Here is a 48,059-nt window from a genome sequence, read left to right on the forward strand (position 1 = left end):
CGACGATCCCCTGGTGAACGGGCCCTTGGTTCCGAGCGGACGTGAAAACTCTTGCCATCAGTTTCAGGGCTCTTGCTGTAAGGCTGTTTGGCTTTCGAGCAACAGACCGTTGTCGTCGTCCGACCTGATGACAGGGTCCACGTGACCCTCCAGGACGCCGTAGATCTTCATCTCCGGCAGCCAGCGGGACTCGTTGATGCCGGTGCCCTCGTAGTCGCCCAGAGCGTCGACGACGTCCGCCAGGACGCCCTCCCTGAGCCACGTGCGCCAGATGGCTCGGAGGCTCATCTCCTTGCCGAATTGTTGCGGAAGCTCCCGCCATCGAATGTCGTTGCGGACCTTATAGAAGCCCGCTTCGAGGGCGGTGCGCAGGGAGATCTTCCGGCCTTTCGGCGAGAGTGCCGGGATCTTGCTGACGAGCATGGTCCATTGCTCGTCGACCAGGGTGTCCGGGACCCGCTTCTTGTTGTCGCGGAAGAAGGCCTGGACATTGCAGGGGCTGCCGACCGCTGAGTTCTTGGGGTCGTTTACGAAGACGATCTTCAGGTCCAGCATCTCGACGACCATGGACCGAACGTCCGGTGGAGCGGCGATCAGCTTCTCCGAGGAAAGGGTTGCGAGGGAGAGGACCTGGCTCTTACGGTCTAGCGTATTTTCGAGTTCGGCCAGCAGCGTCTGAGCGACGGCGCGTTGGGATTCCAGCTCCTTGATGTCCTGCTCGAACCTGTCCTGGGCGGCCTTGACGACGAGGGGGTCGACACTGGCGGTGGTGTATTCGACCAGCTTTGTCGTTCGGAGGTCGTCGAGCTTGCTGATCATCCTGTCGAGTTCGGCGATGCGTGATGTGTAGGTCTCCCCGTTGCCGGGGAGAGTTCCTGTCCAGTTGTCGGCTGCCCTTTCGAGGAGTCGGCAGTCGCCGAGGCCGCTGACTACGGATCTCCACACGGCTTCTTCGATCAGGTCCGCGCGGTAGTACTTGCAGGCTCGTGCGCCTTTGTTCTTGGAGTGCTCGAAGCAGAAGTACATGGGTCGCCCGGTCTGCGTAACGCGGCGGCCGACGGAATAGCCCCCGCATGTTCCGGTGATGCGACCGGAGAGGAAGTAGAGGTGTTCCCGGTTTCCCCGGGGAGTGTGGCGGGCCTCGAAGTAGTTGCGCAGCTTCGTGACCAGGTCGTCGTCGAGGGCCTTCGGGAGGTTGATGCGTTCGGTCGGGCCCCACTTGGGCTGGCCGTCGGGACCGGTGGCGGTCTTGGTGCCCTTGTTCGTGAGGCTCCGGTACTCGGTGTATCCGTCGAGGATGGGCCCCTGAAGGCGCAGTCGGAGGTTGGGGCCGGTCCAGCGGACACCGCTGCGGGTTCGGTGGCTGTCGGCGTTGAGTGCGTCGGCAGTGCGGTCGAGGCTGTATCCCTTGTCGAGGATGCAGTGGGCGGCCTTCTTCAGGATCTCGATCTCCTCGTGGTGGAGGACCACCTTGGAACCACCTCGCTGGCCGCGCCCTTCGAGTTCGTAGCCGTAGGGGGGCACGCCGCAGACCCATCCGCCGCTCCTGGCCTTGGCGTTGAGGCCGCCAATGGTGCGCTCTCGGATGGCATTCCATTCAGCCTGGGCCTGGGCGATGAAGACGGAGAGGGAGGACTTGCCGTTCGAAGTGGTGGTGTCGATGTCCTGGGTGAGGGAGATGGTGGCGACGCCGGCCTCTTCCAGCATCCAGAACCAGGGCATGAGGACGCGCTCAGAGCGTCCGATGCGGTCCATGGCTTTGACGAGGACGGCGTCCACCAAGCCGTTCTTGATGTCCTCGCGGAGGCTGTCGAGGTCGGGGCGGCTGAACTTGGTGCCGGAGACCCCGGGGTCGCGGTAGACCTTGAAGAGGGTGAGGAAGGGGCTCATGTCGATGTGCGCGATGCCGTCTTCTTCCTGGCCGTCCATGCTGTAACCGAGTGCCTGCTCCTTGGTGGAGACGCGGGCGTAGAGGGCTACGCGCTTCACCACGGACTCGATTCCGGGCATGGAGAAACCAGCAGTAAGCTGCTTCATGGCAGTCCTTTCGCGACTGGCCAAACAGACCCCGGTGGCTTCGCTACAAGCTGCCGGGGTCACCTATTTGGTCGATCTTACCGTCAAGTCCTCCTCGTATACGCAGAAATCGGGCACGTTCGCCGTTCCGGGACGCACCGTGGCGGTATTCTTCCGGACTTCCTGAAAAGGGCATTACCTTGGTGGGGCAGACCTCGAACCCCGGTCTGCCCCATCGGTGTGTCCAAGGGCTGGCAGATGGACGTCAACGGCAAGCGGACAGACACGACCGTGCTGGTCGTGGACGACGTGGCGGCCAGCAGGTACGCGATCGGCGCCATGCTGCGCCGCGCCGGTTACCAGGTCGTCGTGGCCGGCACCGGCCACGACGCCCTCGTCGAACTCGACGTACGGCTGCGCAAGGGCACCCTGCCCGACGTGGCGCTCGTCGATGTGCACCTGCCGGACATGAGCGGCTTCGAACTGTGCCGTCGGCTCAAGGCCCGGCCGCACATGGCCGGCCTGCCCGTCGTGCACTTCTCGGCCGCAGCCGTGGCACCAGGTGACCGCAGCGAGGGCCTTGACGCCGGCGGCGAGGCCTATCTGACGGTGCCCGCCGAGCCCGAGGAGATCGACGCGGTGATCCGGGCCGCGGTGCGCGCCGCGCGGCTGCGGGCCGACGACCAGGCGGTGGCACGGCGGCTGAAGCGGCTGGCGGAGACGATCGTCGCGATCCAGACGGCGCGCTCCCCGCAGGAACTCGCCGACGCCGCCGTCGAGGGCACCGCTCAGCTCACCGGCGGTCCCGCCGCCGTCTTCGTCCTCAGCCCGGACGACAGGCTGTACCGCGCCACCTCACGCGACCGCACCTCGCTCGCGATGCCCGACGAGAGCGCCCACCGGACCGTGGCCGGTCTGCTCCGGCGGCTCACCCGCGGGCAGGCCGGGGTGCGGATCACCACGGTGCCCGCGCCGCTGTGGCCCGCCGGGTTCTTCCGGCCGGAAGTGCAGCACGACGCCCGGCTGGCGCTGATCCCCATCCAGGACGGCAGGGCCGCGGTGTGCCTCGCCACACCCACCCGCGGGGTGCGCCGGGTGAACCCCGAGGGCGAGGCCCTGGTGGCCCGGCTCGCCGAGGCCACCGCGCTCGCCGCCGAGCCGCTGCTCATGTACCAGGTCGAACGGCACGTCGCCCTCACCCTCCAGCACAGCTTCCTGCCCCAGCCGCACCGACTGCCCGAACTGCCGGGCCTGGACGTCGTGGTCCGGTACGTGCCGGCGTCGGAGGAGACCGAGATCGGCGGCGACTTCTACGCGGCCCTGCGCACCGACGAGGGCGTGCTCGCCGCGGTCGGCGACGTCGTCGGGCACTCGCTGGAGGCGGCCACCGTCATGGTCGAGATCCGGCACGCGCTGCGCGCCTACTGCGTCGACGAGAGCGACCCGGCCGTCCTCGCCGAGCGCCTCGACCGGATGCTCCGGCGCTACCACCCCGACGTCACCGCCACCGTCTGCCTGACCCTGACCGACCCCGCCACCGGACGCACCCGCATCGCCAACGCCGGCCACATCCCGCCACTGATCATCCGGGACACCGGCAGCGCCGACTACGCCAAGGCCTCAGGCCCGCTGCTCGGCGTGGGCCTGCCCCACCCGCCGCCCACCGAACTGTTCCTCGAACCCACCGACCGGCTCCTCATGGTCACCGACGGCCTGATCGAGACCCGGGGCACGGACCTCTCGGTCTCGATGGAGCAACTCCGCGCGGCCGCCGCCGGCGCCCTGCCCGGCCTGGACGCCCTGTGCGACACCCTCCTCGAGCACTTCGGCCGCGACCGGGAGGACGACATCGCGCTCCTTGCGCTGCGGCTAGGGTGATCGGGATACGCCTAGAACAGGAGTGCCCATGCCGCAGATCACCGTTGAATACTCCGAGTCGCTCGACGTCACCTTCGACCGGCCCGGCTTCGCACTCGCGCTGCACCCGGTGGTCGTCGAGACGGCCGCCGCGCGCCTCGGGGCGTGCAAGACGCGGTTCCGGCCGACCGAGGACAACGTGGTGGGAGCCGAGGCGGACGGGCACGCCATCGTGTACATCACGCTCGCCCTGCTCCCGGGCCGCACCGACGAGACCAAGGCCGCGCTCACGGCGGCTGTCCTGGACCTACTGAGCGCACACATCAAGCCCACCGACGGACTCACCCTGCACGCCTCCGCGGAGGTGCGCGAACTCGACCCGTCGTACGACAGGTTCGAGAAGTAGGACCCGTGGTTTCTACGACGCCGGCGGCGACGCCAACGCGATCAGCCGGACGACGAGGTCGCTGAACGGCCCGTCGCCCGGCTCGTTCCTGAGCGACCGGCGCAGCAGTTCACTCAACTCCTCGTCGTACGCGGCACTCACCGCCGCCAGCGCGGCGAAGTCGTGCACGAGCTGCCGCTCCAGCTCGCCGCGCGGGATGCGCCGTCCGTCGAGCCAGAGCAGCGCCGTCGACTCGACGAGCGAGATCCATGAGCGGATCACCAACTCCAGCCGGGCGGGCGGGTTTTGGACACTCATGTGCGAGAGGATCTGGATGTACGCCGCCTGCCGTACGCCGTCGACCAGTGCGTTGGTGGTGGACGAACCGACCGCCGGGCCGCCCCGCATCAGTGCCGCGAAACCCGGCCCGTGGTCGTCGACGAAGTCGAAGAACCTGCGCATCACCCGCAGCAGCCGCGACCCCAGCGAGCCTTCCGCGGGGACCATGAACCGCCCCGCGAGATCGTCCGAAGCGCGCTGCAACGCGGCCTCGTACAGGCTGAGTTTGCCGGGAAAGTAGTGGTACACCAGCGGTCGCGAGATGCCAGCGGCCACGGCTATCTCGTCGATGGAGACCTCGTCGGGCGAGCGTCTGCTGAAGAGTTCGAGGGCGACGCCGATCAGCTGCTGCCGCCGTTCATCGACACCCATCCTGCGGCGTACCCCGGTTGTCATACGAACACCTTACCGATCGGATCCGGCCTGAACGGCCCGGTCCGGCCACGGCGGTTCACATATCCAGGACGATCCTCTCACCACGCGCCCGCGACACACAGATCAGCATCGAGTCACCACGCTCTGCGTCCGTCAGCAGTTCGTCCCGGTGCTCGATCTCCCCTTCCAGGACCCGCTGTTGGCAGGTTCCGCAGAATCCCTGCGCGCAGGAGTACGGGGTGTTCGGCAGCTCCGCGCGGACCGCGGCGAGCACCGTGGAGTCGGCGGACACCGCCAACGTACGTCCGCTGCGGCGCAGTTCGACCTCGAAGGCGCCGTTCCCCGCACTGGACGTACGCGGCGCGAACCGCTCCAGATGCAGCGTCGCCCCCTCCGCAAGCCGGGCCTCGACCGCGGCCATCAGTCCCTCCGGACCGCAGCAGTAGACCGCGGCGTCCTCGGGAGCATCGGCCAACAGCGCGTCGAGGCAAGGCAGTCCGTCCTCGTCCTCGGCGACAACGGTGACCTGCCCGCCCCGCAGCTTCCCGACCTCCTCCAGGAACGGCATCGAGGCCCGCGTACGCCCGCAGTACAACAGCCGCCATTCGGCGCCCTGTTGGAGCGAACGCAGCATCGGCAGGACCGGCGTGATCCCGATACCGCCGACCACGAAGACGTACGCGGGAGCGGCCACGAGCGGGAAGCGGTTGCGCGGCCCGCGCACCTCGACCTCCATACCTTCCCGGAGCCCCTCGTGCACCTCGCGCGAACCCCCGCGCCCGCCCGCCGTCTCGCCGACGAGCCGGGTCGCGACGGTGTACGACGAGGTGTCCTCCGGGTCCCCGCACAGCGAGTACTGCCGTATGAGCCCCGAAGGCAGCACCAGGTCGAGATGCGCGCCAGGCTCCCAATGCGGCAAGTTCCGCCCTACCAGGCGGAGTTGTACGACACCGTCGGCGACCCGCTCATGCCGGGCGACCGACAGCCGTAGCGCCCGGGAGCGCGGCCGGCCGGAGACCGGGTTCTCCAACGCGGGCAGCGGCCACAGCGGCGAGGCCCCGATCCGGCGGCGCATCGCGCGCCTGACGAGCAGGGCCGTACCGGCGACGGCCACGAAGGTCCGCAGCCGGGACATCAGGCCACACCCTTTTCCGCGAGCTTGTCGGCGGCCCTCTCCGCGACCTTGTCCGTGACTGTCGCGGTGGCCTTCTCCGCGGCCGTCGCCGTGGCTTTCTCTGCGGCCGTCGCCGCGGGCGAGGCGGCGAGATAGGCCACGGCCTGCGCGGTCGACCCCTCCTGGGACGGGTGATAGGCCCGGCTGAGATAGCGCGGAATGGACCTGAGCATGTCCCCGGTCGACGGCAGTACCCCCGCCTTCCCGGCCCGATGGAAGTCCTTGAAGCTCGCCCGGCCCGCAGTGAGCGTCGGATCGTTCTCCATGAAGAACCGCGCCCCGCGCTGCCACAGGAAGACCAGGGCCGTGAAAGCGGTCGCCCAGGTCCGCGCGCGGCGCCGGTAGCCCCCGTCGACGTGCAGGAACAGCTCGAACGCCACGGACCGGTGCTCGACCTCCTCCGCGCCGTGCCAGCGCAGCAGATCCAGCATGGTCGGATCTGCGCCCCGCCGGTCCAACTCCTCGGCGTTCAGCACCCAGTTGCCGAGAAACGCGGTGTAGTGCTCGATCGCCGCGATGATCGCGACCCGCTCCATCAGCCACCACCTACGGGCCTTGCCCGGCGGCAGCGTGCGGTCGCCGAGCAGCTTCTCGAAGAGCCAGTCGACCTGGGCGGTGTACGGCGTCGGGTCGAGCCCGAGTTCCCTGAGGTGGGGGAGTACCTCGTCGTGCGCCTGCGCGTGCATGGCCTCCTGGCCGATGAACCCGATGACGTCCTCGCGCAGCCGTTCGTCCCGGATGTACGGCAGCACCTGCTTGTACACATGCACGAACCAGCGCTCACCGGCGGGCAGCAGCAGATGCAGCACATTGATGGTGTGCGTGGCGAACGGCTCGTCCGGCACCCAGTGCAGGGGCGTGTCCTCCCAGGAGAACGACACCTTCCGCGCCTTGAGGGGTATCCGCTCGGAGTCGACCGGTTCGGGCAGCCCGGCACGAGTGTGAGACATGCCGTCAATGTACTGACGGGTAGGTGCGGGGAGAACCCCCGCGCAGCGACTTGTTGACGCAGATGTCAGCTAGGTCCTGTGGCTCGGCTCAGCGCAGCCCGCTGATCTCCCGCCCGTCCTCGAGGCTCCCCTTCAGCTCGGCCTGTGCTCCCTGCTCGGCCCGTACGGTGAGCAGGGAGCCCTGCGCCGACCCGGTGACCCCGCCGGTCGCGCCGACAGACGCCGTGTCCCTGCTGCCGGCCGCGATGAGATACCAGCTTCCGGTGCCCGACTTCCACAGCACACCCGCCAGCACATGCGGGTCGCGGGATCCGCACGCGGGCGAGTTCTCGGCCTTCGCGGCGACCGCACCGTACGTACCGCCCGGCGTCTGGAACTGCGCGAGCACGCGGGTGCCGCCGCCGCGCCAGGTGTCGGCCCGCGTGCACACCCAGGTCGCGCTACCGCCGGCGTCGGGCAGGTCCTGCCGGGCGTACTGCCAGGCGTTCACGGACCGCACGCCCTGCGAGCGCACGGAAGCCAGCGAGCAGGCGAACGGCGCCCAGTTCCGCAGCGCTTCGGCACTGGACGCCTCGCCGGGGCCCGAGGGCTGTCCCGAGGTGAGGTGCGCCGGGGCCAGCTCACCGAGGTCGGTCAGCAGGCGGGTGCCCGAGTTGTCCGTCAGCTCCAGTACGTTCCACGAGGTGCACGCGCCGGACCGCTGGGCCGGGCTGGCCAGCGGGGAGGTGACACCGTCGGCCGCGAGAGCGAGGTCCATCGCGCCGGAGGACGGCTTCATCAGGTCCCGCTCGGTGGCCTTCGTCACCCAAGGGGCCGTCAGATAGCGGACGTTGCCGTCGGTCCGGCCGAGGACCACCGCCTCCGCCTCCGCCCCCTTCGCGCCGTCGACCCGCGCGAAGTCGAGGGCCGCGCCGTTCGTGCCGTCGGTCGGCTCGGCGTACCGCGCGATGCGCAGACCGTCGTAGAGCAGCACCACACGGGCCTGGTCGACCACGCCCGCGTACAGGAGCTGCGGCGGCCCGGGCGGGGCACCGGACGGGGTGCCGGGGGTCGCCGACACCGCCACGGACTCGCCGGGCCGCGCCCACACGGCGAGCGCCCGCCGCAGCAGAGCACTGTCCCCGGTGAGGGCTCCACGCGCGGGCCACACGGAGAAGTCGGTCCGCGCGGACGCCTGCCAGGCCCCTGCCGCCACCTTCGTCAGCTGCGCCGGGTCCAGCGCGGCCTGGGCCGCCGGGTTCTGCGCGTACGGTGGCGCCGCGGCGCCGTCGGGCCCCCACCCGTCGCCGGGCAGACCGAGCAGCGCACCGCACACCACGACGGCCGCGGTCGCGGCGATCGCGGCCTTGACGTGCTGCCTGCGCCGCATCAGATCGGTGGGCCGGGCATGCAGCGAACAGGGATCGAACTCGGCGGAGCCGAGCAGGGAGTCCTGCGCCTCCATACCGGCGGCCACCGCGAGTGCCGCGCCCGGATCGTCGACACCCGCCGCCGTCAGGACCTTAAGTACGTCCGCCTCGGACAGCTTCTCCAGTCCGCGCAGCACATACGCGGCACGGGCCGGCCCGGAGAGCGCGGACAGCCGCTGGTCCAGGGCGAGTTCGTCGGCGCCGCCGGAACGCGGGAAGAGCCTGAGGCCCCACACCTGGGGCAGCAGCGGCGGAAGCTGGGACCGCTTGGGCCACGCCCGCAGGGTCAGCGGCAGGCCCGCCTCCAGCGCCGTACGCACCACTTGGAGGCGTACGAAGGCGTAGCCGGGGTCGCCGTCGCGGCCGCCGCCCGTCTGCTGGGCCGGGATGACCGTCGCGTCACCGGAGGTGCGGCTCCGGGGCAGTGCGCGCTGGGTGAGGGCGTGCGCGGTCAGCACCCGACGGTTGCGGCCCAGGCTGGGCGGCAGCACCAGATAGGCGAGCCGGACCAGCCGCGGATAGTGCTCGACGAGCGCCGCCTCGGCCTGCTCGACGTCGACGACCGGGCCTGCGGAGGGTGCGGAGCGCGGGGCTACATCCTGTGACTGCACACAGCGAAAAACGAGCGAGTCGTCGGATGGTCACCCGCCGCCCGCCGCCCGCCGCCCGCCGCCCGCCGCCCGCCGCCCGTCACGTGCTACTCGGGTTCGACCAGGAGCCTCGCGTAGTTCGCCATCGACCGCTGATAGCGCGGCAGATGGGGTGCGAGGGCGCCGATCACCAGGGCCAGGCCCTCGCGTTCGCGGCCCAGGTCGGCGAGGCAGAGGGCGAGACAGGCGCGTACCGCGTCGTCCAACTCGTCGGACGGGGCCTCGAGTTCCGGACCGAGAAGGTCCACGCCCTCCTCCGGCTTCCCGAGGTTCCGCAGGGAACTGGCGAGCTGGATCTTGGTGCGGCGCCCCCGGTAGCCGCGCAGGCCGCGGGCCAGCGCCTCCCGGTACAGCGGTACGGCCTTGTCCGAGTGGCCCGTCGAGTCCCAGGCGCACGCCTGCTCGAAGGGGCCGAGCGGGCTGGCGGCGGGCAGCTCGGCGGCCAGCTTGTCGATCACCGCCCGGAAATCCGCAGCGTCGGCTTCGTCATAGTCGTCGAACGTGGCCCAGGCCGCCGCCGTACGCTCTTCCCAGTCTTCGTTCACAGGCTCACCCTCGCACAGGTGTGCCCATTGAGGCCGACCGGGGCCGCTGATTGAGCGCTGGGCCCCTGGGAGCCGTATCCAGGGCAAGGGCCCTCGCTCGACAGGGCTCCCGGCGGTATGGGCGCCGACACAGACCGGAGGTACGTAGGTATGAGGTTGACGCGACCGAAGCTCACGGTGGCCGGAGCCGTGGCGGTGCTGGCGCTCACGGGCTGCGCGGCCGAGGACACCTCGGCCACGTCCGACGCGGTGCCCGTCACCGCGACCGGCAGCCTGGAACACATCGCGAGTGAGGCGGGCTGCGCCCCCGAGCTCCAGACGGACGCGGACGAGATCCGCCAGGCCACCTGCAAGAACACCGACGGCCAGTTCATCCTCGCGACCTTCGCCACCGACCGCGGCCAGCGCGAGTGGATCAACGGAGCCAAGGACTACGGCGGGTTCTACCTCGTCGGCCGCAAGTGGGTGGCCGTCGGCGAGCAGAAGGTGGTCACCGCGCTGCGCGGCCAGCTCGGCGGGACCATGGAGGTGGGGACCTCGCACGCCACTCACACGGGCTGACCACACGACGAATACCGAGGGCGCAAGCGAAAGCCGGTGGCGGGAATTCCCGCCACCGGCTTTCTCAGTGGGTCAGCTTCTCAGCGAGCCACTGCCACTCACGTGCACTTCTGGCCGGTGTTGATGCAGTCGACCACCTTGTTCATCGTGTTCGTGTCGAAGAAGTTGATGAAGTCGTTGTGGTCGGTGATCGGCTTGTGCAGGTTCTCCGGGAAGGAGTCGACCGCGAACGGGTTCACGACCTGGCCGTTCTCGATGGTCGGAGCCGGCACGTCGTAGACCAGACGGACCCGGAGCTGGGGGATCGCCTTGAAACCGTTGGCGCAGGTGCCGTCGGCCTGGACGAACGCCACGTGTGTGCGGTGGTTGGCGCTGTCGATGTTCTGGCCGTCCCAGCAGCTCTGGAAGTTGGTGGTCCGCACCACGTTGCTGCCCTCGGGGCAGATCGGGTACTTGTCCTCCAGCTGCACCTTGTTCTCGAAGCCGGTGCAGCTCCAGTTGGCGTTGGCGTTGGCGTTGCCGTTGATGAAGGCCTTGGCGTCACCGGTGATGATGCGCAGGGCCGTCGGCATCGCGACGACGTCGCCCGTCTTGTTCCCGAAGAACTTGATCTGCGCCTCGACGGGCTCGAGGATCTTGCCCACGTTGCCCTCGGTGCCGCCACCGGCGTTGTTCTGGTCGAAGTCCTGCGTGCCGTCCTGCACACGCAGCACCGGCCAGAAGTACGACGACTTGTCACCCTGGTTCTGGCAGGTGGTGTCGGCCGCCGCCAGGTCCGCGTCGCTCGCGAAAGCGTCGTTGTTCTGGTTGCCGACATAGTCGTGCAGGTGGTGTGCGCCGTTGGTGACACCGGGGGCGACGATCACGTTGTCCGTGTTGTGGTTGTCGTTCCCGTTGGTGCCGCACTTCGTGGTGAAGGTGCCCGTCGAACCGGTCTTCCCGCTCGCGGTGAGCCCGTTCGCGCCCACGCCCTTTTGGTTGTTGGCCTGGGCGGTGGTGATGTCCTGGAAGTCGGCCGCCACCGGACCGTTGCCACCCTGACCACCACCGACCGGGGGAGCAGCCTCGCCGGCGTCCCCACCGGGGGCGGGACTCTCGGTGTTCTGGTCCTGGCCGTCCCCCGCCTGACCGTCGTTGGTCTGTGGCTGTTCCACGGCCTCCCCGGTGCAGGAGGCGAGACCGTCCAGCGCGTCCGGGGCGTTGCCGCCGACGCGGGATATCTCCAGCTGGATCCGGTCGATGATCACCGCTCGGTTGTCCTTGAGCGGCTGGAGAACGGAGTTCTGGACGAAGCTCGCGTCCTGGGCCTGCGCGTCGCGGGTGGTCGCCAGCCGCTGGTAGGCGTCGGTGATCTGCTGGTCCAGCGTGGCCAGCTCGCCGTCGACCTCCCCGCGCGCCGGGTCGGGCACATCGGTGAGCTGCTGACCGACATCCGGGCAGTAAATGGTGGCCACCTGAGCGGTGGCGGCCTTGGTGCTGTTCTGCCCTGAGTTCTCCTCGTGAGCCGAGGCGTAAAAGTTCGCCCAGACAAGACCGCCTCCACCGATCGCGAGGGCCGCGGATGCGGCCACGGCGCGAACGGCCAGTGGCGAACGGCGTTTTCGTACGTTGCGTCCCATGGAACTCCTCTGACTTCCTTGCGGGGCAGGAGGCGCCCGACAGGAGTGAAGCGGCTCCATTTCATACGCGTGGGGCGTGTGTGGTGTTCAGAAACCTCGGAAAATCTTAGAACCTCGTGAGGTCGATTCCGGCATAATGGGCACAGAACCCCGCGATTCTCCGGCAGTTGATCTCGAAAATCAGGTTTGGTGGCGGGTCTGAATGATGTTCAGCGCCGCTGAACATGTGTCAGTACGGGTCAACGCTGCCCTTGGTCCAGATAGGCGAGCACCGCGAGTACGCGCCGGTTGTCGTCGTCCGAGACCTCCAGTCCCAGCTTGGCGAAGATATTGGAGGTGTGTTTGGCGATCGCCCGTTCCGTGACCACGAGTTGACCCGCGATCGCTGCGTTCGTACGCCCCTGTGCCATCAGTTCGAGCACCTCCCGCTCACGCGGGGTGAGTCGCCCGAGCGGCTGGTCGGTGGTCGAGCGCCGGGACAGCAGCTGCTGGATCACCTGCGGATCCATGGCCGTACCCCCTCCCGCGACCCTGCGCACGGCATCGATGAACTGGTCCGCGTCGAACACCCGGTCCTTCAGCAGATAGCCGACCCCGCCGGTGCCGTCGGCGAGCAACTCCCGCGCGTACAACTGCTCCACGTGCTGCGAGAGGACGAGCACCGGCAACCCGGGCCGGTTCCGGCGGGCCTCCAGCGCACACTGCAGCCCCTCGTCGGTGTGCGAGGGCGGCAGCCGTACGTCGACCACCGCGACATCCGGCTCCAACTCGGCCAGCGCCCGGCTCAGTTCGGGCCCGGTCTCGACCGCCGCGGCGATCTCGAAGTCGTACGCCAGGAGCATCCGGACCAGTCCGTCGCGCAGCAGGAACAGGTCTTCGGCTAGGACAACTCGCAAGGGATCTCCATGGTGACCATGGTGGGACCGCCCGCGGGGCTGCTGACGGCCAGGACGCCGTCGAATGTACCCAGTCGCCGGTCGACCCCGGTGAGCCCGGAGCCCGCGTCGAGCCGGGCGCCGCCCATGCCGTTGTCGGTGACCGTGATGCGCAGCATGCCGTCCGCGTGATGGACGTCCACCCAGACGCGCTCGGCGCCCGAGTGCTTGACCGCGTTGGTCAGCACCTCACTGACGGCGAAGTACGCGGCCGCCTCCACCGGCTCGCCCGGCCGGCCGTCGAGCTCGACCTCCACCTCGCTCACGAGTGGCAGCCGCAGCGCCAACGCCCGTACGGCGTCGCCGAGTCCGCGCTCGGCGAGCACGGGCGGATGGATGCCCCGGACGAGGTCCCGCAGCTCGGTGAGCGCGTCGGCGGAGGACCTGCGGGCCTGCGCCAGCAACTCCTTCGCCTTCGCCGGGTCCTTCTCGACCAGCGCCTCGATGGTCCCCAGGTCCATCCCCATGGCAACCAGCCTCGCCTGTGCCCCGTCGTGCAAGTCCCGCTCAATACGCCGGAGTTCGGCTGCCGAGGTGTCGATCGCATCGCGCCGTGTCTCGGTCAGTACGCGTACCCGCTCGGTGAGTTCGCCCTCGCCCGGGCTGAGCACGGCCCAGGTGAGCAGGAAGTGGACGCGCAGTAGGGGCGGGGTGAGGTGGTAGGCGGCGCCGAGGAAGGCGACGCCCAGCGCGCCCGCGAGGAGCGCCGTGCCCTGCCCGGAGACCGGCACGAACCCGTACCACCAGCCGGTGCCCGTGCCGTCCGTCAGGACGCGCCACAGGCCGAGCGCGAGCGCGAACCCCTCCAGGGGGTAGAGCAGCAGGGCGGCAGGCAGCAGCGCGGTGACGAATCCGGCGGTCATGTCGACCGGCAGCCACGCCAGGTCCCGCCAGGTCGCCGGGTCCCGGAGCATCCGGAAACACCGCTCCCACGGGTTGGCACCCTCGGGCACCGGCCGGTACCTGGCCGGAATTCGCACCCCGCACCACTGGGCCGCGACGATCCGCCGCCAGTTCGCGAAGGCGCGTACGCCGCTGAGTACCCACGGCGTCGTGACGATCCCGATGCCGACCGGCATCAGCACGATCGACACGACCGCCAGCACGAACAGCACCACCGACCCGACGACCCCGACCACACCGACCAGAAGCCCCCGCGCCCCCGCCACGACAACGTCCTGCGCCCGCGCCCGCACCGGGCTGCTGTTCTCTGTCTCCATGAGCTCAGTCTCATGGACCCGCCGGTGGCGGTCACTGGGCCGGGCCCCCGGGCGGGGGGTGGTGGTGGGTGCACCCCATGTGTTTTCGCCCCCTCCGCCCCAGACCCCGCTCCTCAAACGCCGGAGGGGTCAACTCCAGCCCGTCCGGCGTTTGAGGACGAGCGCGTTCAGTGCGACAGCGGGGGTCTGGGGGCGGCAGCCCCCAGGAAACAAGGGGCGGGTAGGGGCGGAGGGGGCGAGAACACTCCTCACAACCCGAGCACCTTCGCCTCCACCCCAGGATCAAGCCCCACCGCAGGCCGGTCGGCCCGCACGGGCGCAACCCCGCCGAGCCCCTGGAGCCAGCTCCAGGTATCGGCGACGGTCTCCAGAACGGGTCGGCACCGCAGCCCGGCACCGACCGCCCGACCCACACCGACCCCATGAAGAGCCCCATGGAGCTCGCTCCCACCCGGCACCCACACCGGCAACTGCGTCCACGGCTCGATCCCGGCCCCGAGAATCACCTCGGCATCGGTCCACCGCAGATCCCCCTCACCCCCGGTGACCTGGACGCACGCGTCGAGGAGTTCCCCCATCGTCGTATGCCCCCGCGGACTGACCAGGTTGTACGCCCCGCCCAGCCTCTGCTCCACGCCCCCGAGGATCCATTCGGCGAGATCGCGGACATCGACGTACTGGAGAGGGAGCTCACGAGGCCCGGGGGCGAGGACCGGCCCGCCCCGGGCGACCCGGTTCAGCCACCACGGCAGCCGCCCGATGTTTTCGTACGGCCCGAGGATCAGCCCGGCCCGCACCAGCAGAGCCTCCTCCACCCCGAAGGCGTCAAGCACGGCCAGCTCACCGCCCCGCTTGTCCCGCGCGTAGTCGATCTGCTCGGCGTCCCCGGACGCCCCGTCGACGAGGGCCGCGTCCTCGTCGTATCCGGCGGGCGGCGGCCACGCGTACACGGAGCAGCTCGACACGTACACATACCGCCCGACCCGGCCGGCCAGCAGCCGCGCCGCGTCCCGCACGGTCCGCGGCGCGGCCGACCAGGTGTCGACGACGGCATCCCACTCACCCTCGGCAAGCGCCGCCAGCCCGTCGGGAGCGGTGCGGTCGCCGTGCAACGACCGCACCCCGGCGGGAGGTGCGTGCCGCCCGCGGTGGAAGACGGTCACCTCCCAGCCGCGACCGAGCGCCGCCTCCACGACGGCGCGCCCCGCGAACTCCGTACCACCCAGCATCAGAAGCCTCATAAGGACGACTCTGCCCGGACTGCGGGCGATACGGAACGGGAATCTGCCGACAGAAGATCCGCCGTCAGGCGGGCGGGGCCGACCGTAGGGTCAACGACCGGTCGGCGGCGCGTACTTGTACCCCACTCGCCGCACCGTCTGAATCGTCTGCCGGTGCTGAACGCCGAGCTTGCGCCGCAGTCGTGCGACGTGCACGTCGACGGTCCGCCCGTCGCCCACGTGCCCGTAGCCCCACACGGTGGTGACCAGCTGGTCGCGGGTGTGCACCCGGTGCGGGTGCGCGACGAGGTGGGCGAGCAGCTCGAACTCCAGGTAGGTGAGGTCGAGTTGCTGCCCGTCGACCTCGGCGGTGCGCTGCACGGTGTCGATGCGGACGAGCGGGTTGTCACCGCCGACGGTGCCCTCGGTGGCGAACGGCGCGGGCCGGTCCGGCACGGCGACCGGCAGCAGGGGCTGCTGGTCGGCCGGTACGAGGACCAGGTAGCCGATCATCGGCGGCTGCCCCGGCAGCACGGGCAGGGTGTGCTGGGGAGCGGGCAGCCAGGTGGCGCCCGGCGGCAGGAAGTCGGTGACGTCCACCACCTCGTCCCGGTCGACGGCACGCAGTCGGTGGCGTCCGGACGTGGTGGATGGCGCAGCCGGGGAGGTCGCGACGGAGGAGAAGGAACGGGTGTTCGCCATGAGAGGTCAGCTCTTTCGCGCGAGAAGTTCGTCGGGAAGATCGACGGCCACGAGTTCGTGGTCGGGCTCGTCAAGGACGTACGTCGTGCGCGCTGGCCGGAGGCCGGGTGTCGGCTTTAGAGGGCCCGCGCGTTCATCGCGCGACAACACACCCGGTCGAAGTCATGATGCTGACGGGAAGGCCAGAACGGCTCCAGGTCCTGGCGACCCGTCGCGGTGTACCTCTGGAAGCTGGCCATGCCCCCATTGAAGCAGAAGCCGGCGCCCGGCAGGAGACTCCTCTCACCGGTCGGACGCTTCCTTGGCGCGAACTTGACGTCACACCCCTGTAAAACCTGGCGTGGCGCCACTGTGAAACCTGACACGGCATCCCTGTGGGGATAAGGGGAAGGGCGCCCACCCCGACGGTGGACGCCCTTCGTACAAGCTGTGAGCTGGTGGCGGATCAGACCTGTCCGGCCTTCTCCAGGGCGGTGCAGCACGTGTCGACGATCAGCCGTGTCACGACGTACGGGTCGACGTTGGCGTTCGGACGGCGATCCTCGATGTAGCCCTTGCCGTCCTTCTCGACCTGCCAGGGGATACGGACCGAGGCGCCGCGGTTGGAGACGCCGTAGCTGTACTCGTTCCACGGGGCGGTCTCGTGCAGGCCCGTGAGGCGGTCGTCGATGCCGGCGCCGTAGTTCTTGACGTGGTCCAGGGGCTTGGAGCCCTCGCCCAGCGACTCGCACGCGGTGATGATCGCGTCGTAGCCCTCGCGCATCGCCTTCGTGGAGAAGTTGGTGTGTGCGCCCGCGCCGTTCCAGTCGCCCTTCACCGGCTTGGGGTCCAGTGTCGCGGAGACGTCGAAGTCCTCGGCGGTGCGGTAGAGCAGCCAGCGGGCCACCCACAGCTGGTCGGAGACATCCAGCGGGGAGACCGGGCCGACCTGGAACTCCCACTGGCCGGGCATGACCTCGGCGTTGATGCCGGAGATGGCGAGACCCGCCTTGAGACAGTTCTCCAGGTGCGCCTCGACGATGTCACGGCCGAAGATCTCGTCCGAGCCGACGCCGCAGTAGTAGCCGCCCTGCGCGGCCGGGAAGCCGCCCTCGGGGAAGCCGAGCGGGCGGGCGCCCTTGAAGAAGGTGTACTCCTGCTCGATGCCGAAGATCGACTCCTGCGCGGCGAACTTGTCCGACACCTCGGTCAGCGCGGCACGGGTGTTGGACTCGTGCGGCGTCATGTCGATGTTCAGCACCTCGCACAGGACGAGGATGTCGTCACCGCCGCGGATCGGGTCCGGGTACGTGGCGACCGGCTTGAGTACGCGGTCGGAGGCGTGGCCCTCGGCCTGGTTCGTCGAGGAACCGTCGAAGCCCCAGATCGCCAGCTCGGCACCCTTGGCGTCGTCGGCCAGTATCTTCGTCTTCGAACGGAGCTTGGCCGTCGGCTCGGTGCCGTCGATCCAGATGTACTCAGCCTTGAAGGTCACGGGCCACATCCTTCGGGGTGGGTCTTCAGTCGCACTGCGGGTGCTGCCTGCGGCGCTGCGGCACTGAGGCGCTGCGGATACGCAGGTCAGCCTGTCAACAGGCGATTTCCCGATCATTGCTCGAATGTGAACCCCGTGTTACCTGAGCTGTGTGTGCCCGCCAATACCGGGCGCTGCTCGACGGGGGTGTTCGCGACCGCGATCGGCGGTCCCGCCGGGCGGTCGCGCACGGACTTTCGCCCTGCCCGGGGTGCCACGGCTCGTATGCGATGGGTTTGCGGGCGCGCACGGGGTGTCGGGGACCGCGTACGGGGTGTGGGGTGCGCACGAGTGGGGGTCCTGCGCACGAGTGAGGGCCCTGCCGCCTCTTCCCGGAAAGCGGCAGGACCCGGTTCATGCGGGCTTCCGTCAGCCCACCCGCTCGACAACCACGTTGCGGATCACGAACTTGCCGGGCTCCCGGACCAGTTCGAAGGCCGCGGTGTTCAGCAGGACGCAGCTTCCGGAGACCGAAGTGACCTCCACGGTCGTGGACTTGTTGTTGTCCAGGTTGGTGACCCTGAGTTCCGTCCCGACCGGGAACTGGTTGCTGGACGCGGCCGGGGTCCCCGCCTCCGAGAAGAGGGTGACGGTCGAGCCGTTGCAGACCTGCTCGCCGGTGGCGCCGCCGGCATCGCCACCGGTGTCCTGCGCGGGGGCGCTCGCGGCGGGGGCCGAGGCCGGGGGAGCGGCGGGGGCGGGCGGCGTGGCGGTCTGGGAGTCCTGAGCCGACTCCCCGACCGCACAGCCGGACGCTTCCTGCTGCACCTTGATCTGTGCGAGGACCGCCTCGCGGTTGGCGATCCGGGCCTCCGACTGCGAGTCGGGGTTGGCCCGTTGGTCGGCGATGAACGTCTCGTTGTTGCCGAACGCGGTGGCCAGTCCCTGGCAGACCGTCGAGCTCGCCGCGTTCTGCACCGACGCGGCGTTCGAGGTGGCAGCCAGGGCGAAGGCCCCGCCTCCGGCCACGGCCGCGGCGCTGACCAACAGCGCGAGCTTCTTCTTGGTGCTGAGGGTTCTCCTGCGCGACATGGGCGGCCTCCTGTGTGCGGGGGTACGTACGCCGCTATGTACGAGATGCCGAACGGAGTTACTCAACAGTTACAGGAGTCACCGAAGTAACGTAGGTCACAAGGGAGTTGGCCCCCGGCGAGGATCTGTCCGCCGCACGCGCTACGTGAAACCCTTTCTTCTGCTGGCGTCCCAGCAGCCCCAAGTGCCTTGTGGCCAGCGGCTTTTGTCAGTGCTCGGCGGTAGAATAGAAGCAGTGTTCGAGGGTGTCGCCGGGGGGTCCGGCGGTGCCCTGACCGCGACAGGAGGATGCCTGTGCCCGCTGCCGCACTGAAGCCGCTGCCCACCCAGTCCACGTCCAGGAGGCCGGTCCAGCTGGACCTGCCGTACGAGCCCGTGGAGAAGCGCCCGCTGCCGCCGGGGCGTCCCCGCGAGTGGTACGTCGTCCACAACCGCCGGCTCAAGGCGATGCGCCTCGCGATCGCTCTGCTCGACTCCGGCATCTACATGCCGAACCAGGCCCGCAACGACACGATCCGCATCACCGCCCAACTCATCGGCGTCCACCCACCGTCGGACACCACATGCCACATGGTGCGGGCCCTGATGAGGTACGCACGCTGATCCACTTCTCGATCGCCGGAGGGGCTGAATCTCTCCCTGGCCGGGGGAGATCTTTCAGCCCGTCCGGCGTTTGAGGACGAGCGCGTCCAGCGCGATACGGGGGTCTGGGCGCGGAGCCCCCAGAAACAAGGGACGGGCAGGGGCGGCGGGGGCGAAAAAACTCCCCGCCCCGCCCGGCAACCCACCCCCACCGCCCCCACCTCACCCGATCGCCGTCCCCGGCATGCGCCCACCCCGCTCCCCGCCTTGACTGAGGCAACCGCGAGGCACGGAACGGGAACGGAAACGGGACGAGAACCACCGAGACGTCGGGAGACGCCATGACGAGGCACGGCATACGGGGGCTGATCCTGGGCACAGCCGCCACGGCGGCCCTGACCGCCCCCCTCACCGGCTGCTCGGACGACACCACCCCCTCCGGCGCCGTCTCCAAGGCCGCCTCCGCGGCGTCCTCCCTCGCCTCCGAGGCCGGCGACACCCTCGCCTCCGCCACCGCCGAGGCCGGCCAGAAGTTCGACGAGTTCAAGAACGGCGTGAACGCCAAGGGCGATGCCAAGGTGAGCGACGTGAGCACCGCCACCGACGGACGCTCCACCGTCAAGGTGACCGTCACCAACTCCACCTCCTCGTCGAAGTCGTACGCCGTCCAGATCGACTTCCGCGACCGGAGCGGCAACCTCCTCGACACGGTCGTCGTCACGGTCGACGACGTCGCCGCGGACGCCGCCAAGGACGCCACCGCCCGCAGCAACCGCACCCTCTCCGGCGAGGTCACCGCCGAGGTGGCCAGAGCCGTGCGGAACTGACAGCCATGCCCCCGACCGCCGCCACGGCCACCGCGGCGGACCGCGCCGCGCAGGGCAGAGCGGCCCGCAAACGGGTCTCCCGCTCCGCGCACGGCGACTGGATCCCCGGCGTCGGCCGGCCCGACCCCGTCGCCGTACTGGAACGGCAGGGCAGGAGTCGTCTTCAGGAGCTGCTGCCGATCCGGTACGGGCGGATGACCGCGTCGCCGTTCGCGTTCCTCCGCGGCGCCGCCGTTGTCATGGCCGCCGACCTGGCGGCCCAGCCGCACACCGGGCTCACCGTCCAGCTCTGCGGCGACGCACACCTTCTCAACTTCGGCTTGTACGCCTCCCCGGAACGCACCCTGCTCTTCGACCTGAACGACTTCGACGAGACGCATCCGGGCCCCTTCGAGTGGGACGTCAAACGGCTCGCGGCGAGCGTCGCGGTGGCGGCCCGCGAGAACGGGCACACGGAGATGCAGGCCCACGGCGCGGCCCAGGCGGCGGTGGGGGAGTACCGCGAGAGCATCCGGCGGCTCGCCGGGCAGGGCGAGCTGACCGTCTGGTACGAGCGCATCGACGCCGAACGGCTGCTCCCGCTGGTCCGCTCCGCCCACCACCGCAAGCGGGTCGAGTCGAGCCTCACCCGCGCCCGCCGGCGCACCAGCCTGCACGCGCTGGGCAAGCTCACCGAGACCGTCGGCGGACGCCGCCGCATCGTCCAGGACCCGCCCCTGCTGGAATCCGCCGGAGTCGCCGACATGGCCTCCCTTCGCAAGATCTTCAGCGACTACCGCTCCACCCTCTCCGAGGAACGCCGCCTCCTCCTGGACCGCTACCGCTTCGTCGACGCAGCCCGCAAGGTCGTCGGCGTCGGCAGTGTCGGCACCCGCTGTTTCATCGTGCTGCTCGCCGGGCGGGACGCGGACGACCCGCTGTTCCTCCAGATCAAGGAGGCCGGCAGATCCGTACTCGAAGAGCATCTGCCCAACAGCCCGTACGTCCATCCAGGGCACCGGGTCGTCGCGGGGCAGCGCCTGCTGCAGGCGGCGAGCGACATCTTCCTGGGCTGGATGACCGGGCCGCAGGGACGCGCCTTCTACTGGCGGCAACTGCGCGACATGAAGGGCTCGGCGGACGTCGCAGGGATGGCCCCCGACGAACTGGTCGCCTACGCCCGCCTCTGCGGCACCGCCCTGGCCCGCGCCCATGCCCGCTCCGGCGACCGCATCGCGATCGCCGCCTACCTGGGCGGCGCCGACACCTTCGACCGCGCCGTCGCGGACTTCGCGCTGCGCTACGCGGACCAGAACACCGCCGACCACGCGGCATTGGGCGCCGCCGTGACGGCGGGAGTGGTCACGGCGGCGCAGGGCATGTGAGCCCGCCGGCCGCGATCGGGCGCTCCAAGGCCCAAGTTGTCACCCCTGGTCGCCCAGCCCGGTCAGGACGGCGTCCACGAACCGCCGCCGGTCCTCGGCATGGTCGCGGAACCACAGGCCCAACATGTGCTCGGCGCCGGGCAGTTCGAGACGGCTGAAGTGGGCGCGGGTGGCCAGCGCGTCGGTCACGGCCTCGGTCACGGCGGGTGGGATCACGGTGTCGGTGCCCGGTACGGCGAGCACCGCCCGCCCCGCGTACGCCCGCAGGACGCCGAGCGCCGGGGCCTGGCGCCAGCTGTCCGGCGTACGGATGATCTCGCTGAAGCGGCTGTCGCCGTCGCCGAACGGAACCGGCCACGCCTCGGCGCCGTACACGGCAGGCGCGCACAGCCCAAGCGCCACCGCTCGCGCCCCGTAGTGCCCCGCGAGATCGGCCACCGTCTGGCCGCTCATGCTGAACCCGACGAGGATCAGCGGAGCGTCCGCAGGCAGGGTCGAGTCGATGACGGCGACGGCCTGCTCGAAGCGCTTCTTGAGGCTCAACTCGCCCAGCGCGCCCGAGCTTTCACCATGCCCGGCGAAGTCGAGGGCGAGGCCCCGGCAGCCGCGTGCGACGAACTCCTCCAGCAGCGGGAGCAGTCGCTCCTTGCTGCCGAGGCCCGCGCCGTGCAGCAGGACGGCGGTGGCTGTCGAACCACCGCCGTCGCCACCGCCGTCGCCACTGCCATGGACTGATTCGCTGCCACCGGCCGACCCGCTGACGCAGCTCAGTCGTTCACCGTCGTGGTCGTATGTGAAAGGGAAAAGCACCCCTCATTTACTCATACCGCAGGTGAGGAGGTGCAGGTGAGGGATATGTCCGCGGAAATGCAGATGCGCGCCGACAGGCCGCTTCCCTACGCTGGAGAGGCGTTCCGGAGGAGCCGAGCACCGCTTTCCTCCGGACAGGTATCAGTGGGCGGACTCAGGGCTACTCTCTACGCACCGACGGACGGCAGCCTCCCCCAGCGCCCCGTCGATTCGTCGGACAACACCGTCACGACATCAAGATCCAGTCACCCACGCACGCAAGGAGTCCCGTCATGGGAACCTTGATCATTTCAGCGACCGCGATCCTGGTCGTCATGGGTTTCTCCCACCACGTCCTCTGGCTCGCGGCGATCGCCCTGCTCTTCCTGTACGTCCGCTACGGCCGTACCGGGGACGGCTCATCGGCGGCGTCCGCACCGGGGTCGGCACCGGGTGCCTCCTCGTCGGGCGCATCCGGAGCCGGGGGCCGCGCGGACTCCACCTACCGCGCCTACCGCGCCCGCCGTGACCGTCAGGCGAAGTGGGAGCGCCGCTACCGCCGCGAACGTCCGATGGAGGCACGGCGCCAGGACCGCCGGAAGTAGACAGGACAGGCGCCCCGGGTCACAGGCCCGGGGCGCCCCAGATCGGGAACCAGCGGCTCAGGTCCTGCTCGATCCGCAGATCGTCGGTGAGCGCGGCCTTGATCTGCAGTTCCAGTGAGTTGTCGCGCTGCTGCCCCGTACCGGCCAGCGGCGCGAAGGGATAGAACGTGCCGCGTTTGTAGAGGTAGACGAGCCCGAGCCGACGCTGCTCGTCGTCCCGGAAGCTCGCCACCGAGCAGAGGAGTTGCGGCCCGAAGCCGCTGCCCTCCAGCGCGGTGTTGACCGCGTGCAGATCACTCACCAGCGCCGGCAGATCGTCGGGCTCCCGCCGCGAGACCAGCCACGAGTACCCGTACTCGTCCCGGGTGATCTCCACCGGGGAACTGTCCCTCTCGGCGTCCGCGTCCAGCAGCGCCTGGACCTCCTGACGGGCCTCGGCGAACGCCCCGCCCTCGACGGTCGCGAAGCACACCGCGCCCGTCCCCGTCGGGGTGAAGCCGGCGGCCGCCTGCAAGGTGATGGCGGCCGACGGCAGGGCGAAGAGCTGGTCGAGGTCGGGGGCGACGGGTCTGCTGCGCCCGAGCAGGATGTCCAGGAGCCCCATGCTCAGCCGGCCTTCCCGGGGGTCGCCGGCTCGCCCAACTCGGCCGAGATGCGGGCCAGTTGTTCGAGCCGCTGCTCCAGGCTCGGGTGGGTGGAGAAGTACTTCGCCACGCCCGGTTCGGCGCCGAGGGCGGGGGTGAAGTAGAAGGCGTTGAACGCCTGGGCCGTGCGCAGGTCCTTGGTCGGGATCTTCGCGATGTCCCCGGTGACCTTGGTCAGCGCGGAGGCCAGCGCCGAGGGCCGTCCGGTGAGCTGGGCCGCGGCCCGGTCGGCTGCCAGCTCGCGATACCGGGACAGCGCCCGGATGAGCAGGAAGCTGATCGCGTACACGGCCGCGGAGACCGTCATGACGGCCATGAACACCATCGCCGTGTTCTGGTCCCTGCGCCCGCCGCCCAGGAGCTGCGAGTAGAAGGCGAACCGGACGATCAGCCCGGCGATCACGCCGAGGAAGGAGGCGATGGTGATCACCGCGACGTCCTTGTGCGCCACGTGCGACAGCTCGTGCGCCAGCACACCTTCGAGCTCGTCGGGTTCGAGCCGCCGCAGCAGCCCGGTGGTCACGCAGAGCACCGCGTGATCGGGGTTCCGCCCGGTAGCGAAGGCGTTGGGCATGTCCATATCGGAGATGGCGACGAGCGGCTTCGGCATGTCTGCGACGGCACACAGCCGGTCGACCACCCCATGCAGCTGCGGGTACTCCTCCCGCTCCACGACCCGCCCGCGCATCGCGAACAGCGCGATCCGGTCCGAGAACCAGTACTGCGCCCCGAGGAACGCCGCCGCGATCACCACGACCAGCACCCAGGACTTCATCAGCACGATCAATCCGGCGATGAAGGCCACGTACAGCAATCCGAGTAGAAACAGCGTGGCCGTCATCCTGACGGTCAACCGCCGATCGCTCTGGAACCGGCTCTGCATCATGCACCACCCCACACTCGGGCACTCGTCCCGACTTCCATTGTGCGCCCGCCCACCCCCATGAGCAGGCCCCGATCCACCCCACAGCGGGCAAAGACCTGCCCTGTCAAGAGCTACTTATTTATGGGGACCACACAGAACTTCCAGCTGCCGCTTCAGTACGGGGTCGTTGTCACCTCGAAGTCCTCACCGCCGTACAGGGACTCGTAGTGGATCTCGATCACCAGCCGCTGGGCTATGAGATCCGAGAACCAGCCGTGCTCGTCCTCGCTGAACTGTTCGAGGTGAATCAAGAAGACGGACTGCCCCGCGAGGAGCGCGGCACCTGGGCGTAGCGAGTAGGTAAGGGGCCACGCCGGCAGGGCTGCCTTGATGCGGTGCTGGGTGGAACGGTTCCAAGGGCCGATGTCTTCGCCGTCCAGCCGCACCACGGTGTCTGTCACAACGGCCGGGCCGAGACCGGCGTTGATGACCTGGAGGCCTGCGTTGTGGTCCTCGTATCCCCCGATGCGTCGCATCTCCAGCAAGGGCCTGACGGATTGCCTGTTGTGCAGCCGGGTGGCCCGGGTCTGCGAGAAGCTGACCCAGAGCGAGCCGAGAGCTATCGCTGTCGCCGATATGGCTGTGACCGTGTCCGAGTCCACTTGGCTGCCCCCTACGACGCCGAGACCGTAGTCCTTCCCAGCCGCCCCGGTCATGACGCGCCACCGAACAGCACATCGGCCGTGTCCCTCCCGAAAGGAAGGACACGGCCGACGTCGTACGGCTGGTGGGGCGTTCCTACACGTCGTAGTACAGCTCGAACTCGTGCGGGTGCGGGCGCAGCTGGAGCGGGGCGATCTCGTTGGTGCGCTTGTAGTCGATCCACGTCTCGATCAGGTCGGGCGTGAAGACGTTGCCCGCGAGCAGGAACTCGTGGTCGGCCTCAAGGCGGTCGAGGACGGCCGGGAGAGAGGTCGGGACCTGGGCGACGCCCGCGTGCTCCTCGGGAGCCAGCTCGTAGAGGTCCTTGTCGATCGGCTCGGCCGGCTCGATCTTGTTCTTGATGCCGTCGAGGCCTGCGAGCAGCAGCGCCGAGAAGGCGAGGTAGGGGTTGCCGGAGGAGTCGGGCGCGCGGAACTCGACGCGCTTGGCCTTCGGGTTCGAGCCGGTGATCGGGATACGCATCGCGGCGGAGCGGTTGCGCTGCGAGTACACCAGGTTGACCGGGGCCTCGAAGCCGGGGACCAGGCGGTGGTAGGAGTTCACCGTCGGGTTCGTGAAGGCGAGCAGCGACGGGGCGTGCTTGAGGATGCCGCCGATGTAGAAGCGGGCGGTGTCCGACAGGCCCGCGTAACCGGCCTCGTCGTAGAACAGCGGGTCGCCGTTCGCCCACAGCGACGAGTGGATGTGCATGCCCGAGCCGTTGTCACCGAAGATCGGCTTCGGCATGAAGGTCGCGGTCTTGCCGTTGCGCCAGGCGACGTTCTTCACGATGTACTTGAAGAGCTGGAGGTCGTCGGCCGCGGCGAGCAGCGTGTTGAACTTGTAGTTGATCTCGGCCTGGCCGGCGGTGCCCACCTCGTGGTGCTGACGCTCGACCTGGAGGCCGGACGCGGCCAGCTCCAGGGAGATCTCGGCACGCAGGTCGGCGAAGTGGTCGACCGGCGGGGTCGGGAAGTAACCGCCCTTGTAGCGGACCTTGTAACCGCGGTTGTCCTCGAGGGCGCCGGTGTTCCAGGCACCCGCCTCGGAGTCGATGTGGTAGAAGGCCTCGTTCGACTTGGTGTCGAAGCGCACGCTGTCGAAGACGTAGAACTCGGCCTCGGGGCCGAAGTACGCGGTGTCGGCGACACCGGTCGACGCGAGGTACGCCTCGGCCTTCTTCGCCACGTTGCGCGGGTCACGGGAGTACTGCTCGCCCGTGATCGGGTCGTGGATGAAGAAGTTGATGTTGACCGTCTTGTCGCGGCGGAAGGGGTCGACGCGCGCGGTGGACAGGTCGGCGCGGAGCGCCATGTCGGACTCGTGGATGGCCTGGAAGCCGCGGATGGAGGAGCCGTCGAAGGCCAGTTCCTCCGTCGGGTCGAAGGCCTCTGCCGGAATGGTGAAGTGCTGCATCACACCCGGCAGGTCGCAGAAGCGGACGTCGACGAACTTGACGTCTTCGTCCTTGATGAACTTCTTGGCCTCGTCGGCGTTCTGGAACATCCAGCTCCTCCTACTCCCGGCCCACTCTGGATCGGGGTGGTAGTTCGTTCGTGCGGCCAGTGCGGTGGCCCACGCTGGACCCGACCATAGGGACGGGGGATTTCTCAAGCGTGACCCATTTGTTTCGCCCAAGTTAACCGGACCAGGCCCGTCATACCCCACCTGTCCACATGCCAAAACGGGCACAGTACCGTGGACGCGTGGACAAGAGGCAAGCAATCGGATCATGGCTCTCCGGACCGCGCGAGGCCCTGGGGGAAGCCGGTGTCGACCTCGGCTACCCCGGTGAGCAGCTCGGACTGCCGCAGAGGGGGCCCGGCTCGATCGCCCGCCCCGGCCGCCGCCTCGGCGCCCTGGCCGTGGACTGGGCCCTGTGCCTCTTGATCGCATACGGCCTGCTCACTGACGGCTACAACCAGACGACCGGCAACTGGACCCTGCTCATCTTCTTCGCCCTCGGCGTCCTCACCGTCGGTACGGTCGGCTGCACCCCCGGTAAGCGCCTGTTCGGCCTGCGCATCGTCCCCCAGGACGGCGGTCGCCTCAAACCACTCCGCGCCCTCCTGCGCACCGTGCTCCTGTGCCTCGCCCTCCCCGCCCTGATCTGGGACCGCGACGGCCGGGGCCTGCACGACCGACTGGCCCGCACGATCGAGGTCCGCGGCTAGGGGGTGTCGTGTGGATCACCTCGGGTCCGCGACGCCTGGCACGGCACCTCGCCGCGTTGTCGCATCACCCGAGTACGCCCAGTACGCGGGTCATGCTCCGCCTTGCGATGCACCGCACCATGCGTCGCGGCCTGATCCGAGGTGATCCAGACGACACCCCCTGGGACCTGTCCGGCCCGACAGGTCCTGGCGATCGCCCGCGCGCGGCAGTCGGCTTACTGCGACCCGAAGCTCGCGGTCGGCCTACTGCGACCCGAAGCTCGACTTCTGACGCCGGTCGGGTGACGGATCGCCCGGCCCGGCTCGGGGTCCGGTCGCTGGTGAGCCACGGCGGAGACACTGCGTCCACTCCCGGTGAAGGTGGTGGACAGCATGTCGTACGACAGCAGCTCGACGCTCGACAGCAGCTCGACGATCGTGGCCCGAGCGCCGCAGGTCGCCGAAATCGCGGCCCGGTACAGCGACGAGGCGGAAACCGCCCGTCAGCTCTCACCGCAGGTGGTCCGCGCGGTGCTGGACGCCGGCTTCGCGCGCCACTTCGTACCGGCGGCCCACGGCGGCGAGACCGGTGGTTTCAGCGAGCTGACCTCGGCGGTGGCACTGGTCGGCGAAGGGTGCACGTCAGCGGCCTGGGCGGCCTCACTGGCCGCCTACGCCGGGCGGTACGCGGCGTTCCTGCCCGAGGCGGGGCAGGCGGAGATCTGGGCGCAGGGGCCGGACGTCGTCCTTGCCGGTGCGCTCATGCCCTCCGGCAAGGCGGAGCCCGTCGCCGGCGGCTGGCGGCTGAGCGGCGAGTGGAAGTACATCAGCGGGGTCCACTTCGCCGACTGGGCACTCGCCTGCGCGGCGGTACCGGCCAAGGACGCCGGGACTGCGGGGACCGCCAAGCACGCCGAGATTGCGGGGACCGCCAAGCACGCCGACACCACCAAGCACTCCGGCACCGCCATGGACTCCGCGAACGCCAAGGACGCCGAGACCGCCAAGAACCTCGCCGACCGCCCCGAAGTGCGGTTCTTCGCGGTGCCGCGGGCCGACTTCTCCATCGAGGACAGCTGGTTCACCGTGGGGATGCGCGGCACGGGCAGTCATACGCTGCTCCTCTCCGACGTCTTCGTCCCCGAGCACCTGACGCTGCCGCGGTCGGCCGTCCACGCCGGCCGCGCGACCGCGTCGGAGGCCCGCTGCCACATCGTCCCCATGTACGCCGTGAACAGCCTGCCGTTCGCCGCTCCGCTGATCGGAGCCGCCCGGGGCGCGCTCCGCGCCTGGATCGCGCGGACCGGGCAGCGCGTCGACCGGCGGGGACGGGCCGTCAGCGAGATGCCGTCGGTGCAGGTCTCCCTGGCCCGCTCGGCCGCAGAGGTGGACGCCGCCGAACTCCTCATCCTGCGGACGGCTGCGGTGGCCGACGGCACGGAGTGTCCGCCGGAGGGCGAGGCCGCGGTCCGGGGCGCCAGGGACCTCGCGCTGGCCGTGGAACTGCTCGTCTCGGCCGTCGACCGGGTCTTCCGCGCGAGCGGGACCTCGGGACAGTCCTCGTCCGACCCGGTGCAACGCTTCTGGAGGGACGTGAACAGCGCTGCCTCCCACGTGGCGCTGTCCTTCGAGACCACCGGTGCGGCCTACGGAGCCTGGGCGCTGTCCGGCCACGAGCGGACGGAACCGGTGCGCTGACCACGGTCCCCGCAGGACCCGTTCGGCACCCGTTCGGCGGTACCTCTCGAGCGCCTCGCGCCCCGGGCGCGGGGGCGGGGGCGGGCGGAGCCGCGTCGCGTCGCCGCAGGTGGCGGGTGCCGCGAAGGGCCGCTCGTCCGGTTGCTGGTCCGGGACGGCGACGGCATAGTCGTCCTGGATGCGCGTGAGATCCCGAACACGGTCGGTGGCCACCGCATTGCCGCAGCCGACATCCACGATCGCCATGTATCACGATCGCCCTGAATGCGGCCAAGGCAGATCGCTCACCTGTCAGTCCTCCGGGAGTTGACGATGGTTCAGCAGATCAATGGCGGCGCGGCCGCGATGACGGATCGCCAGAACGTGGTGGACGCCGAGGTGGCCCCCGAGCAGTTCCGCGCCGCGATGGCGCGCTTCCCCTCGGGAGTGGTCGTGGTGACCACCCGGTGCGCGGACGGCACCCCCCGGGGATTCACGGCCAGTTCCTTCTGCTCGGTGTCGCTGGAGCCGCCGATGATCCTGGTCTGTCTGGCGAACTCGGCGGACTCGGCGGCGTCGTTCGAGTGCTGCGACCGTTTCGCGGTGAGCGTGCTGGCCCCGGTCCACCGCCCGCTCGCCATGCGCTTCGCCACCAAGGGCACCGACAAGTTCGCGTCGGGCGGCCTGTGCCTCAGCCCCGACGGGCTGCCGACGGTCGATCAGGCGCTGTCCGAACTGGACTGCGCGGCGCACGCCCGTCACCCCGCCGGGGACCACACGGTCCTGATAGGCCTGGTGAGAGGCGTCCGCCTGGGCGAGGGATCCCCGATGGTGTACTACGACCGGGCGTTCAGGACCTTGGCCTGAAACAGAGATGCTCCCCGCGACAGAGATGCTCCCCGCGCAACAGAGATGCTCCCCGCCACGAAAGTGACGGGGAGCATCGCAACAAGTAGGAGGGGTTCAGCGCATCTTGCCTCGCGGCATCCGCATCCCCTTCGGCATCGGACCCTTCGGCAGCGGAAGGTTCGACATGATGTCGCCCATCGCACGCAGCCGGTCGTTGGTCGCGGTGACCTGCGGGCCCGCCAGCACTCGCGGCAGCTTCAGCATCGTCGTACGGAGCTTCTTGAGCTCCACCTGACCCTCGCCGGTGCCCACGAGAATGTCGTGCACCGGGACGTCCGAGACGATCCGCGCCATCTTCTTCTTCTCGGCGGCCAGCAGGCTCTTCACCCGGTTCGGGTTGCCCTCGGCGACCAGCACGATGCCGGCCTTGCCGACCGCGCGGTGCACCACGTCCTGGCTGCGGTTCATCGCCACCGCCGGAGTCGTGGTCCAGCCTCGGCCGATGTTGTCCAGCACGGCCGCGGCTGCGCCCGGCTGACCCTCCATCTGCCCGAAGGCGGCCCGCTCGGCCCTGCGTCCGAAGACGATCGCCGACGCGAGGAAGGCGAGCAGGAGGCCGAAGATGCCGAGATAGATCGGGTGGCCGATCAAGAAGCCGATCGCGAGGAAGACACCGAGGGTGACGATTCCGACAGCCGCGAGTACAAGACCGATCTTGGAGTCGGCCTTGCGGGTCATCTTGTAAGTCAGAGCGATCTGCTTGAGTCGCCCGGGTTCGGCAGCGGTGTCCGCTGCGGTTTCCTTCCTCGCCATGCCCGGAAGTCTACGTGGCCCGGGAAGCGCCGACGACGGCAGTACCGGGGGACGGTCGGCGAGGTGCCGGGGGAGCGTGGCGCGGAGGCTACGAACGCGTCGCGACGGCTTCCAGGACGCGCTGTGCCTCGACCCTGTCCTTGGCGCGGCGGCGGTCCTCCAGGACGGAGGTCCAGGCATTGCGGCGGGCGGTGCGCTGGCCGCCGCTCATGAGGATCGACTCGACGGCACGGAGTGCATCGGTGAACGACGGAATGGCGGTGGCGCGAACGGGCGCGGCCTGCATGATGGAGTTCCCCCTCGGGATGGCGGCTCTGGCGGGTGCGGTACGGGGTCTGCAACCAGGGTCACTGATTGGTGTTACCAGGGCGTGACCGAGCGGTCAAACACCAATGAAACCTTGATGCACCGGCCACGATCGCTGACGCGTCCCTGACAGCGTCCCCATCTGCGGGGAAGGCCTCGACCGCAGCGAACGCGCCATTGCGGAGCGGGAGTTGCTTGTGTGCCGATTCACATGAGAGCGGTGGCACTCAGTGCCACCACTCTCGTCGGATCGTCATCTACGACGTGTCCGGCCGCCTAGGCCGTACGGGGGCCCGAGGCCGCACGAGGGTCCGGAGGCCGCCGTCGTCTTTCCTCGTACGTCGGGTACGTCGGGTACGTCGCTACGTCGGCTCAGACCGCCTGCGAGGCGACGTACGCCCCTCGCTTCTCGACGGCCATCTGGTACAGCCGGCCGGCCCGGTAGGAGGAGCGGACCAGCGGACCCGACATGACACCGGAGAAGCCGATCTGCTCGGCCTCCTCCTTCAGCTCCACGAACTCGTGCGGCTTGACCCAGCGCTCGACGGGGTGGTGGCGCACGGAGGGACGCAGATACTGCGTGATCGTGACCAGCTCGCAGCCCGCCTCGTGCAGCTGCCGAAGCGCCTCGCTGACCTCTTCGCGGGTCTCGCCCATCCCGAGGATCAGGTTCGACTTGGTGACCAGACCGTAGTCGCGGGCCTCGCTGATGACCTTCAGCGAGCGCTCGTAGCGGAAGCCGGGGCGGATGCGCTTGAAGATCCGCGGGACGGTCTCGACGTTGTGCGCGAAGACCTCGGGGCGCGAGGAGAAGACCTCGGCGAGCTGGGCGGGCTCGGCGTTGAAGTCGGGGGCGAGCAGTTCGACCTTGGTACGGCCGGTCTCGCGGCCCGACGTCTGGGCGTGGATCTGGCGGACCGTCTCGGCGTACAGCCAGGCCCCGCCGTCCTCCAGGTCGTCGCGGGCGACGCCGGTGATCGTGGCGTAGTTCAGGTCCATCGTGACGACCGACTCGCCCACGCGGCGGGGCTCGTCGCGGTCCAGCGCCTCGGGCTTGCCGGTGTCGATCTGGCAGAAGTCGCAGCGGCGGGTGCACTGGTCCCCGCCGATGAGGAAGGTGGCCTCGCGGTCTTCCCAGCACTCGTAGATGTTGGGGCAGCCCGCCTCCTGGCAGACCGTGTGCAGACCCTCGCTCTTCACCAGGGCCTGCATCTTCGTGTACTCGGGACCCATTTTCGCCCGGGTCTTGATCCACTCGGGCTTGCGCTCGATGGGGGTCTGGGCGTTCCGGACCTCCAGGCGCAGCATCTTGCGTCCGTCGGGTGCGACTGCGGACACATCGGCTCCCTGTAGCTTCGATTCTTCGGCGTCCACCAGGGTACGCCCGTTCGTTTTCGCTCTACGAGACGGGCAACCCTGCGGAACAGGGACCCATTCCCGCCGGTCTATGCCGACGCCCGCTCGATCTCCCGGGGCAGCAGCTCAGCGTTCTCCAGTACGTCCTTCAGATGCCGCTCGGCCACCGGGAGAACCTCGCCGATGGTGACGTCGCGGCCCAGCTCGGCCGCGAGCGAGGCCACACCCGCGTCGCGGATCCCGCACGGGATGATCCGGTCGAACCAGACGTTGTCCGGGTTCACGTTCAAGGCGAAGCCGTGCATCGTGACGCCCTTGGCGACGCGGATGCCGATCGCCGCGATCTTGCGGTCCTCGCGGCGCTGGCCGGCGTTGGAGGGGGCGTACTCCGGACCGTCGAGCCGGGGGTCGAACTCCTCGTCCGTCAGCCGCGGGTCGAAGTCGAGGGAGAGCCCGCCGAGCGCCGGGCGTTGTTCGGCAAGGTCCTTGGCGTCGCCGAGCACCCAGACGCCACTGCGGCCCTCGATGCGGCTGGTCTCCAGGCCGAATTCCGCACACGTACGGATAAGAGCCTCTTCCAGACGTCGTACATGTGCTACGACGTCCACCGGGCGGGGGAGTTTCTGGATGGGGTAGCCCACCAGCTGGCCAGGACCGTGCCAGGTGATCTTGCCGCCGCGGTCCACGTCGATGACCGGGGTGCCGTCGAGCGGCCGCTCGTTGTCCGCCGTGCGCCGGCCGGCCGTGTAGACGGGCGGGTGCTCCAGGAGCAGGCAGGTGTCGGGGACCTCGTCCAGGAAACGGGCGGCATGCACGCGGCGCTGCTCGTCCCAGGCCTCCTGGTACTCGACCGCCTCCGCACCGAATCCCATACGGACGAACCGCAACTCACTCACGGCAAGCGCCTCCCTCAAGGCTTCGTCAGGCACACGAAGTACGCGAGGTACGCACGCGGAGCACGCGAGGTACCTGTGTCAGGCACGTAACGCGCCCACGCCACTGTACGTCCGGCCGATGCCCGTCAGCCCAGCGGTCAATCCTCACACGATCGGATGAATGCAGGTCGAATTGTGCGACGAGGTGCTTACGCTCCGCTACATTCGCGCCGTTCAAGAGGCCAAAAGGGCTGCTCACAGGCAATCCGGGCCACCCCGGCGACCTCAAGGCCGCTCAGGGGCCCGAAAGGCAGGAGACCGCACCGCAGATGACGGAACGACCCGCGCAGCGCACCCCCAACCGACAGCTCGCCGCGCTCATCGCAGAAGCGGGGTTCTCCAACGCCGGTCTCGCCCGTCGCGTGGACCAGCTCGGCCTGGAACACGGCCTGGACCTGAGATACGACAAGACATCGGTCACCCGATGGCTGCGCGGACAGCAGCCGAGAGGGACCACGCCCGCGCTCATCGCCGAGGTGTTCACCCGCCGCCTCGGCCGCCGGCTCGGCGCACCGGATCTGGGGCTCGACGCCTGCGCCCCCGTCTACGCGGGGCTGGAGTTCGCCGGGTCCCCCGAAGAGGCCGTCGACATCGTCAGCGGCCTGTGGCGCAAGGACTCCGGCAGCCACGCGGAGCTGCGCAAGATCGCCTTCACCCCGGCGGGACTCGTCGTCCCCAGCCGGGACTGGCTCATCGGGAAGGCCGACGACCGGGTGAGCCGCGGCGATCCCGGCCCCGGCCTCGGCCCCGGACGCGTGCCCGCGCAGGGCCGCCCGGCCGTGCCCCGGCAGCGTGGCCAGACCGAGCGCGGCCCGGGCCAGAAGGTCACCGGCGGCGACATCGCCGCACTGCGCTCCGTGGGCGAACTCTTCCGCACCCTCGACCACGCCTACGGCGGCGGCCACGCACGCCAGGCCCTGGTCCGCTACCTGGAACACGAGGCCGAGCCGATGCTGCGCGGCACCTACGGCGAGCAGACCGGGCGCCGCCTGTTCGCCGCCACCGCCGACCTCACCCGGCTCGCCGGCTGGACCTCGTACGACATCGCCGCGCACGGACTCGCCCAGCGCTACTTCGTCCAGGCGCTGCGCCTCTCGCAGGCGGCCGGTGACCGGGCGTACGGCTCGTACGTGCTGGTGACCATGAGCAGGCAGGCGGTCTATCTGGGGCACGGACGGGAGGCCGTACAGCTGGCGCGGGTGGCCCAGCAGGGCGTCGGGTCGGCGGCGCCGCCCGTGGTGCAGGCGATGCTGCACTCCGTCGAGGCGCGCGGGCACGGCGTGCTGGGGGAGGTGCGGCCCTGCACGGCAGCCCTGGTACGCGCCGAGCGGGCCCTTGAGACGGCTCGCGCCGGCGATGAAGTCCCCTACTGGGCACGGTTCTTCGACGAGTCCCAGCTCGCCGACGAGTTCGGGCACTGCCACCGGGATCTGCAGCAGTACCGGGCGGCCGCGCAGCACGCCGAGCGTTCGCTCCAGTTGCGGGCGCCCGGCTTCGCGCGCAGCAGGCTGTTCTGCCGGGTGGTGCTCGCCTCGGCACGGCTCGGGCTCGGAGAGCTCGACCAGGCCTGCCAGTTGGGGGCCGAGGCCGCCGGGCAGGCACTGGAGATGCGGTCGGTCCGGGCCATCGAGTACGTACGGGACTTCGAGCGGCGGCTCGAACCGTACCGGGACGCGGCTCCCGTACGCGGGTACCGGGACCGGGTGGCGGCGCTGGGCTGAGGCTCAGGCCGCCTCCGCCTCCACGGGCTCCTCCTGTAAGGCCGGCCGGGCGCCCAGGTCCATGAGCACGGCGTGGGCCGCCCGACGGGCCGAGTGGAGGGCGCCCTGCACCGTGCTGGTGTCGCGGTGGTCCCCGCAGACGTACAGCCCCGCGAGGAGCCGTACCGGGCGGTGCAGGTCGTGCGGCGGGGGCATCGCGGGGACCGCCTCGGGGTCGTGGTGGACCGCGAGGAGCTCCCAGCGCGCGGTCGATGTCCCGTAGAGGCGGGCCAGTTGGGCGCGGACCGCCGCGTCCAGGTGGGCGGCGGCCGGTGGGGTGCCGAGGACGGTCGAGGAGATGAGGGCCCGTCCGGCCGGGGCGCGGGTCGCGTCCACCTCGCTGATGACCGCCGTGTGCGCCACCGGGCCGCTCCGGTCCGCGTCCAGCAGCAGGGCCGGGTCCGTGAGCGGGGGCTCGTCCGTGGTGTGGTGCACCACCGTCACCGGGTGGAAGTCAGGCACGTGCAGCCCGGGCAGCAGCTCGGCGGCGGCGCGCGCTCCGGTCGCCAACAGGACGGCCCGGCAGGTGAGTTCACCGTGGTCCCGGGTCGTCACGCTGGTGGTGGAGACCGTGCCCACCTGAACCCCCGTGTGGACCGTGTCCGGCGGGAGGGAGGCCGCGAGGAGTTCCGGGAGCGTGTCCGCGCCGCCCTCCGGCAGACACAGGCGGCCGGTCGCGAAGGAGTGCAGCGCCAGGTCGGCGCAGCGGCTGGAGGCCCGCAGGTCCGGGTCGCAGAGCAGCGCGGCGAGCAGCGGACGCAGGAAGCCGTCGACCGTGCGGGACGGGAGGCCCCGGGCGGCCAGCGCCTGTAGGGCGGGGAGATCGGGGCGGCCGAGGAGGCGGGCCGGCGGGGTGGCGGCGAGGCGGGTGAGCGCGGTGGCGAGGCGGGTCTGGTCGAGGGGGCCGCCGAGTGGCCCGGGCCGGTGGGCGCAGCCCTGGGGGCGCGGTCGGGGGAGGCGGGGGGCGCTCGCGAGGGCGCGTGCGGCGGTGAGTGCGCCCCTCGCGCTCCGAGGCGTGACGGGAGGGCTCGCGCGATGGTGGCGGCCGTCGCTGTGGAGCAGGACGCCCGGGGAGAACGGGCGCAGGGTCAGGGTGTTCAGGCCCGGGGTGCGGTGTAGTTCCGGGTACGCCGTGGAGAGGAGCCGGCCCGCACGGTCGAGCCGGAAGCCGTCGACTTTCTCCGTGGACATGCGGCCCCCCACGTTCTGGGCGGCCTCCAGGACGATGGCCCTCAGGCCTGCCCTGGTCAGATGCTGGGCGGCTGCGAGGCCGGCGACCCCGGCCCCCACGATGACGACGTCCACGTCTTGCGCCGGGCGAGCGGGCTCTGGCACGTGCTCCTCCTCGAGGTTGCGCGGCGGCCTTGCCGGGTGAGGACGTCATGCCCCCAACGGGCTTATGGAATACCCGAGTTCGGATCGAGGCTAGGGCCGCGACCGACGAAGGGAAGTCGTACGGGGGCCGTGCACGGTGGCAAGGGGGTGGCATCCTCAGCCCGTCCGGCGTTTGTGGACGAGCGCTTTCAGCGCGATACGGGGGTCTGGGGGCGGAGCCCCGGGAACAGAGGACGGGCCGGGGCGGAGGGGGCGAAAAACCGCCCCACAGCCCCCGGGTCACCGCCCCTGAAGGCGAGCCGCCCGCTCCCGTATCCCCGGAAGCCGGGCAGTCAGCGCGGCCCCCGGGCAACTGGTCATGAAACCGTCGTTGTGCCCGGCAAGCGTGGGCAGCACGGCCGAAGTCCCGGCCGCGTACCGCGCGAGGTCATTGCTGGACACGAGCCGCACCGTGGCCCGCGGATCGACATCGGACAGCCCCAGCTTCCACGCGGCAAGTGCGGCGATCGCATCCGTCATCGCCCGCGGCACCGGCGTCCCCGCCGTGAACGTACCGATGGCCGCGACCCCGGTGGTGCGATGGTTGAAGCCCTGCGCATGCGCCCCGGTGACAGGCCGGTCGACACCCCCCGCACGGCCCTCGTAGATCGTCCCGCAGCGATCGACGAGGAAGTTGTAGCCGATGTCGTCCCACTGCCGGGCGCCGGTCTGGCCGGCGTACAGATAGCGGATGATGCGGGGCGCGTCCGCGCAGGCGTACCCGTTCGGCGAGTCGGTGTGGTGGACGAAGACGGCGACGACCCGGTCGTCATAGCGGGCCGGCGGCTGCTCGTGCGTGCTCTCGGCGTCCAGCCACCGTGACCGCGGCACGATGGGCGGCCTGGCCGCGGGATGAGACACGGCGGGCCGGGCGGCCACCGGCGACCGCGCGGCACGGTCTCCCGTACGGCTCACCCAGACGGCGCACATCACCAGCAACAGGACGGCGATCAGCCCGGGCACGCAGACGAGCAGGACAACAGTCGTCCGCGGCAGCCGTACCCCCCGTGCGGGAAGCAGGCGGCGCACCGCACGCCACGCCCGCCCCCCGCCCCGTATTCGTGCCCCCCGCGTCTTCCGGAAGACACGCATGCACTCACCCTGACCCGGATCCACGCACCCCGCGATGTGTGTTGTGCCACCCGATGGATCCCAAGTGGAACCATTGGCCCGGGCCGGGACGTTTTTAGGGGTCCAGGCACGCGCGCGTGCTTGATCACTGGGCCCGCGTCCCGCGTATGAGGGGGCCCGAGAGAAAGGCGGCGCCGTGGACGTGCTCGACCTCCTGCTGTTGCTGGTGATCCTGGCCTACGCGGCGTCCGGCTACCGTCGTGGCCTGCTCGCCGGCTGTGTCTCGCTGGCCGGTTTCGTGGGCGGCGCCGTCATCGGCGTATGGGTGCTGCCCTGGATGATGGACCTGGTGACACCGGGGACTCCCGGTGCGACGGTGACGGCCGTACTGACGGTCCTCGTACCCGCCGTGGTGGGCCACGAGCTGATGGGGCGGCTGGCGCTGAAGCTGCGCCGCGAACTGGACAGCGGGCCGCTGCGGGTGGCCGACGGAATCGGCGGGGCCGCGGCGAACACGGTGGCCGTGCTGCTGGTGGCGTGGGTGGCGGCAAGCGTCCTGGGCGCCTCCTCGTCCGCCGTCGTCACGCAGTCGATCCGCAACTCCGCGCTGCTGGGCGCCGTACAGAACGCGATGCCGGAGACCACCCCGACCTGGTTCTCGCGCGCGACCTCGGCGCTCACCGAGGCGGGCTTCCCGCAGGTCTTCAACCCCTTCGAGAACGAGCCGGCGGCGGGCGTCGCGAAGCCCTCCGGGGACAGCGTCACGGCGACCGCGACGAACGCAGCCAAGCGGAGCACGGTGAAGATCGAGGGCGTCTCCGGCAACCAGGGCCGTGAGGGCAGCGGCTTCGTATACACGTCCGAGCACGTGATGACCAACGCCCATGTGGTGGCGGGCATCGACGAGCCGACCGTACGGGTGGGCGGTGTGAGCCGCGTCTACGAGGCGACGGTGGTGCTCTTCGACCCGCAGAAGGACGTCGCGGTCCTGTACGTCCCGGGCCTCAAGGCGCCCGTACTGCCCTTCGACGACACCGCCGAGCGCGGCGACTCGGCGGTCGTGGCCGGCTACCCGCAGGACGGCGGCCTCGACCTCCAGGCGGCCACGGTCGCGAGCCGGATCGACGCGACCGGCCAGAACATCTACAACACGGACACCGTCACCCGCGAGATCTACTCGATCCGTTCCACCGTCCGCCCCGGCAACTCAGGCGGCCCCCTCCTCACCACCGACGGCAAGGTGTACGGCGTCGTCTTCGCCCGCTCCACGTCCGACGCGGAGACGGGTTACGTCCTGACGGCGGACGAGGTCGCCACCGACGCTCGACAGGCGGCGAACGCCACGGCGCCGGTGGACACGGGAGACCTGATCTCCTCCTGACGCCCCCTGAGGGCATCCGAGGCCACTGCGCCCGCCCGGCCGTGGGTCAGAGAGAGCGACCCATGAGTACGTCGTCGACGTACCCTCCGTCCAGCAGGAACTCCTCCGGAAGGATCCCCTCCACCACGAACCCCTCGGACTCGTAGAGCTTCCGCGCCGGCGCGTTGTGCCCGAGGACGCGCAGTGTGAGGCGACGGGCCCCCTGCCGCCGGGCCTCCTCCCGCACCGCGGCAAGCAGCGCCCGCCCGACCCCGGTACCGCGCGCCTCGTCCGCGACCACGAGTCCCTGGATCTGGCGGACATGGGAGTTGCACGGGAGGGGAGTGGGGAACCCCAGCTTGATGTAGCCGACGACGGCGCCGTCGAGCTCGGCGACGAGATGATCCCGCGGGCCGAACCGCTCGCTGTAGAAGGGTTCGTACGGCGGACGCGGGCGCGGCGTCACGGCGTGCAGCACGGACCAGGCGGCGCGGTCGAGTCGGCCGAGCGTGTCCTCGTCGTCGTATCTGGCGAAACGTATGTGCGGAACCGGCATGAGGATCACTGTACGGCGGCCGTACGGGCCCCTTACGGTGATTTTCCGGCCGGCGAGGCAGGATGGCTGCATGAGCGAATCGCCCGTTGCCCCTGGTTCCCGTGTCGCGATCGCCGGTGCGTCCGGTCTGATCGGTTCGGCGCTGACCCGCTCCCTCACCTCGGACGGACACCAGGTGATCCGCCTTGTCCGCCGCCCGCCCGGCGGGAAGGACGAGGTCCAGTGGGATCCCGAGAACCACCGGATCGACACCGCGCGGCTGGAAGGGTGCGCGGCGGTGGTCAATCTGGCGGGGGCCGGGGTCGCTTCGCGGTACTGGACGGCGGCGTACAAGGAGAAGATCCGGCGCAGCCGGGTGCTCGGCACGACGACGCTGGCCGACGCCGTCGCCTCGCTCGACTCGCCGCCGCGGGTCTTCGTCAACGGCAGTGCGATCGGGTTCTACGGGGACACCGGTGATCGGGCGGTGGACGAGTCGGCGCCGTCCGGGGACGGGTTCCTCTCCTCCGTCTGCGTGGAGTGGGAGGGGGCGGCGGCTGCCGCGCAGGATGCGGGCGTTCGTACGGTCTTCGCCCGTACGGGGCTGGTGGTGGCCAGTAAGGGCGGCGCCTGGGGGAAGCTTCTGCCGCTCTTCAAGGCGGGGCTCGGTGGGCGGTTGGGGGCCGGTGGGCAGTACTGGAGCTTTGTCTCGCTGCACGACGAGGTGGCCGCGATCCGGCACCTGATCGACACCGAGTCGCTGTCGGGTCCGTTCAACCTGACGGCGCCGGAACCTCTCACCAACCGTCAGATCACCGAGGCGATGGGGCGCGTGCTGCACCGGCCCACCTTTTTCGCGGTCCCGGGGCCTGTCCTCCGCCTCGCCCTGGGCGAGATGTCCAACGAGATCCTCGGGAGCCAGCGCGTGCTCCCCACCCGCCTGCTCGAATCGGGCTTCAGCTTCGCGTTTCCGACGATCGACGGGGCGCTGGGGGAGGCGCTGCGCTGAGGAGTTTGTTCGCCCCCTCCGCCCCTGCCCGTCCCTTGTTTCTGGGGGCTGCCGCCCCCAGGCCCCCGCTGTCGCCTGAACGGCCTCGTCCTCAGGCGCCGGACGGGCTGAAAGCGTGGCCTCCGTGGGTGGGGGATGGGGATGGCAGCGCCCCGTCCTCACACGCCGGACGGGCTGACAGCGAACAGCCGCGGTCGGAGGCGGAGTTCAGAGCCACAGTCGTAACGCAGGTGGTTCACAGACTTCCCAGAGCCGGTCCTCCTACCGTTGCCGTAGGCACTGACTGGAGGTGGGGATCATGAGCAGTGGCAGTCGTAGGGAACGGGAGACGCCGGGGAAGGGGGTCGACTGGGCCCGCGCCGTGCGCGGCCCGTGGACGGTGCTCTGCGCGGTGGTGACGGTTGTTCTGGGGCCGGCCGCGATCACGGCGTCCGCTCTCGACCAGGCCAACGCTGCACCGATGTACCACGCGGTGAAGGTCGAGCAGACGCAGGCGTACATCCCGTCCGACCCGGGCCGCCGAAAGACTCTGGCGACCTGAGGCTCAGCCCTTGAACCGCTCCCACAGCTTGGGATAGCGCTCCGAGAGGGCCGACTCGTTCTCGAAGTCGACCGGTGTGCCCTCCGGCTCGGGCGGCGCGGGCGGAATACCGAGGTCCGGCGCGACGACGCCGGTGAGCTGTTCGTATGCCTCGTCCGCCGCGTAGCCCAGTTCCTCGCCGTCGCCGTCGATCTCGTCGTCGAAGTCGTCCACGAGGTCGGCGAGGGAGTCCGGGTCGTGCACCGCGCCCTCGAAGACGTCCCGGCCCTGGCCGATCAGCCAGCACCGGAAGAAGTCGAAGGCGTCGTCGCTGGCGCCGTCGAGCAGCACCCAGGCGGCGCCCCACAGTTCCCAGCGGTAGGCGCGGTTGTAGCGGTACTCGAAGTGTCGGGCGAAGTCGAGGACCGAGTCCGGGTCCAACTGGATGAGCCGTTCGACGAGCAGGTCGGCCTGCTCGTCGGGGTCGCCCTCGGCGCCCGCACGGGTCGCGTCCACCAGCTCCCAGAACTCCGTCTCGTCCATCACGGGTCAAGCATCGGCCCTGGAAGGAAGGGACGCACGCGGAGTGCCGCAGATTGTTATGCGTGCACATGCCGAAGGTAAAACCACCGGGTTCGTACGGATTCCGGGGCACGCTCGATTTTCGAGGGCACGACCGATGTCCATTCGGGGCACGACCGATATTCAGGGGTGTGGCCGGTCGTACAGCGCCGCAAGCCGGGCGGTGTCCCCCGCGAAGCGGGCACGCAGGGGAGCCGGGGAGAGTATCTCCACCTCCGGCCCGAGCCCCAGGAACTGGGTGTGGGCGACCTCCTCGGACTCGACGGCGAGAGTGAGAGTCACCCAGCCGGTGTCATCGGGCGTGCTGCCGACGGACAGTGCCTCCCGCACGGACGCGGGATCGACGACGTACGGAAGTCTCCGCACACCCGTCGGCGACACCCGTACGACCACCTCCGCCCGCAGGATGGACCGGGCGAACTCCTCGGCCCGCCCCTCCCAGAATCCCGGCAGGTCGAACTCCTCGTCCCGGCCGAAGCGGTCCCCGCAGCCGTCCACCGCCATGAACCGGTCGATCCGGTACACCCGGAAGGTCCCCGCCTCCGGCACCCGCGCACACAGATACCAGACGCCCGCCTTCAACACGAGCCCGTACGGCTCAAGCGCCCGCTCCACCTCTGCCGCCCCGCGCCGGTAGCGCGCGGTGATCCGCCGGTCGTCCCACACCGCTTCCGCGACCGCGGGCAGCAGCTCGGGCGCCCTGGGCTCGCTGAACCAGGCGGGCGCGTCCAGATGGAACCGCTGCGCGGCCGTCCGTGAGGCATCCCGCAGCGAGGGAAGCAGCGCCGCGGACACCTTCAGCCGGGCCGCCGAGGCCGCGTCCTCCAGGCCCATCTCGCGCAGCGCCCCCGGCACCCCGCTCAGGAACAGCGCCTCCGCCTCGCCGCGCGCCAGCCCCGTCAGCCGGGTCCGGTAGCCCCCGACCAGCCGGTATCCGCCGGTCCTGCCCCGGTCCGCGTACACCGGGACCCCCGCCTCGATCAGCGCCTGCGCGTCCCGCGTGACCGTCCGCTCGGACACCTCCAGCTCCCGCGCCAGCTCGGCGCCGGTCATCGACGGCCGCGACTGGAGCAGCAGCACCATCTTGATCAGGCGGGCAGCGCGCATACGTCCATGATGCCGGGCCGCACTGACAGCGAAGGGGCACGGCAGTCGCCGTACCCCTTCGCTTCAGAACGCCGGAACCTACAGTCCGTACCGCTCCCGCGCTTCCTTCACCGCGGTCGCCTTGACCTCGCCGCGCCGCGCGAGCTGCGCCAGCGCCGCGACGACGATCGACTCCGCGTCGACGCCGAAGTGGCGGCGGGCGGCGTCACGAGTGTCGGACAGACCGAAGCCGTCGGCACCGAGCGAGGAGTAGTCCTGCTCGACCCACTGCGCGATCTGGTCCGGGACCTGGCGCATGTAGTCGGAGACCGCGAGGACCGGGCCCTCGGCGCCGTTCAGCGCCTGGCGGACGAACGGCACCCGCTCCTCGCCGCGCAGCAGCGCCGCGTCGGCGTCCAGGGCGTCACGCCGCAGCTCGGTCCAGGAGGTCGCGGACCACACCTCGGCGGCCACGCCCCACTCCTCGGCGAGCAGCTTCTGCGCCGCGAGGGTCCAGTGGATCGCCGTACCGGAGCCGATGAGCTGGATACGCACAGCGTTGGCGGCGGCGACGTCGAGCCCCGCCGACTCGGCCGTGTTGAAGCGGTACAGGCCCTTGACGATGCCCTCGTCGATACCGAGTCCGGCCGGTTTGGCGGGCTGCGGGATCGGCTCGTTGTAGACCGTCAGGTAGTAGAAGACGTTCGGGTCCTCGCCGGGCGCCGCCTCGCCGTACATCCGGCGCAGACCGTCCTTGACGATCGCCGCGACCTCGTACGCGAACGCCGGGTCGTACGACATCGCCGCCGGGTTGGTCGCCGCGATGACGGGGGAGTGGCCGTCGGCGTGCTGCAGGCCCTCGCCCGTCAGCGTCGTACGGCCGGCCGTCGCGCCGACCAGGAAGCCGCGGCCGAGCTGGTCGCCGAGCTGCCACATCTGGTCGGCCGTGCGCTGCCAGCCGAACATCGAGTAGAAGATGTAGAAGGGGATCATCGCTTCGCCGTGCGTCGAGTACGACGTCGACGCGGCGATGAAGTCCGCCATGGAACCGGCCTCGGTGATCCCCTCGTTGAGGATCTGGCCGTCCTTGGCCTCCTTGTAGTACATCAGCTGGTCGCGGTCGACCGGCTCGTACGTCTGGCCCTTGGGCGAGTAGATCCCGAGGGACGGGAAGAGCGACTCCATGCCGAAGGTGCGGGCCTCGTCGGGGACGATCGGCACCCAGCGCTTGCCCGTCTCCTTGTCGCGGACCAGGTCCTTGACCAGCCGGACGAACGCCATCGTCGTGGCCACGTTCTGCGAGCCGGAGCCCTTGTCGAAGGACGTGAACGTCTTGTCCGCGGGGGCGGGCAGCGGTGCGAGCGCGAGCGTACGGCGGGTCGGGGCGGGGCCGCCGAGGGCCGCGCGGCGCTCCTGGAGGTAACGGACCTCGGGGGAGTCGGCGCCCGGGTGGCCGTAAGGAACGACCCCGTCGATGAAGTCACTGTCCTTGATGGGAAGTTCGAGCAGGTCACGCATCTGCTTGAACTCGTCCGTCGTCAGCTTCTTCATCTGGTGGTTGGCGTTCTTGGACGCGAAGCCCTCGCCGAGCGTGTGGCCCTTGACCGTCTGGGCGAGAATCACGGTCGGCGCGCCCTTGTGCTCGACGGCCGCCTTGTAGGCCGCGTACACCTTGCGGGCCTCGTGACCACCGCGCGAGAGGTGGAAACACTCCAGGATCTTGTCGTCGGACAGCAGCTTCGCCATCTCGACGAGCGCCGGGTCCTTGCCGAAGAAGTCCTGGCGGATGTAGGCGGCGTCGCGGGTCTGGTACGTCTGCACCTGGGCGTCCGGTACCTCGCGCAGCCGGCGTACGAGCGCGCCGGTGGTGTCGAGCTGGATCAGCTCGTCCCAGGCGGTGCCCCACAGCGTCTTGATGACGTTCCAGCCGGCACCGCGGAACTGGGCCTCCAGCTCCTGCACGATCTTGAAGTTGGCGCGCACCGGGCCGTCGAGGCGCTGCAGGTTGCAGTTGATGACGAAGGTCAGGTTGTCCAGACCCTCGCGCGAGGCCAGTGCGAGTGCGGCCGTCGACTCGGGCTCGTCCATCTCGCCGTCACCGAGGAACGCCCACACGTGGGACGCGGACACGTCCTTGATGTTGCGGTTGGTGAGGTAGCGGTTGAAGCGCGCCTGGTAGATCGCGGAGAGCGGACCGAGGCCCATCGACACCGTCGGGAACTCCCACAGCCACGGAAGGCGGCGCGGGTGCGGGTACGAGGGCAGGCCCTCACCACCGGACTCCCGGCGGAAGTGGTCGAGATGGTGCTCGGTCAGCCGGCCGTCGAGGAAGGCGCGGGCGTAGATGCCGGGGGAGGCGTGGCCCTGGATGTAGAGCTGGTCGCCGGAACCGGGAGACTCCTGGGATTCCTTGCCCTTGAAGAAGTGGTTGAAGCCCGTCTCGTAGAGCCAGGCCGCGGAGGCGAAGGTGGCGATGTGGCCACCTACGCCGTATTTGCTGCCTCGTGTCACCATCGCGGCCGCGTTCCAGCGGTTCCACGCGGTGATCCGGTCCTCCATCGCCTCGTCGCCGTCCACGACGGGCTCGACGGCGGTGGGGATGGTGTTGACGTAGTCGGTCTCAAGCAGCTTGGGCAGCGCGAGACCGTTGCCCTCGGCGCGCTCCAGTGTGCGGCGCATCAGATACGCGGCACGGTGCGGCCCGGCCGCCTTGGTGACGGCGTCCAGGGAGGCCTGCCATTCGGCGGTCTCCTCGGGGTCGCGGTCCGGGAGCTGGTCGAGCTCGCTCGGCTGGATTGCGGTGGGGTCGGTCATTGCGCCGCCTTCCGGATGCGGAGGGGGGTTCCCTCGTCGGTAAGGGGTTTCGGATGCCCTTGATGTCTTTGGCAGGACAGGGCGGCGGGCTCTGGTGGGAGCCCGGGGTGACTGTAACTCCCTGATCGATGATCGATCAAAGGGTTCCAGGCAAAACCTCTCTCCAGCGAGAAAAGTCGGCACGGGGTGCCTTTGAGGCAGGCACGGGGTGCCTTGGATGTGCAGGGTTTTCCCAGGTGAGCGCGGGTGCGCTCCGCTGTGAGCACCTGCTTCAGGTGCGCAGGTGCGCAGGTGCGCAGGTGCGCAGGTGCTTCAGGCGCGCGGCGCGCAGCCCAGCACATGCGCCTTCACGAGGTCGGCGATCAGCGGGTCCCGGCGGCGGAAGGCGTCCACGAGGGCCTCGTGCTCCTCCGCGTACGACTGCTGTACGGTCCCCAGCCAGCGGATGGACAGGGCCGTGAACACCTCGATGCCCAGGCCCTCCCAGGTGTGCAGGAGGACCGAGTTCCCGGCGGCCCGGACCAGCTCCCGGTGGAAGGCGACGGTGTGCCGGACCTGGCCGGTGCCGTCGGCCAGCCGGTCGGCCTCGTAGAGCGCGGTGACGTGCGGTTCCAGGGCCGAGCAGTCCTGGGCGAGCCGCTCGGCCGCCAGCTCCGCCGCGATGGCCTCAAGACCGGCCCGTACCGGATAGCTCTCCTCCAGGTCGGCGGCGGTCAGATTCCTCACTCGTACGCCCTTGTTGGGCGCCGACTCGATCAGCCGCAGCGACTCCAGCTCGCGCAGTGCCTCCCGGACCGGCGTCTGGCTGACCTCCAGCTCGGTCGCGATCCGCCGCTCCACGATCCGCTCGCCCGGCTTCCAGCGCCCGCTGACGATCCCCTCCACGATGTGCTCGCGGATCTGTTCGCGCAGCGAGTGGATGACGGGCGCGGTCATGAGGGCTCCTTTGCAGGGGGCGTGCCGGCCCCTGTGGGCGTTTGACGTTTAGACAATAAGGCCGCGCCGCTGCCGAGGAGAGGCGCACGGGGGCGCTTTCACGCAGGTGAGACGAGACTTACACGCTCGCAGAGCGGGCGCCTTTGTAAAGACCCGTACCGGGTGGGGTGCGGAGGCGTCACGTCCTTGTCACCCCGTGAACCCGCGGGGCCCGCACGGCGTGGGGGTCGGCACGGGGGTCGCTGCCAAGGGCACCCCTGGGCACGGCAGGGGGATGACGATGAACGAGCGCGGGCTTCGCTGGGCGATGACGGCAGTGGCGGCAGGGCTGGTGGTGAGCATGTCGGGATGCGGGCGGACGGCCACGGGGGCCGTGGCGGAGCCGAGCGGCGGTACGGGGTCCGTCGTCGCGATGGCGGGGCAGCAGCAGCGCACGAGTTCCGGCGGCGCGTGCGTCTTCGTCAAGCCCGACGGCGCGCAGAAGCTCGGGCACGTCGGCTGGGGCTTCCGGATCACCGGCACGAACCGCTGGGTCTACGGCGCGGTGGAGAACCCGTCCGGCAAGCTCTACACGCCGCCCGGCGGCGACATCGGCGCCTGGCACGCGGAGGGCACGTACGCCCGCATGCTCAGCGACATGTCCCGGGACGCGTACTACCCCGGCAGGTCGGAGCACCCGTACAGCCGCTACCGCTGCACCGGTTCCGGGAGCAGCGATGTGCCGGCCGCCCGGGCAATGATCCGCAAGGTGGAGGAGCGCGGCTTCCTCGTCGGCCAGGACCCCAGGACCGGCAAGCTCAGCTCGTGGGACTGCCTCGATGCCACCTACGACGTCCTCCACGCGTACCGGACGCAGCGGCTGACGCGGGCGGCGAAGCTGTCCATCCCGAATGTGTGGGTGGAGACGCTGTGGGGCTGGTCGGACAAGACACTCAAGCCGCGCTAGGGATTGCCGGACAGGCCCTGGCGACGCGATGCCCCCGCCCGGAGTTCCGGACGGGGGCATCGCACCAGCGGTGGGGTTACAGGCCGAGCTCGACCTCGAACTCGCCCGCTTCCAGGATCGCCTTGACCGCGGTCAGGTAACGGGCCGCGTCGGCGCCGTCCACCAGACGGTGGTCGTAGGAGAGCGTCAGGTACGTCATGTCGCGGACGCCGATGACGGTGCCCTCTTCCGTCTCGATGACGGCCGGACGCTTGACCGTGGCACCGATGCCCAGGATCGCGACCTGGTTCGGCGGCACGATGATCGTGTCGAAGAGCGCGCCGCGCGAGCCGGTGTTGGAGACGGTGAAGGTCGCGCCGGACAGCTCGTCCGGGGTGATCTTGTTCGCCCGGACCTTGCCCGCGAGCTCGGCGGTGGCCTTGGCGATACCGGCGATGTTCAGGTCGCCCGCGTGCTTGATGACCGGGGTCATCAGGCCCTTCTCGGAGTCCACCGCGATACCGACGTTCTCGGTGTCGAAGTAGGTGATCGTGCCCTCTTCGACGTTGATCCGGGCGTTGACGGCCGGGTGGGCCTTCAGTGCCTGGGCCGCCGCCTTGACGTAGAACGGCATCGGGGAGAGCTTGACGCCCTCGCGGGCCGCGAAGGAGTCCTTCGCCTTCCCGCGGAGCCTCATCAGGCGGGTGACGTCGACCTCGACGACCGAGGACAGCTGGGCCTGCTCGTGCAGGGCCTTCACCATGTTGTCGCCGATGACCTTGCGGATGCGGGGCATCTTGACGGTCTGCCCGCGGAGGGGGGAGACCTCCAGGGTCGGCGTCTTCTTGGCGGAAGCGGTGGCAGCAGCCGGGGCGGCAGCAGCCGGAGCCGGAGCGGCGGCGGCCTTCTTCGCGGCCTCGGCGGCGGCGATGACGTCCTGCTTGCGGATACGGCCGCCGACGCCGGTGCCCTTGACGGTGGCCAGGTCGACGCCGTTCTCGGCGGCGAGCTTGCGCACCAGCGGGGTCACGTACGCGCCGTCGTCACCGGAGGTCGCGGCGGGTGCCGGGGCCGGGGTGACAGGGGCGGGCGCGGGCGTGGCCTTCGCGGGAGCCGGT

At 70.1% G+C, this 48,059-nt stretch carries 45 protein-coding genes; 15 read left to right on the forward strand and 30 right to left on the reverse strand.

The window, feature by feature from the left end; genetic code table 11:
• Positions 1-63: 63 nt before the first annotated feature.
• The gene (locus tag ACFWP7_RS24980) at positions 64-2,037 is read right to left on the reverse strand and encodes a recombinase family protein (protein WP_384384900.1); all 1,974 of its coding nucleotides are present in this window, start codon (positions 2,035-2,037) and stop codon (positions 64-66) included.
• A gap of 237 nt (positions 2,038-2,274) precedes the next feature.
• Here ACFWP7_RS24980 and ACFWP7_RS24985 point away from each other — a divergent pair, with 237 nt between their 5' ends.
• Both ACFWP7_RS24985 and ACFWP7_RS24990 read left to right on the forward strand, forming a co-directional pair.
• Entirely contained in the window at positions 2,275-3,894 is a 1,620-nt protein-coding gene (locus tag ACFWP7_RS24985) for a SpoIIE family protein phosphatase (RefSeq protein WP_384384903.1), read from the forward strand.
• A 28-nt stretch (positions 3,895-3,922) separates the two neighbouring features.
• Positions 3,923-4,279 carry a 5-carboxymethyl-2-hydroxymuconate Delta-isomerase gene (locus ACFWP7_RS24990; protein ID WP_384384906.1) on the forward strand — a complete coding sequence of 119 codons (357 nt, stop codon included), beginning with the start codon at positions 3,923-3,925 and terminating at the stop codon, positions 4,277-4,279.
• Positions 4,280-4,291: 12 nt separating this feature from the next.
• On the opposite strand, the gene ACFWP7_RS24995 is transcribed toward ACFWP7_RS24990, so the two are convergent.
• The 5 genes from ACFWP7_RS24995 to ACFWP7_RS25015 all read right to left on the reverse strand — a co-directional run bounded on the left by ACFWP7_RS24995 (position 4,292) and on the right by ACFWP7_RS25015 (position 9,718).
• The gene (locus ACFWP7_RS24995; protein WP_384384909.1) at positions 4,292-4,993 is read right to left on the reverse strand and encodes a TetR/AcrR family transcriptional regulator; all 702 of its coding nucleotides are present in this window, start codon (positions 4,991-4,993) and stop codon (positions 4,292-4,294) included.
• Positions 4,994-5,048: 55 nt separating this feature from the next.
• A complete protein-coding gene (locus ACFWP7_RS25000) occupies positions 5,049-6,107 on the reverse strand; it encodes a PDR/VanB family oxidoreductase (RefSeq protein ID WP_384384912.1) in 1,059 nt (352 codons plus the stop codon).
• A complete protein-coding gene (locus tag ACFWP7_RS25005; protein ID WP_384384915.1) occupies positions 6,107-7,096 on the reverse strand; it encodes a metal-dependent hydrolase in 990 nt (329 codons plus the stop codon). The genes ACFWP7_RS25000 and ACFWP7_RS25005 overlap by 1 nt, the downstream gene beginning before the upstream one ends.
• 88 nt (positions 7,097-7,184) lie before the next feature.
• Positions 7,185-9,116: a hypothetical protein gene (locus tag ACFWP7_RS25010; protein WP_384384918.1), complete on the reverse strand. Its 1,932-nt coding sequence runs from the start codon at positions 9,114-9,116 to the stop codon at positions 7,185-7,187.
• Between the two features lie 86 nt (positions 9,117-9,202).
• Positions 9,203-9,718: a tetratricopeptide repeat protein gene (locus ACFWP7_RS25015; protein ID WP_384385013.1), complete on the reverse strand. Its 516-nt coding sequence runs from the start codon at positions 9,716-9,718 to the stop codon at positions 9,203-9,205.
• A gap of 132 nt (positions 9,719-9,850) precedes the next feature.
• On the opposite strand from ACFWP7_RS25015, the gene ACFWP7_RS25020 reads away from it, so the two are divergent.
• The gene (locus ACFWP7_RS25020; RefSeq protein ID WP_384384921.1) at positions 9,851-10,261 is read left to right on the forward strand and encodes a hypothetical protein; all 411 of its coding nucleotides are present in this window, start codon (positions 9,851-9,853) and stop codon (positions 10,259-10,261) included.
• A 98-nt stretch (positions 10,262-10,359) separates the two neighbouring features.
• On the opposite strand, the gene ACFWP7_RS25025 is transcribed toward ACFWP7_RS25020, so the two are convergent.
• From ACFWP7_RS25025 to ACFWP7_RS25055, 7 genes are all read right to left on the reverse strand, one after another.
• Positions 10,360-11,880: a DUF1996 domain-containing protein gene (locus ACFWP7_RS25025; protein WP_384384923.1), complete on the reverse strand. Its 1,521-nt coding sequence runs from the start codon at positions 11,878-11,880 to the stop codon at positions 10,360-10,362.
• Positions 11,881-12,119: 239 nt separating this feature from the next.
• A complete protein-coding gene (locus tag ACFWP7_RS25030) occupies positions 12,120-12,776 on the reverse strand; it encodes a LuxR C-terminal-related transcriptional regulator (protein ID WP_384384926.1) in 657 nt (218 codons plus the stop codon).
• On the reverse strand, positions 12,761-14,035 hold the full coding sequence (locus ACFWP7_RS25035) for a sensor histidine kinase (RefSeq protein ID WP_384384928.1): 1,275 nt from the start codon (positions 14,033-14,035) through the stop codon (positions 12,761-12,763). Before ACFWP7_RS25035 ends, ACFWP7_RS25030 begins: the two co-directional genes overlap by 16 nt.
• A 248-nt stretch (positions 14,036-14,283) precedes the next feature.
• Positions 14,284-15,276 carry an SDR family oxidoreductase gene (locus ACFWP7_RS25040; RefSeq protein WP_384384930.1) on the reverse strand — a complete coding sequence of 331 codons (993 nt, stop codon included), beginning with the start codon at positions 15,274-15,276 and terminating at the stop codon, positions 14,284-14,286.
• Between the two features lie 90 nt (positions 15,277-15,366).
• Complete coding sequence (locus tag ACFWP7_RS25045) at positions 15,367-15,957, reverse strand: winged helix-turn-helix domain-containing protein (protein ID WP_384384933.1); 591 nt, start codon at positions 15,955-15,957, stop codon at positions 15,367-15,369.
• 445 nt (positions 15,958-16,402) lie between these two features.
• Complete coding sequence (gene glnII, locus ACFWP7_RS25050) at positions 16,403-17,431, reverse strand: glutamine synthetase (RefSeq protein WP_384384936.1); 1,029 nt, start codon at positions 17,429-17,431, stop codon at positions 16,403-16,405.
• A 408-nt stretch (positions 17,432-17,839) separates the two neighbouring features.
• Positions 17,840-18,502 (reverse strand): hypothetical protein, encoded by a 663-nt coding sequence (locus ACFWP7_RS25055; protein WP_384384938.1) that lies wholly within the window; start codon positions 18,500-18,502, stop codon positions 17,840-17,842.
• Between the two features lie 294 nt (positions 18,503-18,796).
• On the opposite strand from ACFWP7_RS25055, the gene ACFWP7_RS25060 reads away from it, so the two are divergent.
• From ACFWP7_RS25060 to ACFWP7_RS25070, 3 genes are all read left to right on the forward strand, one after another.
• Positions 18,797-19,105 carry a hypothetical protein gene (locus ACFWP7_RS25060; RefSeq protein WP_384384941.1) on the forward strand — a complete coding sequence of 103 codons (309 nt, stop codon included), beginning with the start codon at positions 18,797-18,799 and terminating at the stop codon, positions 19,103-19,105.
• A 320-nt stretch (positions 19,106-19,425) separates the two neighbouring features.
• Positions 19,426-19,911: a hypothetical protein gene (locus tag ACFWP7_RS25065; RefSeq protein WP_384384944.1), complete on the forward strand. Its 486-nt coding sequence runs from the start codon at positions 19,426-19,428 to the stop codon at positions 19,909-19,911.
• 5 nt (positions 19,912-19,916) lie between these two features.
• On the forward strand, positions 19,917-21,275 hold the full coding sequence (locus ACFWP7_RS25070) for a DUF2252 domain-containing protein (RefSeq protein WP_384384947.1): 1,359 nt from the start codon (positions 19,917-19,919) through the stop codon (positions 21,273-21,275).
• A gap of 39 nt (positions 21,276-21,314) precedes the next feature.
• On the opposite strand, the gene ACFWP7_RS25075 is transcribed toward ACFWP7_RS25070, so the two are convergent.
• Positions 21,315-22,085: an alpha/beta hydrolase gene (locus ACFWP7_RS25075; RefSeq protein WP_384384950.1), complete on the reverse strand. Its 771-nt coding sequence runs from the start codon at positions 22,083-22,085 to the stop codon at positions 21,315-21,317.
• Between the two features lie 272 nt (positions 22,086-22,357).
• Between ACFWP7_RS25075 and ACFWP7_RS25080 the strand changes: the two genes are divergently transcribed.
• Positions 22,358-22,669 carry a hypothetical protein gene (locus tag ACFWP7_RS25080; RefSeq protein WP_384384952.1) on the forward strand — a complete coding sequence of 104 codons (312 nt, stop codon included), beginning with the start codon at positions 22,358-22,360 and terminating at the stop codon, positions 22,667-22,669.
• Between the two features lie 19 nt (positions 22,670-22,688).
• Here the strand turns inward: ACFWP7_RS25080 and ACFWP7_RS25085 are convergent, their stop codons facing one another.
• From ACFWP7_RS25085 to glnA, 4 genes are all read right to left on the reverse strand, one after another.
• A complete protein-coding gene (locus ACFWP7_RS25085; RefSeq protein WP_384384955.1) occupies positions 22,689-23,273 on the reverse strand; it encodes a hypothetical protein in 585 nt (194 codons plus the stop codon).
• Between the two features lie 2 nt (positions 23,274-23,275).
• Positions 23,276-24,196 carry a zinc metalloprotease HtpX gene (htpX, locus tag ACFWP7_RS25090; RefSeq protein ID WP_384385016.1) on the reverse strand — a complete coding sequence of 307 codons (921 nt, stop codon included), beginning with the start codon at positions 24,194-24,196 and terminating at the stop codon, positions 23,276-23,278.
• A gap of 155 nt (positions 24,197-24,351) precedes the next feature.
• Positions 24,352-24,894, reverse strand: coding sequence for a hypothetical protein (locus tag ACFWP7_RS25095; RefSeq protein WP_384384957.1), 543 nt, complete (start codon positions 24,892-24,894; stop codon positions 24,352-24,354).
• 82 nt (positions 24,895-24,976) lie between these two features.
• Positions 24,977-26,386, reverse strand: coding sequence for a type I glutamate--ammonia ligase (gene glnA, locus ACFWP7_RS25100; protein ID WP_384384960.1), 1,410 nt, complete (start codon positions 26,384-26,386; stop codon positions 24,977-24,979).
• 200 nt (positions 26,387-26,586) lie between these two features.
• Here glnA and ACFWP7_RS25105 point away from each other — a divergent pair, with 200 nt between their 5' ends.
• The 3 genes from ACFWP7_RS25105 (at position 26,587) to ACFWP7_RS25115 (ending at position 29,577) form a co-directional block, all read left to right on the forward strand.
• On the forward strand, positions 26,587-27,054 hold the full coding sequence (locus tag ACFWP7_RS25105) for an RDD family protein (RefSeq protein ID WP_384384963.1): 468 nt from the start codon (positions 26,587-26,589) through the stop codon (positions 27,052-27,054).
• A gap of 372 nt (positions 27,055-27,426) precedes the next feature.
• Entirely contained in the window at positions 27,427-28,731 is a 1,305-nt protein-coding gene (locus ACFWP7_RS25110) for an acyl-CoA dehydrogenase family protein (RefSeq protein WP_384384966.1), read from the forward strand.
• Between the two features lie 345 nt (positions 28,732-29,076).
• Positions 29,077-29,577 (forward strand): flavin reductase family protein, encoded by a 501-nt coding sequence (locus ACFWP7_RS25115; RefSeq protein WP_384385019.1) that lies wholly within the window; start codon positions 29,077-29,079, stop codon positions 29,575-29,577.
• 96 nt (positions 29,578-29,673) lie between these two features.
• Here the strand turns inward: ACFWP7_RS25115 and ACFWP7_RS25120 are convergent, their stop codons facing one another.
• The 4 genes from ACFWP7_RS25120 to lipB form a co-directional block, all read right to left on the reverse strand.
• The gene (locus tag ACFWP7_RS25120; RefSeq protein WP_384384968.1) at positions 29,674-30,372 is read right to left on the reverse strand and encodes a DUF4191 domain-containing protein; all 699 of its coding nucleotides are present in this window, start codon (positions 30,370-30,372) and stop codon (positions 29,674-29,676) included.
• Between the two features lie 88 nt (positions 30,373-30,460).
• The gene (locus ACFWP7_RS25125) at positions 30,461-30,658 is read right to left on the reverse strand and encodes a hypothetical protein (RefSeq protein WP_384384971.1); all 198 of its coding nucleotides are present in this window, start codon (positions 30,656-30,658) and stop codon (positions 30,461-30,463) included.
• A gap of 392 nt (positions 30,659-31,050) precedes the next feature.
• Positions 31,051-32,016: a lipoyl synthase gene (lipA, locus tag ACFWP7_RS25130; RefSeq protein WP_384384973.1), complete on the reverse strand. Its 966-nt coding sequence runs from the start codon at positions 32,014-32,016 to the stop codon at positions 31,051-31,053.
• A 107-nt stretch (positions 32,017-32,123) separates the two neighbouring features.
• Entirely contained in the window at positions 32,124-32,930 is an 807-nt protein-coding gene (lipB, locus tag ACFWP7_RS25135) for a lipoyl(octanoyl) transferase LipB (protein ID WP_384384976.1), read from the reverse strand.
• Between the two features lie 308 nt (positions 32,931-33,238).
• On the opposite strand from lipB, the gene ACFWP7_RS25140 reads away from it, so the two are divergent.
• Positions 33,239-34,690 carry a regulator gene (locus tag ACFWP7_RS25140; RefSeq protein WP_384384978.1) on the forward strand — a complete coding sequence of 484 codons (1,452 nt, stop codon included), beginning with the start codon at positions 33,239-33,241 and terminating at the stop codon, positions 34,688-34,690.
• A gap of 3 nt (positions 34,691-34,693) precedes the next feature.
• Here the strand turns inward: ACFWP7_RS25140 and ACFWP7_RS25145 are convergent, their stop codons facing one another.
• Together ACFWP7_RS25145 and ACFWP7_RS25150 are read right to left on the reverse strand one after the other, a co-directional pair.
• A complete protein-coding gene (locus ACFWP7_RS25145) occupies positions 34,694-36,064 on the reverse strand; it encodes an NAD(P)/FAD-dependent oxidoreductase (RefSeq protein ID WP_384384980.1) in 1,371 nt (456 codons plus the stop codon).
• A gap of 279 nt (positions 36,065-36,343) precedes the next feature.
• Positions 36,344-37,033, reverse strand: coding sequence for a peptidoglycan recognition protein (locus ACFWP7_RS25150; protein WP_384385022.1), 690 nt, complete (start codon positions 37,031-37,033; stop codon positions 36,344-36,346).
• Positions 37,034-37,370: 337 nt separating this feature from the next.
• On the opposite strand from ACFWP7_RS25150, the gene ACFWP7_RS25155 reads away from it, so the two are divergent.
• Complete coding sequence (locus tag ACFWP7_RS25155; protein ID WP_384384983.1) at positions 37,371-38,555, forward strand: MarP family serine protease; 1,185 nt, start codon at positions 37,371-37,373, stop codon at positions 38,553-38,555.
• A 46-nt stretch (positions 38,556-38,601) separates the two neighbouring features.
• Here ACFWP7_RS25155 and ACFWP7_RS25160 read toward each other — a convergent pair whose 3' ends face one another.
• Complete coding sequence (locus ACFWP7_RS25160; RefSeq protein ID WP_384384986.1) at positions 38,602-39,090, reverse strand: GNAT family N-acetyltransferase; 489 nt, start codon at positions 39,088-39,090, stop codon at positions 38,602-38,604.
• 70 nt (positions 39,091-39,160) lie between these two features.
• Between ACFWP7_RS25160 and ACFWP7_RS25165 the strand changes: the two genes are divergently transcribed.
• Positions 39,161-40,078: a TIGR01777 family oxidoreductase gene (locus tag ACFWP7_RS25165; RefSeq protein WP_384384989.1), complete on the forward strand. Its 918-nt coding sequence runs from the start codon at positions 39,161-39,163 to the stop codon at positions 40,076-40,078.
• 298 nt (positions 40,079-40,376) lie between these two features.
• The gene (locus ACFWP7_RS25170) at positions 40,377-40,619 is read left to right on the forward strand and encodes a hypothetical protein (RefSeq protein ID WP_384384991.1); all 243 of its coding nucleotides are present in this window, start codon (positions 40,377-40,379) and stop codon (positions 40,617-40,619) included.
• A gap of 3 nt (positions 40,620-40,622) precedes the next feature.
• Here the strand turns inward: ACFWP7_RS25170 and ACFWP7_RS25175 are convergent, their stop codons facing one another.
• The 4 genes from ACFWP7_RS25175 to ACFWP7_RS25190 all read right to left on the reverse strand — a co-directional run bounded on the left by ACFWP7_RS25175 (position 40,623) and on the right by ACFWP7_RS25190 (position 46,016).
• Positions 40,623-41,141 (reverse strand): DUF4240 domain-containing protein, encoded by a 519-nt coding sequence (locus ACFWP7_RS25175; protein ID WP_384385024.1) that lies wholly within the window; start codon positions 41,139-41,141, stop codon positions 40,623-40,625.
• A gap of 162 nt (positions 41,142-41,303) precedes the next feature.
• Entirely contained in the window at positions 41,304-42,287 is a 984-nt protein-coding gene (locus tag ACFWP7_RS25180) for a helix-turn-helix transcriptional regulator (protein ID WP_384384994.1), read from the reverse strand.
• A 78-nt stretch (positions 42,288-42,365) separates the two neighbouring features.
• Positions 42,366-45,080, reverse strand: a complete 2,715-nt coding sequence (gene aceE, locus ACFWP7_RS25185; RefSeq protein WP_384384997.1) for a pyruvate dehydrogenase (acetyl-transferring), homodimeric type — start codon at positions 45,078-45,080, stop codon at positions 42,366-42,368.
• A gap of 312 nt (positions 45,081-45,392) precedes the next feature.
• The gene (locus ACFWP7_RS25190) at positions 45,393-46,016 is read right to left on the reverse strand and encodes a GntR family transcriptional regulator (RefSeq protein WP_384385000.1); all 624 of its coding nucleotides are present in this window, start codon (positions 46,014-46,016) and stop codon (positions 45,393-45,395) included.
• 280 nt (positions 46,017-46,296) lie between these two features.
• On the opposite strand from ACFWP7_RS25190, the gene ACFWP7_RS25195 reads away from it, so the two are divergent.
• Entirely contained in the window at positions 46,297-46,962 is a 666-nt protein-coding gene (locus ACFWP7_RS25195; RefSeq protein ID WP_384385003.1) for a hypothetical protein, read from the forward strand.
• 76 nt (positions 46,963-47,038) lie between these two features.
• Here ACFWP7_RS25195 and sucB read toward each other — a convergent pair.
• A partial coding sequence (sucB, locus tag ACFWP7_RS25200) for a 2-oxoglutarate dehydrogenase, E2 component, dihydrolipoamide succinyltransferase (RefSeq protein WP_384385006.1) occupies positions 47,039-48,059 on the reverse strand: 1,021 nt, incomplete at its 5' end.

Origin of the sequence: Streptomyces sp. NPDC058470 (assembly GCF_042721055.1) — a bacterium.
Classification (GTDB): Bacteria; Actinomycetota; Actinomycetes; order Streptomycetales; family Streptomycetaceae; genus Streptomyces.

What these genes read in the sequence shown, in the direction of transcription:
- ACFWP7_RS24980 (WP_384384900.1), bottom strand. Translation starts at nt 2,037, where the DNA reads ATGAAGCAGCTTACTGCTGGTTTCTCCATGCCCGGAATCGAGTCCGTG.
- ACFWP7_RS24985 (WP_384384903.1), top strand. Translation starts at nt 2,275, where the DNA reads ATGGACGTCAACGGCAAGCGGACAGACACGACCGTGCTGGTCGTGGAC.
- ACFWP7_RS24990 (WP_384384906.1), top strand. Translation starts at nt 3,923, where the DNA reads ATGCCGCAGATCACCGTTGAATACTCCGAGTCGCTCGACGTCACCTTC.
- ACFWP7_RS24995 (WP_384384909.1), bottom strand. Translation starts at nt 4,993, where the DNA reads ATGACAACCGGGGTACGCCGCAGGATGGGTGTCGATGAACGGCGGCAG.
- ACFWP7_RS25000 (WP_384384912.1), bottom strand. Translation starts at nt 6,107, where the DNA reads ATGTCCCGGCTGCGGACCTTCGTGGCCGTCGCCGGTACGGCCCTGCTC.
- ACFWP7_RS25005 (WP_384384915.1), bottom strand. Translation starts at nt 7,096, where the DNA reads ATGTCTCACACTCGTGCCGGGCTGCCCGAACCGGTCGACTCCGAGCGG.
- ACFWP7_RS25020 (WP_384384921.1), top strand. Translation starts at nt 9,851, where the DNA reads ATGAGGTTGACGCGACCGAAGCTCACGGTGGCCGGAGCCGTGGCGGTG.
- ACFWP7_RS25025 (WP_384384923.1), bottom strand. Translation starts at nt 11,880, where the DNA reads ATGGGACGCAACGTACGAAAACGCCGTTCGCCACTGGCCGTTCGCGCC.
- ACFWP7_RS25035 (WP_384384928.1), bottom strand. Translation starts at nt 14,035, where the DNA reads ATGGAGACAGAGAACAGCAGCCCGGTGCGGGCGCGGGCGCAGGACGTT.
- ACFWP7_RS25040 (WP_384384930.1), bottom strand. Translation starts at nt 15,276, where the DNA reads ATGAGGCTTCTGATGCTGGGTGGTACGGAGTTCGCGGGGCGCGCCGTC.
- ACFWP7_RS25045 (WP_384384933.1), bottom strand. Translation starts at nt 15,957, where the DNA reads ATGGCGAACACCCGTTCCTTCTCCTCCGTCGCGACCTCCCCGGCTGCG.
- ACFWP7_RS25055 (WP_384384938.1), bottom strand. Translation starts at nt 18,502, where the DNA reads ATGTCGCGCAGGAGAACCCTCAGCACCAAGAAGAAGCTCGCGCTGTTG.
- ACFWP7_RS25065 (WP_384384944.1), top strand. Translation starts at nt 19,426, where the DNA reads ATGACGAGGCACGGCATACGGGGGCTGATCCTGGGCACAGCCGCCACG.
- ACFWP7_RS25070 (WP_384384947.1), top strand. Translation starts at nt 19,917, where the DNA reads ATGCCCCCGACCGCCGCCACGGCCACCGCGGCGGACCGCGCCGCGCAG.
- ACFWP7_RS25080 (WP_384384952.1), top strand. Translation starts at nt 22,358, where the DNA reads ATGGGAACCTTGATCATTTCAGCGACCGCGATCCTGGTCGTCATGGGT.
- ACFWP7_RS25085 (WP_384384955.1), bottom strand. Translation starts at nt 23,273, where the DNA reads ATGGGGCTCCTGGACATCCTGCTCGGGCGCAGCAGACCCGTCGCCCCC.
- htpX (WP_384385016.1), bottom strand. Translation starts at nt 24,196, where the DNA reads ATGCAGAGCCGGTTCCAGAGCGATCGGCGGTTGACCGTCAGGATGACG.
- ACFWP7_RS25095 (WP_384384957.1), bottom strand. Translation starts at nt 24,894, where the DNA reads ATGACCGGGGCGGCTGGGAAGGACTACGGTCTCGGCGTCGTAGGGGGC.
- glnA (WP_384384960.1), bottom strand. Translation starts at nt 26,386, where the DNA reads ATGTTCCAGAACGCCGACGAGGCCAAGAAGTTCATCAAGGACGAAGAC.
- ACFWP7_RS25110 (WP_384384966.1), top strand. Translation starts at nt 27,427, where the DNA reads ATGTCGTACGACAGCAGCTCGACGCTCGACAGCAGCTCGACGATCGTG.
- ACFWP7_RS25115 (WP_384385019.1), top strand. Translation starts at nt 29,077, where the DNA reads ATGACGGATCGCCAGAACGTGGTGGACGCCGAGGTGGCCCCCGAGCAG.
- ACFWP7_RS25120 (WP_384384968.1), bottom strand. Translation starts at nt 30,372, where the DNA reads ATGGCGAGGAAGGAAACCGCAGCGGACACCGCTGCCGAACCCGGGCGA.
- ACFWP7_RS25125 (WP_384384971.1), bottom strand. Translation starts at nt 30,658, where the DNA reads ATGCAGGCCGCGCCCGTTCGCGCCACCGCCATTCCGTCGTTCACCGAT.
- ACFWP7_RS25140 (WP_384384978.1), top strand. Translation starts at nt 33,239, where the DNA reads ATGACGGAACGACCCGCGCAGCGCACCCCCAACCGACAGCTCGCCGCG.
- ACFWP7_RS25150 (WP_384385022.1), bottom strand. Translation starts at nt 37,033, where the DNA reads ATGTGCGCCGTCTGGGTGAGCCGTACGGGAGACCGTGCCGCGCGGTCG.
- ACFWP7_RS25160 (WP_384384986.1), bottom strand. Translation starts at nt 39,090, where the DNA reads ATGCCGGTTCCGCACATACGTTTCGCCAGATACGACGACGAGGACACG.
- ACFWP7_RS25165 (WP_384384989.1), top strand. Translation starts at nt 39,161, where the DNA reads ATGAGCGAATCGCCCGTTGCCCCTGGTTCCCGTGTCGCGATCGCCGGT.
- ACFWP7_RS25170 (WP_384384991.1), top strand. Translation starts at nt 40,377, where the DNA reads ATGAGCAGTGGCAGTCGTAGGGAACGGGAGACGCCGGGGAAGGGGGTC.
- ACFWP7_RS25175 (WP_384385024.1), bottom strand. Translation starts at nt 41,141, where the DNA reads ATGGACGAGACGGAGTTCTGGGAGCTGGTGGACGCGACCCGTGCGGGC.
- ACFWP7_RS25180 (WP_384384994.1), bottom strand. Translation starts at nt 42,287, where the DNA reads ATGCGCGCTGCCCGCCTGATCAAGATGGTGCTGCTGCTCCAGTCGCGG.
- aceE (WP_384384997.1), bottom strand. Translation starts at nt 45,080, where the DNA reads ATGACCGACCCCACCGCAATCCAGCCGAGCGAGCTCGACCAGCTCCCG.
- ACFWP7_RS25190 (WP_384385000.1), bottom strand. Translation starts at nt 46,016, where the DNA reads ATGACCGCGCCCGTCATCCACTCGCTGCGCGAACAGATCCGCGAGCAC.
- ACFWP7_RS25195 (WP_384385003.1), top strand. Translation starts at nt 46,297, where the DNA reads ATGAACGAGCGCGGGCTTCGCTGGGCGATGACGGCAGTGGCGGCAGGG.